Raw genomic sequence first — 55829 nt, 5'->3', positions numbered from 1 at the left:
GCGCGGCGTAGATGTCGAAGCGTTTGAACGCCTCGTCGATCATGGCCTCGATGCTCTTCTCGGTCATGCCCGGGTAGTGCTCCAGCTCCATGGTGCTGATGCTCTGGCCATCGTTTCGGTCACGGACCGTGCCAACGAAGGTGCAGATGGCACCCACGCGCTTGTCCTGCTCGCGCAGCCGGGCGACCTCGGTGCTGAGGTCGAAGTCCTGGATCTGGATGCTGACGCGGGCGATCATGGTCAGCCTCCGGTCACGGGCGGAAAAAAGGCCACTTCGGCGCCCTCGCTGAGCGCGGCGGCTTCGTCGGTCATGGTCTGGTTGAGCGACACGCGCACCGCCCGGCCACGCGCCAGCGCCTCGGCATAGCCGCCGCCCCGCGCGATCAGTTCGTCGCGCAGGACGGTCAGCGTGCCGGCCGCCGTGTCCAGCGACTCGCTGCCGGTGCCGACGGATTCGCGGATGGAGGCGAAATAGCGCAGTTGAATCTTCACGGGATAGGCCTTCAGAGCAGCAGGTCGGCAAAAGAAAGATAGGACACCAGATCGTCCCGGGCGATGGTGGTGCCAGCCGGGTTGTCGACCAGACCGTCGCCCCAGACCGCGGACGTCAACACGCCCGAACTCTGGTTGGGAAACAGGTCCAGCCCGCCGGCGGCGTTGCGGCGCACGCGCAGGAATTCGCGGCGCTTGTCGGCGCGCGGCAGGTCGAAGTGGGCGGGCAGCTTCACCGGTTGCAGATCCGGCGCCTCGGCACCCTGCAGCCGCAGCAGGAAGGGTCGCACCAGCAACAGGAAGGTGACGAAGCTGGACACCGGGTTGCCCGGCAGACCGATGAAATGGCAGGGCTGCGCCGCTTCGGCACCAGCTCCCGCATCGCGCCGCACCGTGCCGTACGCGAAAGGCTTGCCCGGCTTCATGGCGATCTGCCACAGGTCGAGGCTGCCCAGTTGCTGAACGGACGGCTTGATGTGGTCCTCTTCGCCCACCGAGACGCCGCCGCTGGTGAGGATCAGGTCGTGGTGGTCGGCCGCAGACTTGAGGGCGGCGAGCGTCAGCTCCCGCTTGTCCGGCACGATGCCAAGGTCACTCACCTCGCAGCCCAGCCGCTGCAGCAGCGTGCGCAGAAAGAAACGGTTGGAGTTGTAGATCGCGCCGGGCTTCATGTCTTGCGGAGCCACCTCGCCCGGCATCACGAGTTCGTCGCCGGTGGAAAACAGGGCCACGCGCGGACGCACCATCACCGGCAGCTGGGCACAGCCGATGCTGGCCGCCAGCCCCAGGCTGGCCGGGGAAAGCCGGGTCCCGCGCGGCAAGACCACCGCCCCACGCGTCACGTCTTCGCCGGCACGACGCACCCATTGGCCAGAGGCCGGTACGGCGTCGATGTGCACCGCATGCAGATTGCCGCCCACCTCACGGGTGTCTTCCTGCATCACCACCGCATTGGCACCCGCGGGCATGGGCGCACCCGTGAAGATGCGCGCGCAGGTTCCGGGCCGCAACGGCTCGGCGGCATGACCGGCCGCGATGCGCTGCGACACCGCCAGCACCTTGCCGGCTTCGGTCACGTCGGCCGCGTTGACGGCATACCCGTCCATCGAAGAGTTGTCCTGCGGCGGCACCTGCAGGCCGGACACCAGATCGCGGGCCAGCACGCGGCCATCGGCCTCGAACGTGGCCACCGTCTCGACCCGCGGCAACGGAACGACCCGCGCGAGCAGGTCGGTCAACGCAGCGTCCAGCGCCATCAAGGGGGCCCGGGCGGGCGGTGCAGAAGCGTTCATGGTGTCAGGGTCGGTGGGTGGGCATGTCCGCCGGGTCAGATGTAGGCCTCGGGAACATAGTCAAAACGGTCTTCATTGTCGAGCAGCCAGCCGGCCACGGCAGCGGCGTCGTTCAAATTCAGCACCGGGCGCAGGGTGGTCTGCGGCAATTGATCGGCGCTGTCGGTGGCGATGGCGGCGACAAAGGGATCGTCCGGGTACAGCACGGGCTTGCCGGTGGCCGCACGCCAGACCTCGACCTTGAGCAGGTTGCTGTCGCGGTAGCCCTCGACCAGCACCCAGTCCACACCCGGATGCAGCGTGCGAATCACGTCGTGGACCGTCAGCTCCACCGGCCGCTCGAATTCGCGCATCAGCACCAGGCGCTGCGGCGACGCGGCCACTACCTCGTAGGCTCCGGCCTCGCGATGGCGCCAGGTGTCTTTGCCGGGGTGGTCCATTTCAAGACCATGGTGCACATGCTTGACCACCGAGACCCGCAGGCCCCGCTGACGCAGGACGGGGATCAGCTGCTCAACCAGCGTGGTCTTGCCCGCACCGGAAAAGCCTGCAAAGCCGACGACTTTCATGCCCGCTGCCGACGCCCGGGCATCACGCCGCGGGGCAATGCTGGGTGATGTAGCGCTGCACCGCCGCCGTGTCGGCCGGCATCACCTGCACCCGCTTGGGCAGGGCTTCGATGCCGTCGAACTTGGCGGGCCGGTCGGGCTGGCGCCCCAGCGCCTCGACGATGGTCTCGGCGAACTTGATGGGCAAGGCGGTTTCCAGCACGATCATCGGCACCGCCTCGTTGGCGTGCTCGCGCGCCACCTTCACGCCGTCGGCGGTGTGGGTGTCGATCATCACGCCAAAGCGCTCGAACGTGTCCTTGATGGTCGCCAGGCGGTCGGCGTGTGTGCTCTTGCCGCTGACGAAACCGTAGTGGCTGGCGGCTTCGGCGAACACCGGGTCGGCGCTGAGATCGAAACGGCCGTCCTTGCTCAGCGCCTCGCCAAACAGCGCCTTGACGCGCGCGCCATCGCGGCCCAGCAGGTCGAACACGAAACGCTCGAAGTTGCTGGCCTTGGAGATGTCCATCGACGGGCTGGAGGTCTCGTGCGTGTCGGCGCTGGCGCGCACGCGGTAGACACCGGTGCGGAAGAACTCGTCGAGCACGTCGTTTTCGTTGGTGGCCACCACCAGCGTCTGGATCGGCAAGCCCATCTGGCGTGCCACATGGCCGGCGCAGACGTTGCCGAAGTTGCCACTGGGCACGGTGAAGTTGACCTTCTGGTGATTGCCCGTGGTCGCCTGAAAGTAGCCAGCGAAGTAATAGACCACCTGCGCCAGCAGCCGAGCCCAGTTGATCGAGTTGACGGTGCCGATCTTGTACTGGCGCTTGAACGCCAGGTCGTTCGACACGTTCTTGACGATGTCCTGGCAGTCATCGAACACGCCTTCAATGGCGATGTTGTGGATGTTCTCATCCATCAGGCTGAACATCTGCGCCTGCTGGAACGGGCTCATGCGGCCGTGCGGGCTGAGCATGAAAACGCGCACGCCGTGCTTGCCGCGCATGGCGTATTCGGCTGCGCTGCCGGTGTCGCCAGACGTCGCGCCCAGGATGTTGAGTTCTTCGCCGCGGCGCGCCAGCTCGTATTCGAACAGGTTGCCCAGCAACTGCATGGCCATGTCCTTGAAGGCCAGCGTCGGGCCGTTGGACAAGGCTTCGAGGTAGAAGCCGTCTTCCAGCTGCTTCAGCGGCACGATGGCCGCCGTTCCGTACACCGCTTCGGTGTAGGTCTTGTCGCACAGCGCCTTCAGGTCGGCGGCAGGAATGTCGTCGATGTAGAGCGACAGCACCTCAAACGCCAGCGCGGCGTAACCACCGGCCGCACCGCCATTGAACACCGTGCGCCAGCGCGCCAGCGTGGCCGCTTCCACCTGCGGGTAACGCTCGGGTAAATACAGACCACCATCAGGCGCCAGGCCTTCCAGCAGGATTTCGCAGAAGTGCTTGCGGTCCGGGTGACCGCGGGTGGAGAGGTACAGCATCTCAGTTCAGTTCTTCCTTGCGGATGCGCGTGATCGGTGCCAGCACCGAAGGCAGCGCCTGCATCTGCGCGAGCACGTCGTTCATGACGCCTTCACGGATGTCGTGCGTGAGGATGATCAGGTCGGTCTGGGTCGAACCTTCGCCGCCCACTTCGTCGGCCTCGCGCTGCAGCACCGCGTCGATGCTGATGCCGGCATTGGCCAGCAAGCCCGTCACCTGGGCCAGCACGCCGGCTTCGTCGGCCACGCGCAGGCGCAGGTAGTAGCTGGTCACCACCTCGCTCATCGGCAACACGCTCAAGTCACTCATCTTGTCGGGCTGGAACGCCAGGTGCGGCACGCGGTGCAGCGGGTCGGCGGTGTGCAGGCGGGTGATGTCCACCAGATCGGCGATCACGGCCGAGGCGGTGGGCTCGCTGCCCGCACCCTTGCCGTAGTACAGCGTGGTGCCCACGGCATCGCCCTGCACCACCACCGCGTTCATCGCACCTTCCACGTTGGCGATCAGGCGCTTGGACGGCACCAGGCTCGGGTGCACGCGCAGCTCGATGCCCTTGTCGGTGCGCTTGGTGATGCCCAGCAACTTGATGCGGTAGCCGAGTTGTTCGGCGTATTTGATGTCGGTGGCGCCGAGTTGGGTGATGCCCTCCACGTAGGCCTTGTCGAACTGCACCGGGATGCCGAATGCGATCGCGCTCATGAGCGTGACCTTGTGCGCCGCATCCACTCCCTCGATGTCGAAGGTCGGGTCGGCCTCGGCGTAGCCCAGGCGCTGCGCTTCCTTGAGCACAACGCCGAAGTCCAGCCCCTTGTCGCGCATCTCTGACAGGATGAAGTTGGTGGTGCCGTTGATGATGCCGGCGATCCACTGGATGCTGTTGGCGGTGAGGCCTTCGCGCAGCGCCTTGATGATGGGAATGCCACCAGCCACGGCCGCTTCGAACGCGACCATCACGCCCTTGGCTGAAGCCGCAGCAAAAATCTCGGTGCCGTGCACAGCGAGCAAAGCCTTGTTGGCGGTCACCACGTGTTTGCCGGCCGCAATCGCTTCCATCACCAGGGCCTTGGCGATGCCGTAGCCACCGATGAGCTCGATGACGATGTCGATATCGGGGTTGGCGATCACGGCGCGCGCGTCGTTCACCACGGTCACGTCCGGGCCGACGATGCCCTGGGCACGCGCCACGTCAAGGTCGGCCACCATGGTGATCTCGATGCCACGGCCGGCGCGGCGCTTGATTTCTTCCTGGTTGCGCTGCAGCACGTGGAACGTGCCGCTGCCCACGGTGCCTATACCCAGCAGGCCTACTTGGATCGGTTTCATCGTTGTTAACTCTCGGCTTCAAAAATATCGGTGCCAGGCCATGACCTGAGGTGCCCAGTTTAGGGAGCCGCCAGAGTGGCGGTGTTGCCCATTGCGGGGGCGATTGATGCGTGTGCGGACGCATGGCGCTTGCGCCAGCCTTCGAAGAACTTGGCCACGCGGCCAATGGCTTCGCGCAGATCGTCCTCGTGCGGCAGGAAAACGATGCGGAAGTGCTGGTTGTCCGGGTAGTTGAAGCCCGAGCCCTGCACCAGCATCACGCGGGTTTCCTGCAGCAGCTCCAGGAACAGCTGCTGGTCGTCTTCAACCGGATACATCGCCGGGTCAAGGCGCGGGAACATGTAGAGCGCCGCCGTCGGCTTGACACAGCTCACGCCCGGAATGGCGGTGATCAGTTCGTAGGCCAGGTCGCGCTGGCGGCGCAGCCGACCACCTTCACACACCAGATCGTTGATGCTCTGGTAGCCTCCGAGCGCGGTCTGGATCGCCCACTGGCCCGGCACGTTGGCACACAGGCGCATGTTCGAGAGCATGTTCAGGCCCTCAATGTAGTCCCGGGCCGGCTTCTTGTTGCCCGAGACGATCATCCAGCCCGCGCGGTATCCGCAGGAGCGGTAGCTTTTGGACAAGGAGTTGAAGGTCAGCGTCAGCACGTCTTCCGACAGGCTGCCCATGGCGGTGTGTTTCACGCCGTCGTAGAGCACCTTGTCGTACACCTCGTCGGCAAAGATCACCAGACCGTGCTCGCGCGCGATCGCCACGATCGCCTGGAGCAGTTCGTCGGAATACAGCGCGCCGGTCGGGTTGTTGGGGTTGATCACCACGATGCCCTTGGTGGCCGGTGTGATCTTGCGGCGGATGTCGTCCAGATCGGGCATCCAGCCGTTGGACTCGTCACACAGGTAGTGCACCGGCGTGCCACCCGAGAGACTGACCGCCGCCGTCCACAGCGGGTAGTCGGGCGATGGCAGCAACAGCTCGTCGCCATCGTCGAGCAAGGCGTTGGTGGCCATCACGATCAGCTCGCTGGCGCCGTTGCCGAGGTAGATGTCATCCAGCGTCACACCCTTGACGCCCTGCTTCTGCGTCTCGTGCATCACCGCCTTGCGCGCCGCAAAAATGCCCTTGCTGTCCGAATACCCCGCCGAGTTCGGCAGGTTGCGGATCATGTCCTGCTGGATTTCCTCGGGGGCATCAAAACCAAACACCGCCAGGTTGCCGATGTTCAGGCGGATGATTTTGTGGCCCTCTTCTTCCATCTGGCGCGCCGCGTCCATGATGGGACCGCGGATGTCATAGCAGACGTTGGCGAGCTTGGCGGATTTCTGGATGGTTTTCAAAGTCCCTCCCGCTTGGGGCCGTAGAAAGGGGTGGAGAGCCGGGCTATGGCGCTGGGCGCTATATTACGGTGCGTCTTGTAGGGAAAACCTGCAATTTGACCACAGTTTTTCACCTTATCCGTGCACGCTCCGCCCCATTCCTGCGCCCGACTTTCCCATGAAACTGCACGCTGACAAGCCCGATCTGCACACCATCAACGCTTACGGCGATGGATGGATCGCGATCAACGGTCAGCGCCACACGCAAAGCCTCATCCTCGCGTCGTCCGGGGAATTGCTGCCGTGGGCCTGCGAGCGGTTCGAAGACCTGGAACCCGCGCATTTCGAGCAACTGCTGAGCTGCTCTCCTGTAAAGCCCGAGCTGGTGGTGTTTGGCAGTGGCCCGCGCCTGCGGTTCGTGCGTCCGGGCATGCTGGAGTGCCTGATCAACCAGCGTATTGGCGTGGAAACCATGGACACCCTGGCGGCCTGCCGCACCTACAACATCCTCGCCGGCGAAGGCCGGCGGGTGCTGGCCGCCCTGCTGATTGGCACCTGAATACACGGGTACCGAGCGGTCCATTCGGGTCCATCCTCGGCCCGGCATCCCCGTTCAGGGTAAAATAGTGGATTGTTTCCTGCCTCGACAGCCATTGGGCGCACGCCGCGCACGGCGTTCTCGATGCATCCGGGAAGCCAACGAATCACCACCAACTTACGTCAGGGGTCCACGCAGTATGGCAGTCGTTGTCAACAAACCCATTCCCGAATTTGAAGCCCTGGCCACCAGCGGCATCAAAGTCAGCAACCAGACCCACCTCGGCCAGACCGTTGTGCTGTATTTTTACCCGAAAGACAACACGCCCGGCTGCACCACCGAGGCCATGCAGTTCCGTGACAAGTACAAAGACTTCGTCAAGGCTGGGGCCCATGTGTTCGGCGTCTCGCGCGACAACATGAAGTCGCACGATGACTTCAAAACCAAGCTTGAACTGCCGTTCGAACTGATCGCCGACACGGAAGAAAAAATGTGCCATATGTTTGGCGTGGTCAAGAACAAGATCATGTACGGCAAAAAAGTCAAGGGCATCGAACGCAGCACCTTCCTGATTGGCGCCGATGGCGTGCTCAAGGAGGAATGGCGCGGCCTGAAGGTGCCAGGCCATGTTGAAGACGTGCTGAAAGCCGTCAAGGCCCTGAAAAAGGCCGTTTGAGCTTAACCACACCGCCGGTGGCGGTGGAATTTGACCGTCATATGGCTCGTGCATAATGGGTTCATGACATTGGGAAGATCTTTCGCCCGCCCCTCTTTCACTGCCCTCAGCAGCCCAAAAAGCCGCCCGGTTTCCCCGGCGGCTTTTTGCTTTCCGGCCCAGCGCTGAACCTCCAAGCCCTCCATGCCACTGCCACCTGCCCCCTCCAAACGCGCCGCCCTGCTTGCCTCCGATGCCTACAGCCTCAGGGCATCAGAAGAATTGATCAGCTTTTCTCCAGAACCCGAGCGAGCGGTCTCTCCCTTGCGTGCCGCTCCTGCGGCACCCGCCAGCGAGGCGACGACTTCAAAAGCCGGTGCGCGCTCCCGTGGCCGGGAGCGCAAGCCAGAGTTGGCTCCGGTGCCATCCCAACCTGCCGTGCGTGGGCCATCTCCCGCCGCCCCGGCAGCCGAACGCCAACCGGTCGAATTCCGTGCGCCCCAGCCAACGGGCAAACCACCAATCGGCAGCGAGACCGTGTCGCGCGCTTCGCCCGTGGCCAGCAACCGCCGCGCAGGGCGCGCCAAATCCGGCGGGTCAACCGGACCGGCCCGTTTGTTCGTGCTGGACACCAACGTGCTGCTGCACGACCCGATGAGCCTGTTCCGCTTCGAGGAACACGACATCTTCCTGCCCATGATCGTGCTCGAAGAGCTCGACGGCCACAAGAAGGGCATGACGGAAGTCGCCCGCAACGGCCGCCAGACCAGCCGCACGCTCGATGCCCTGGTCGCGCAGCAAGGCGGCGACATGACACGCGGCCTCAAGCTCTCAGCCACCGGTCACCTGTCTGCGCGCGGCTTGCTGTTTTTCCAGACCGAACCGCTGGACGCCCAGTTGCCCGCCAGCCTGCCCCAGGGCAAGGCCGACAACCAGATTCTGGGCGTGGTGCACGCCTTGCGCGACAAGCACCCGCAGCGCGAAGTGATCCTGGTGTCCAAGGACATCAACATGCGGGTCAAGGCCCGTGCGCTGGGTCTGGCCGCCGAGGACTACCAGAACGACAAGACCCTGGATGACGGCGAACTGCTCTATGCGGGTGCCTTGGCCCTGCCGCAGGATTTCTGGACGCGCCAGAGCAAGACGATCGAGAGCTGGGCCAGCGGCAGCCACACCTTCTACCGCGTCAGCGGTCCGGCGGTGAGCCAGTTCTACATCAACCAGTTTGTGTACTTCGAAGCGCCCGGCGAACCCTCGCTGTACGCCCGCGTGACCGAAATCCGGGACAAGACCGCGGTCCTCAAGACGCTCAAGGACTTCACGCACCTGAAAAACGCCGTCTGGGGCGTCACCAGCCGCAACCGTGAACAGAACTTCGCGCTCAACATCCTGATGGACCCCGAGGTCGATTTCGTCACCCTGGCCGGCACGGCCGGCACCGGCAAGACACTGATGGCCCTGGCCAGCGGCCTGACCCAGGTGCTGGATGACCGCCGCTACACCGAAATCATCATGACCCGCGCCACCGTGAGCGTGGGTGAAGACATCGGTTTCCTGCCCGGCACCGAAGAAGAAAAGATGGGCCCCTGGATGGGCGCGCTCGACGACAACCTGGAGTTCCTGGCCAAGGGCGACGGCGGCAACGCCGGCGAATGGGGCCGCGCCGCCACCAACGAGTTGATCCGCAGCCGCATCAAGGTCAAGAGCATGAACTTCATGCGCGGTCGCACCTTCATGAACAAGTACGTGATCATCGACGAGGCGCAGAACCTGACGCCCAAGCAGATGAAGACGCTGATCACCCGAGCGGGCCCGGGCACCAAGATCATCTGCATGGGCAACCTGGCGCAGATCGACACGCCCTACCTCACCGAGGGTTCTTCGGGCCTGACCTACGCGGTGGACCGCTTCAAGGGCTGGCCGCACGGCGGGCACATCACCCTGGCCCGTGGCGAGCGTTCACGGTTGGCCGACTTCGCCAGTGAAGTCCTCTGATCGGGCCTCAACCGGCCCCAAAGAAAAACCCGGCCATGCCGGGTTTTTCTTTGAAAGGTCGGAGGCTCAGAAATCGCCGCCGCCCGCGAGGCTCTCGAAACGCGTGAGCGTGTTCAGGAAGGTCAGCTTCACGGTACCCGTCGGGCCGTTGCGCTGCTTGCCGATGATGATCTCGGCCACGCCCGGCTCCTTGCAGGCGTCCTTGGTGTAGTACTCGTCGCGGTAGATGAACATGATGATGTCCGCATCCTGCTCGATGGCGCCGGACTCGCGCAGATCGCTCATCATGGGGCGCTTGTCGGTGCGGGTTTCAACCGAACGGTTGAGCTGGGAGAGCGCGATCACCGGACACTGCAGTTCCTTGGCCAGCATCTTCAAGCCCCGCGAGATTTCACCCAGTTCGGTGGCGCGGTTGTCGCCACCGTCGGAGCTGGAGCCACTCATGAGCTGCAGGTAGTCGACCACGATCAGGCCCAGCTTGCCGCACTGGCGCGACAGGCGCCGCGCGTTGGCCCGCAACTCACTGGGTGTCAGGCCCGGCGTCTCGTCGATGTGCAGCGACACGTTGCGCAGCTTCTCGATCGCCTCGGTCAGGCGCGGCCACTCGTCGTCGGTGAGCTTGCCGGTTCGCAGGTGGCCCTGGTTGATGCGGCCGATGGAGCCGACGATACGCACCGCGAGCTGGGACGCGCCCATTTCCATGGAGAACACCGCCACCGGCAGACCTTCGTTGAGCGCCACGTGCTCGGCGATGTTGATGGCGAACGCCGTCTTGCCCATGGATGGGCGCGCGGCCAGCACCACCAGGTCGCCCGCCTGCAGGCCCGAGGTCATGCGATCCAGATCGATGAAACCGGTGGGCACGCCCGTCACGTCCATCGGGTTGTCGGCCATTTCCTGCACACGGTCCAGCAGCTCGACCACGAGCGTGTCCATGCCCTGGAAGCCCTCCTTCATGCGCGAGCCTTCTTCGCCGATCTTGAAGATCTTCTGCTCGGCTTCGTCCAGGATCTTGGCGACCTGCCGGCCCTGCGGATTGAAGGCCGCGGTGGCGATTTCGTCGCTGGCAGCGACCAGTTTGCGCAGGATGGCGCGTTCGCGCACGATCTCGGCGTAGCGGCGGATGTTGGCGGCGCTGGGCACGTATTGCGCCAGCGAGTTCAGGTAGGCCAGGCCACCGGCCTCGTCGGCCTTGCCCAGGTTCTGCAGGTGCTCGAACACCGTGACCACGTCGGCCGGCTTGCTGGCGTTGACCAGCGAGGCGATGGCGGAATACGTCAGACGGTGTTCGTAGCGGTAAAAGTCGGAATCGTTGACCAGATCGGCCACGCGGTCCCAGGCGTGGTTGTCGAGCAGCAGGCCACCCAGCACACTGGATTCTGCCTCGATGGAATGCGGTGGAACACGCAGCTGGGCGATCTGCCGGTCGGCACCGAAATCGACCTCGTCAAGTCCGGCATCAAACGAAGAAAGGGGGCTGGAGAATGCGGTTGACATGGCTTTCCTGAAGTAGCGCCAATGGTACGTCCGGGGCACCGGCCTGTCAGGGGACAAGTCTGTGGACAACCCGTGAACTTCCGGGGGAGATCGTGGGACAAGTCCGGCCAAAGCGCCAACGTGGCCGGCAGAAATAAAAAAGCCGCCAGCCCGAGGGCGGCGGCTTCCGGTTCCACGCCCGACAGCAAGCTGCCGGGGATGGCGGGAGCGATCAGGCGGTTTCGCCGAGCACCGAAACAGCGACATCGATGGTGACGTCGGTGTGCAGGTTGACGCTCACGGTGTAGTCGCCAGCGTTCTTCAGCGGCCCGTTGGGCATGCGAACTTGCGACTTGGTCACAGCGAAGCCTTGTTTGTTCAGCTCTTCGGACACGTCGTGGTTGGTGACGGAACCGAAAAGGCGACCGTCCACACCGGCTTTTTGCGACAGCTTGACCGTCACGGCGGCCAGCTTCTCGCCCAGAGCCTGGGCTTCAGCCAGCTTGGCAGCGGCCACCTTTTCGAGTTCCGCGCGGCGGGCTTCGAAATCGGTGATGGCGTTTTGCGTGGCGCGGCGGGCACGGCCCGAAGTGATCAGGAAGTTGCGGGCATAGCCGTCCTTGACCTTGACCACATCGCCCAGGGCGCCGAGATTGACAACTTTGTCGAGCAGGATGATTTGCATGTCAGGCTCTCTTTCAGACGCGGTGCTGGTCGCTGTAGGGCAGCATGGCCAGGAAGCGTGCGCGCTTGATGGCCGTGTTGACCTGGCGCTGGTAGAAGGCGCGGGTGCCGGTCAGGCGCGCGGGGATGATCTTGCCGTTTTCGGCGATGAAGTCACGCAGGACATCAATGTCCTTGTAGTCGACTTCTTCGACGTTCGCCACGGTGAAGCGGCAGAAACGCTTGCGCTTGAACAGCAGCGATTGGGTGTTGCGCTTGGGGCGCTTGTCTTTGTTGAAACGTTTCGGTGCAGCCATGATGGGCCTTTCCTATGTCTTGCTGAAATCTTGGATATGAAACACGACGCCTTTGCCGTTGCGTGCATTCGTCAGGAAACCGTGAAACTCGCAAACCGATTCCAGCCCCTGTCGGGACAGTGTTTCGGCCTGGGCACCGAAGGCCACAGCCCTCAGTTGCAGTTTCACCAGTCGAGGGGTGTCCATTTCCGTGACCGTCGACTCGTGCTCCAGCACGAGATTGACAGCCGGGATGCCGGCCGGGGTGTAGCGCAGGCTTTGTACCTGCACGACCACGGCGGACAGCTGGAACCGGTTGACCGCTGACGACGACACGCCCTTGGTCAGGCGGCTTGGGCTCGCGGTTCCTGGCTGGCGTGGGGGGCGGGTTGGGCCTTGCGGGCTTCTTCACGCTCGACCGACTTCATCATGCTCGAAGGGCCGGTTTCGGCTTTCTTCTTCAGCACGGTCAGGTGGCGCAGCACGGCGTCGTTGAACTTGAAGGCGTGCTCCAGCTCAGCCATCACAGCCTGATCGGCCTCGATGTTGACACACAGGTAGTGGGCTTTGGACAGCTTGTTGATCTGGTAAACCATCTGACGACGGCCCCAGTCTTCCACGCGGTGGATCTTGCCGCCGCCGGCCGTGATCATGCCCTTGTAGCGCTCCAGCATGGCTGGAACCTGTTCGCTTTGATCCGGATGGATCAGCAAAACGATTTCGTAATGACGCATAGACTCTCCTTTTGGATAAAAAAGCCGCCCCCAGCGTCTGTTTGGGGTGCAGCAAGGCAAGCCCGCGATTCTAGCAAAGAACCAGGGTGGTTGTAAAACGGACTTGGTTTGCTCCATCCATCCCGAAGCCGAGCAATGGCTCCGGGGGCCTACCGCCGGGGATAGCGCACGTACTCCACCAGGTCCTGCACTTCGCGGCTGGGCGGCGGCGTGACCAGACTCACCAGAATGATCACGGCGAAGCCCAGTGGGACGCCAAACACGCCGGCTGAAATCGGCAGGATACCGAACCAGAGCTCCACCGGTGAGGTGACCCCAAATACATCGCGCAACCACGGCTGTGTGGTCACCATGTAGTAGAACGTGACGCCCAGACCCGCGATCATGCCCAGGGCCGCGGCAATGCCGGTGGCGCGTTTCCAGAAGATGCCCAGCACGAGTGCCGGGAAAAACGCCGCCGCGGCGAATGAAAACGCGGCCGAGACGAGGAACAGGATGTCCGCCGGCTTCTGCGCCGCCACGTACGCCGCGACCAGGGCCACCATGAGCAGCAGCACCTTGGAGATGGTGACCCGGCGCGCGGTGGACGCGTTGGGGTCGATCATCTTGTAGTAGAGGTCGTGCGACAGGGCGTTGGCGATGGTCAGCAGCAGGCCATCGGCGGTGGACAGCGCCGCGGCCAGCCCCCCGGCGGCCACCAGACCGGAGATCACGTAAGGCAGGCCACCAATCTCTGCGGTGGCCAGCACGATGATGTCGCCGCCGATGGACATTTCGTTGAGCTGCAACAACCCGTCCTGGTTGATATCGGTCACCGACAGCAACGAGGGGTCCACCTTGTTCCAGGCGGAAACCCACTGCGGCAACTGGTCGAACGGGGTGCCGATGAGCACATGGAACACCTCGAACTTCACCAGCACGGCCAGCGCCGGTGCGGTGAAGTACAGCAGGAAGATGAAAAACAGCGACCAGGTCACCGATTGCCGGGCTTCCTTCACGCTGGGCACCGTGTAGTAGCGCATCAGGATGTGGGGCAGCGCTGCGGTGCCCACCATGAGGCAGAAGATCAGCGCCAGGAAGTTTCGGCGCGATTCGTCGTAGGTCTGTCGGTCCTCGGCGTTTCCGTCGGGATCTCCGGCAAACTGGGCCGCATGGGGCGGCATGCCGTTGAGCGGCAACGACTTGGTGTCGGCTTCGACCTTGGCGCGGTTCCAGGTGACCCGGGCCGAGGCTGCATCTCGCGGCAGGGCCGACAAAGCCTTTTCGGCGGCCGATATCTGCGCCGACGGCGCATTCGCCGAGCGCAATCCGGCGAGTTTTGCCTCGGCGGCTGCCTTGGCGGCCACCAGGGCGGCTGCGGGGTTCTCCAGCCTGGCGGCGAGTTCGATCGCGCGTGCCTTGTAGATCTCGCGCACGGCCAGCTCTTTGGGATCGTTCGCGAGCAGCTTTTCCTTGGCCGTCACCTTTTCAAGCTGAAACCCGTAGATGGCCTGGGGCACAGGAACCCCCGTCTGTTTGACGGACAGCCACACCACCGGCAACATGTAGGCCACGATCAGCACGATGTATTGCGCAACCTGGGTCCAGGTCACGGCGCGCATGCCCCCCAGGAACGAGCACACCAGGATACCGCCCAGTCCGAGGAAGATTCCGAGCTCGAAAGCCACGCCGGTCAGGCGCGAAGTGATCAGGCCCACACCCGATATCTGGGCCACCACATAAGTGAATGAACACAGGATCGCCGCAGCAATCCCGAGCAGGCGCGGCAGGTTGCCGCCATAGCGCTCGCCCAGGAAGTCGGGAATGGTGAACTGACCAAACTTGCGCAGGTATGGCGCCAGCAGCAGGGCCACCAGGCAATAGCCGCCTGTCCAGCCCATGATGAAAGCCAGGCCGCTGTAGCCCGTGAGGTACAGGGTGCCGGCCATGCCGATGAACGATGCGGCCGACATCCAGTCCGCGCCGGTGGCCATGCCGTTGTAGACGGCGGGCACTCGGCGGCCGGCGACGTAGTACTCGGTGGCGTCTGTCGTGCGGCTCATGATGCCGATGCCCGCGTAGAGACCGATCGTGGCGAGCAGGAAAATGAAGCCGATCCAGTCGCGCGGCAGACCCATCTTCTCCAGCACGGCCAGACTGACCACAAACAACACGAACCCGCCCGTGTACCAGAGGTACACCTTGTCGAGCTGCTGCTTGAACGTCTTGCTGGCGGCGATGTCGCTGGCGCTGCGCCGGGACTCGGGTCGACCTGTCATGGTTTATGCCCCGTCCTCATCCACACCGTGCCGAATGTCGAGCCGGTTCATGTACCAAGCGTAGAACCCGATGATGAGGCAGTACACCACCAGGGCGCCCTGCGCCCCCACCCAGAAGCTGAAGGGCCAGCCGAAAAAATTGAAGTTCAGATCGCGGGCGAAGTAACTCACCACGAAGGTCACGAGAAACCAGATCGCCAGCAGGACGGCCGTGATGTTCAGGTTTTTCCGCCAGTAGCGGCGGTGGTTCTCGGTGGGTTCCATGGGATCCATTGGTTTCTTCAACAACGTCTGGCTGCCATCACATCCGCCACGCGGTGAGGGCTAACAACCGGGCCTCAGGCACGGACGGCCCCCAGGCCGGTCTCGCGCTCCAGCTGGGCTGCCACACGCGGCTCAAACCCGCGCAGGTGGAGAATGATTTTTTCGGCTTCTTCAGGCGCCTGCCGATCCACCTGCACCCGGGCCATCTGGTACCAGCCATAGGGGTTCATGGGTTGCAGCTCGGTGTTCTTGCGCAGCGCCAGCAGGGCTTCGTCCAGGCGCTGCTGGGCGATGAGGCTGAGCGACAGGCCGTACCACGCCCGGTCCAGCCGGGGATCGAGGGCGATCGCACGGCGGAACGCCACCTCGGACGCCGCCAACAGGCCCAGCGATTCGCACACATAGCCCAGATTGAACCAGCCGTCCGCCCGCTCAGGGTGCAGCCGGACCAGCCGCTCCAGCAGTCGCTGCGCAGCGGTTGGGTCGCCCAGGTTGGCGTGGAGGTGTGCGCCCGTGGCCAGAGAAAACGCGTCCGAGGGATGGGCATCGAGGCGACGCAAGACCTGCGCAAGCGCCTGCCGCTCCAGTCCGAACATCAACAGCAACCGGATCTGCCATCGCCCCAACCGAGAGAGAAGCCACGCCTTCATCGACACAGCTGCACCCCGATATCAAGGCAGTGGGCAATCTTGGCCGCCGTGGCCGCCAGCCAGACAAAACCCAGGATCAGAAAGGCCACCAGCGGTCGGTGGCGCTCGAGCACCACCCGTGGCGTCACCCAACCAGCCAGCTGGACAAATGGCCGGGCTATCTGCTGCAGCAGCTGGTAGAAGAGGTTCTGTGCCCGACGCTGGCCCGCCAGCAAACCCAACACCCATTGCCCAAGCAGCGCCAGCAGGGCGATTTCGGCAACGAGTTTGACGGCAGAGAGGAGGATCAACATGCGAGGCTCAGGACAGGGTGGCGCCATTCTGGATTTCGAGCTTACCAAGTTCTTACAGAATCATCGACATCGCCCGTGACACAGGTCAAACGCCAACAGGGTATACCCGCGATAGCCCCTTCTCGCGGGGTGTAGCATGCTCGACACGCATCCCAACAGGTCCAGGACATGAGTGCATCCGCCCGCAAATCCCCTTCGCTCACCACCACCATCGAAGACCATCGTGTGTTCGGCCGGTTGCCTTCCGGCGCCCAGGCTTCGCTGGCCAAAGCCCTGACGGTTCAACGGTACGAGGCGGGTGCACGCGTGGCAGACGGCGAGGCGTTCACGACCCATCTTTACTGGCTCATCGATGGCACCGTGGAGTTGCAGGACGCCGATGGTCAACCGATGCTCGGCTTGCAAGCAGGCGAATTCTTTGGCCTGGACCAGGGCGCGGACCTGATGGTCAGCTCGGCGGTGGCCCTGAGTGCCTGCAGCATCGCGCAACTGGAGCACGCCACCCTGAAGGCGCTGCGTCAGGAGGCCCCTGCCCTGGCCTATTTTCTGCCCCGGGGTGCGGGCAGCCCGCGCACATCCGGTGCCAGCACCGGAACAGAGACCGACCCCGCGCTCAACCTGATGACCACGCCGGTGCGCGCGCTGATCAAACGCGCGCCCATCACCCTGCCCCCGCAAACCAGCGTCCGTGAGGCGGCGCAGGTCATGAGCGAGAAGCGGGTGTCGTCGGTCCTGATCGTGGAACAGGGCCACCTCTTCGGCCTGATCACCGACCGCGACCTGCGCAACCGCGTGATCGCCGCCGGCATGGACACATCACGCCCGATCATGGACATCGCCACGCTGGCCCCCATGACCATCGACGTGCAGAACCCGGCCTTTGATGCGCTCCTGCTCATGGCGCGCCACAACATCCACCACGTGCCGGTGCTCGATGGCCAGCGCATCGTCGGCATGATCACCGCCACCGACCTGACCGAACAGCACAGCACCTCGGCCGTGTACCTGGCGGGCGACATCTACAAACAATCCAGCATCGAAGGCCTGCAGCAGGCCAGCACCAAGATCAAGCGCCTGCAGCAAAGCCTGGCCTCGGCCCAGGCATCGGCCTACAGCACCGGCCACATCATCACCGCTATCACCGACGCCATCACCAGCCGGCTGCTGCAACTCGGCGAAGCCCGGTTTGGCCCGGCGCCGGTGGGCTATGTGTGGGTGGCGGCCGGTTCCCAGGCGCGCAGCGAACAGACCGCGAAGTCCGACCAGGACAACTGCATGGTGCTCGACGACAGCTACGACGAGGCGCAACACGGCGCCTACTTCAAAGCCCTGGCCCAATTCGTCTGCGACGGGCTGGACGCCTGCGGCTACGTGTACTGTCCCGGCGAAATGATGGCCATGACCGACACCTGGCGCCAGCCGAGCCGGCGCTGGGCCGAGTACTTCGCACGCTGGACCGGCCAGCCCGACCCGAAATCCCTGATGCTCACCTGCGTGTTCTTCGACCTGCGCGCGGTACACGGCAATGCCCGGCTGCTCGACGAACTGCGCCACGATGTGCTCGAACGCACCAAGGGCAACAGCATCTTCCTTGCCCACATGGTGGGCAACGCGCTCACGCACCAGCCGCCACTGGGCATGTTCAAGGGCATCTCGAGCATCCGCAGCGGCGAGCACAAAGGCACCATCGACCTCAAGCACACCGGCGTGGTGCCCATCGTCGACCTGGCGCGGGTTTACGCGCTGGCCGGTGGCGACGACGCTGTCAACACCCACGACCGGCTGCTGAGTGCCGCAGCGGGCGGCTCCATCAGCGAACAGAGCGCCCGCGACCTGCGCGATGCGCTGGAGTTTCTGGCCTTCACCCGCATACAGCACCAGGCCCGCCAGATCGCCGCCGGCCTGGACCCCGACAACTACCTGAATCCGGACGACATCTCCAACTTCGAACGCACCCAGCTCAAGGACGCCTTCACGGTCGTCCAGTCACTGCAAAGCGTGCTGGGCCAGCGCTATCACTTTTGACCCTCCCGCGCCGCGCCTGAGAACGCGGCGCGGAGGGTCAATACCTCAATCTGGCGTAGTACGTCTTCTGCGCCGCCTCGCGCGCCTGGCCCAGGGTGTGGATGCCCTTTTCGGCCAGCATCGGGATCAGCTTCACGAACACCTCGGCGGTGACCATGGCATCGCCCAGGGCGGTGTGGCGCCCGATGACGGTGACGTTGAAGCGCTCGGCCAGGGCCTCCAGCCGGTGCGAATCCTGGTTGGGATGGATCAGCGCGGAGAGCAGCAGCGTGTCGAGCACCGGGTGGTCAAAGACCACGCCCGCCTGTTCCTCCTTGAGCTGCAGGAAGCGCATGTCGAACGCGGCGTTGTGCGCCACCAGCACGGTGTCTTGCGCAAACGCATGAAACGCCGGCAGCACCTGGTCGATGGTGGGCTGACCCAGCACCATCTCGGGCTGGATGCCGTGGATCGGAATCGATGCCGCCGGGATCGGGCGCTTCGGATCCACCAGCTGTTCAAAACACTCCTGGCGCAGCAGCTTGCTGTTGACGATGCGCGCCGCACCGATCTGGATGATCTCGTCGCCCTGTGACGGGTTGAGCCCGGTGGTCTCGGTGTCGAACACGGTGTAGACCAGATCGACGAGCTTGCGGTCGTCCAGCGTGCGCGTCTGCTCGGTGGTCTTGAACAGGTCGAAGTCGTAATACTCCGGGCGGCTTTCGCTCTTCAGGAAGGTGGCGGCATCCACCTGCTCCTGGGGGTTTGCCAGCGGCAGCAGGAAACGGAAGAAGGCCTGGTGGCGCACGCGTTCGCGCTCGAACCAGAAAGCGCCTCCGTGGCGCTCGACCACGTCGCGAACAGTCAGGCGCGTGGTGTCAGCGCCCACCTTCATCGGGTCCATTTCCCAGCTCATCACCGTCTCGGTGCTCACCGCCGGGCCCGACCAGATCAGGTCCAGCTGGGCTTTGCCCGGGCTGCCCGCCGCGGGCGCCAGACGCAGTTGCACGAAACGCACCTGGAACTCGTCGGCCAGGCGGCCGGCCAGGTACACCAGCGCCTGCAGCATCGAAAAACTCTCCACCTTGAGCCACAGGGCGCTGTCCACGTCCAGCGCAGAAGCCGGCAGGCTGGTCACGACCTCAATGCGGCGCAGCGCCGCATTCACCAGGTCGGCACCCAGCATGTCTTCCAGCGGCCAGCGGGTCTTGAGGCTGTCGGCCGAACCCGCTTCCAGCGCCCCGATGCGCTGGCTGAGCGCGCGCGTCTCTTCGCGGATGACGCCCAGGAAGCGCTCGCGCATGGCGGCTTCCAGGTCCGGGTAATCGAGCATGTCGATCGCGGCCTGCATGTTGGCCAGCGCCGAGCGGCTGCCTTCGGTGAGCGAGTGAAGGACCTGGTCCTTGGCCGACTCGGCCTCGTAGTCGCGCGTGATGTTGTCCAGCATCAGCACGAAGCCGGTGAGTTCGATGCGGTCGGCCGCCGCCTCGGCGGCCTGCGCCTGGGGCGAGCGCACCGGCGCCATCTGCACCCGCAGCAGTTGCCCGGCCGCCGTGGTGGTGACGAACTGTGCCGAGGGCTGGCCGGCACCGCGCAGCATGCGCTGCTGGATGTTCTCCAGCGCGTGGGCCACCAGCTTGCGGTCGAACACGCTGTAGATCGAACGCCCCAGGCCGATCAACTCGGCGCCACCGGCCACGCCGGGCGCCTGCGACAGCGCCCGGAACTGCATGCGCGCGCGGTTGTTGTAGAGGATGATGCGGCCGTCGAGGTTGCAGACCACGACGCTTTGCGTGAGCTCGGACATCAACGCAGCCAGGCGCGACTTTTCCTGCTCGATGCCTTGCGCCGCTTCATGCACCTTGGCGTCCATCTCTCGCCGCAGCTCTTCGCGCTGCCCCACCAGCTGGTTGAACAGCCCCACCAGCACCTTGGTCTCGACGTTGCCCTTGGGCGTGAGTTCACGCACGACGTCGGTGCGCAGCAGCACCTGTGCCTCTTCGGCCAGTTGCACCGAGGGCGTGACCCAGTGGTCGAACCAGCGCTTCAGACCCCAGGCGATGGCCGCCATGCCAGCGCCCCAGGTCAGGCTGACCAGCATGAGTCGATCCCCCAGCAGGCCCCAGACGACCGCGCGGTCGTCCGGCTCCAGGGTCGAACCCAACAGACCCAAAGTCGCCAGCAACCACGCCACCGACACCAGGCCCGCCACACCCAGCAGCCACCACAGACGGCGGTCGGTTTTCTTCTGCCCGCTCATGGCGTCGCGCCCAGCAGCTCACGCACTTTCTGCACCAGCTCTTTGGTCGAAAACGGCTTGGTCATGTAGGCGTTGGCGCCCAAGGCAAGGCCTTTGGCCACGTCGGTGTCGCGGCCTTTGGCGGTGAGCAGCAGGATGCGGGTGTCGTGCAGGTCTTCGTTGGCACGCACTTCGCAGCAGACATCAAAACCGGTCTTGATCGGCATCATCACGTCGAGCAACACCAGCGCCGGGCGCTCGCGCTCAATCGCATCCATCGCTTCCTGGCCATCGCGCGCCAGCACCACCTCGAAGCCCTCGCGCTTCATGAGGAACTCCAGCGAAATGAGGATGTTGGGTTCGTCGTCGGCGATCAGTATTTTCTGGCTCATGTTTCTGTGCTCCTCTGGTGTTTGTCGTTGTGTGTGCCATCGACAGCGGTCTGTGCGTGGCGAGGCAGCGAGAAACCGAAGCAGGCGCCCTGCCCCGGCGTCGAGCGCAGCCACATGCTGCCGCCAAAATGCTCCACGATCTGGCGGCTGATGGGCAGGCCCAGCCCCGTGCCGCCGGCCCGGTAGTGATCGTCGCCGGTCACCTGCCGGAACTTCTCGAACGCCACGGCCTGCTGTTCCAGCGGGATGCCCGGGCCGTTGTCTTCGACCTCCACAGTCAGGCGGTCCGGATCCTCATGCAGGCGCAGCACCACGCGCCCCCCTTCTCGAGGGGCGTACTTCAGGGCATTCGACAGCAGGTTCAGCACCACCTGTGTGAGACGATCGGCGTCCGCCCGCACGGCATTCACCTGCCCTGGCAAGGTCAGCACCAGCGCCACCCCGCGCTCGCGGTAGCTCTCCATCATGGTGCTGGCAGCCTGTTCAGCCAGCTCGCGCAGGTTCACATCGGTTTCATGCCATTCGGCGTGCCCGGCCTCGATCTTGGCCATGTCCAGAACCTGGTTCACCAGCCGGCTCAGCCGCTCGGCCTCGGTGACGATGATGCCCAGGAACTGCTGTCGTTGCGCCGTGTCCATGTGGTCATCATCCCGCATCAGCTCCGACAAGGCCCTGATGGAGGTCAAGGGCGTGCGCAGCTCGTGCGTCACCGAGGACATGAAGTCGTCCTTCATGCGGTCCAGGCTCTGAAGCTTCTCGTTCGCCTCGCGCAGCTCGGCCGTGGCCCGCTCCAGCGAATGCGACTTGTCCTCCAGCGCATGCGAATAGGCACGCAGCTGCGAGGCCTCGTCGAGGATGCGCATCACATCGCCCAGGTCCAGTTTTTCCTCTTCCACCACCGCCGCCACCATGATCCGCGCCGAAGCGCTGCCGATCGCCCCCGCGAGCTGGGTTTCGACGAACTGCACCAGACGCGCATCGCCCGGAATCTGGTCGATGCCGGCCACACCGAGGCGCCTCGCATACCCTTCGAAAAGTCGCTGTGCCACGTCCACACCGAGAAAGCGCCCGGTCAGCGGCAGCAGCGCCGACACCTGTGCCTTGCCTTGCCAGAACACCGGCCGCGCATGCGCCGTGCGGTTGAACACATCAACGAACAACAGCGCCTGGCTGGTTTCAGCCGCCGACGGCGCCCGCCACAGCGACACCCCCACGTAGGCACCGATGTTCGCCAGCAGGCTCCAGAAGAGCGAGTGCGTCAGGTTATCCAGCCCCGAGAGTCCCAGAAACGCCTCGGGTTTGAGCCAGTTCCAGCCCAAAGGACCGAACTGCAGGAACTCGGCGTCCAGCCAGCCCGACTTGGCCAGCGAAGGCAGCATCAGCGTGTAGACCCAGAAGCCGAAGCCCAGCAGCAACCCGGCCAGGGCGCCGCGGCGCGTGCCACCTTTCCAGTACAGGCCACCCAGCATGGCGGGCGCGAACTGCGCCACCGCGGCGAAGCTGATGAGGCCGATGCTCACCAGCGCATAGGCCTCGCCCGCCAGGTGGAAATACAGGTAGCCCAGCAGCAGGATGCCCAGGATGGCCAGCCGCCGGATGCCCAGCAGCAGACCCGTGAGATCCCCGCTGGCACGCGCGCCGAAGCGGTGCATGCGCAGCAGGATCGGCATCACCAGGTCGTTGCAGACCATGGTGGACACCGCGATCGCTTCAACGATCACCATGCCCGTGGCGGCGGAGAGCCCGCCGACGAAGGCCGCCAGCGCCAGCGCGCCGTAGCCCTGCGAGAGGGGCAACGAGAGGATGAAGGTCTCGGGATCCATGCGTCCAGGGCCAAAGTGCAGCAGGCCACCGATGGCGATGGGCAGCACAAACAGGTTGATCAGCAGCAGGTAGAGCGGGAACACCCAGACGGCGCGGCGCAGGTGTTGCTCGTCCACGTTCTCCACCACCATCACCTGGAACTGGCGCGGCAGAAAAATCACCGAGAGCATGGCCAGCAGGGTGAGACCAAACCACTGCGCGTAAGCGAACGGTTGCCCTTGCCCGAACTGCATCAGACGGCGCAGTCCGTCGATGGCATAGGCCTGGTCAAACAGCGCCGCGGGACTCGCGAACAGGCCGAAGGTGACAAACAGGCCCACGGCCAGGAACGCCACCAGCTTGACCACCGACTCGAAAGCGATCGCCGCCACCATGCCTTCGTGGCGCTCGGTGCTGTCGAGGTGGCGGGCGCCGAACACCATGGTGAAACCGGCCAGCATCAGCGCCACATAAAGCGTGCTGTCGGTCCACCACTGCGCACTTTGCACCGCGGGTGAGCCCAGCGGCGAGGTCAGCACAGCGTAACCGCTGGCGATCGCCTTGAGCTGCAGGGCGATGTAGGGCACGATGCCGACCACCGTGATCAGCGTCACCAGGCCGGCCAGCAAAGGGCTCTTGCCATAGCGGCTGGCGATGAAGTCGGCGATGGAGGTGATGCGGTAGGTCTTGGCCACGCGAATCATCTTGCGCACCACCATCCAGGCCAGGATCATGGCCAGCATCGGACCCAGGTAGATCGGCAGGAACCACACGCCCGAGTTGGCCGCGCGGCCCACACTGCCAAAGTAGGTCCAGGCGGTGCAGTACACCGCCATCGACAGGGCGTACACCCAGGGGCTGGAAATCACCGAGCGGCCTTGCGCCGCGCGCCAGTCGGCCCAGTAGGCCACGGCGAACAGCAGCAGCAGGTAGGCAAACGAAACGGCGATGACCAGCGGGGCGGACAGCATGGGCGGGTCGTGTTGCGTCAGTGGGGCCGGGCGGTGTCGCTGGCGGCGGGATCGCGTTCACGTCCGCGCTCGACGATCCAGGCCAGCGCCGCGATCAGCAGCGCCCAGATGCCGAACAAGGCCAGGGGAAACAGTGGCAACCCGAAGACCCTCGCTTCGTGGTCCCAGAGCGCCAGCAAAGGAAAGCTCAACAAGGCCCAGCCGGCCACGAACAGGGCCACCAGGCGTTGGGCATCCAGGCCTTGAAACATGTGTGTCTCCTCAAGCGGCGGGCGCGATGCATCGCCGCGCCAGTCTCAAAGGATTGTGCCCCAAGCACTGACCACGGGCTTACGTTGCAGCTCAACAAAAAAGGCGGCAAGGGTTGCCCCCTGCCGCCGTGCGCCGTGGCTTGCCCGCGCTTTACTTCTGGGACGCTGCCAGCAGCTGCCAGGTGTCCACCACCGAGTCCGGGTTCAGCGAGATCGAGCTGATGCCTTCGGCCTGCAGCCACTGGGCGAAATCCGGGTGATCGCTGGGGCCCTGGCCGCAGATGCCCACGTACTTGCCCTCGGCCTTGCAGGCACTGATGGCCATCTTGAGCAGGGCCTTGACGGCCGGGTCGCGCTCGTCGAAATCCTTGGCCAGCAGCTCCAGGCCCGAGTCGCGGTCCAGGCCCAGGGTGAGCTGGGTGAGGTCGTTCGAGCCGATCGAGAAGCCGTCGAAGAACTGCAGGAACTCGTGGGCCAGCACGGCGTTGCTCGGGATCTCGCACATCATGATGACCTTGAGCCCGTTCTCGCCGCGCTTGAGGCCCTTCTCGGCCAGCAACTCGGTCACCCGCTGGGCCTGGCCCAGGGTGCGCACGAACGGCACCATGACCTGGACGTTGTCCAGTCCCATGTCTTCGCGCACACGCTTCAGGGCTTCGCATTCCATGGCGAAGGCTTCGCGGAAGTCTTCGCTGATGTAGCGTGCCGCGCCGCGGAAGCCCAGCATGGGGTTCTCTTCATCGGGCTCGTAGCGGCTGCCGCCCACCAGCTTGCGGTACTCGTTGGACTTGAAGTCCGACAGGCGCACGATGACCGGCCTGGGCCAGAAAGCTGCGGCAATGGTCGCCACACCTTCGGCCACCTTGTCCACATAGAAGGCGCGCGGCGAAGCGTGGCCACGCGCCACCGATTCAACCGCCTTCTTCAGGTCGGCATCAATCTGCGGGTAGTCCAGGATCGCCTTGGGGTGCACGCCGATGTTGTTGTTGATGATGAATTCCAGACGGGCCAGACCCACACCACCGTTGGGAATCTGCGCGAAATCAAACGCCAGCTGGGGGTTGCCCACGTTCATCATGATCTTCACATCCAGCGGAGGCATCTCGCCGCGCTGCACTTCGGTGATCTCGGTCTCCAGCAGGCCGTCATAGATGTGGCCGGTATCGCCCTCGGCGCAGCTCACCGTCACCAGGGTGCCGTCCTTGAGGGTTTCGGTGGCGTCGCCACAGCCCACCACGGCCGGGATGCCCAGCTCGCGCGCGATGATGGCGGCGTGGCAGGTGCGGCCACCGCGGTTGGTCACGATGGCGCTGGCACGCTTCATCACCGGCTCCCAGTTCGGGTCGGTCATGTCGGTCACCAGCACGTCGCCGGGCTGCACCTTGTCCATCTCGCTGATGTTGTGCACCAGACGCACCGGGCCGGTTCCGACCTTCTGGCCGATGGCGCGACCGGAGGCCAGCACGGCGCCCTTGCCCTTGAGCTTGTAACGCACCTCGGTCTTGCCGGCCGTCTGGCTCTTCACCGTCTCGGGACGGGCCTGCAGGATGTACAGCTGCCCGTCGATGCCGTCCTTGCCCCACTCGATGTCCATCGGGCGGCCGTAGTGCTGCTCGATCACCATGGCGTAGTGCGCCAGCTGCTCGACGTCGGCATCACTCAGGCTGTAGCGGTTGCGCTGTTCGACCGGCACGTCCACCGTCTTCACCAGCTTGCCCTTGAGCGCGCCGGCGGCGGCTTTTTCTTCGGCGGTGGTGAAAGTCATCTGGATCAGCTTGCTGCCCAGGTTGCGGCGGATCAGCGCGCGCTTGCCGGCCTTGAGCATGGGCTTGTGCACATAGAACTCATCGGGGTTCACGGCACCCTGCACCACCGTCTCGCCCAGGCCGTAGCTGGAGGTGATGAAGACCACGTCTTCAAAACCGGATTCGGTGTCGATGGTGAACATCACACCGGCCGCGCCGGTGTCGGAGCGCACCATGCGCTGCACGCCGGCCGACAGGGCCACGTCGGCGTGGGCAAAGCCCTTGTGCACGCGATAGCTGATGGCGCGGTCGTTGTACAGCGAGGCAAACACCTCCTTCATCTTGTGCAGCACCTCGTCGATGCCGTGCACGTTGAGGAAGGTTTCCTGCTGGCCGGCGAACGAAGCGTCGGGCAGGTCTTCGGCCGTGGCGGAGGACCGCACGGCGAAGGTGGCTTTGTCGTTGTCTCCCACCAGCGTGGTGAACGCGTCGCGGATGGCCTTTTCCAGGTCGGCCGGAAAAGGCTGGTTTTCGACCATGGCGCGGATCTCGGCGCCAGCGGCGGCCAGGGCGCGCACGTCTTCGGTGTCGAGCGCGTCGAGGCGGGCGTTGATGCGCTCGGTCAGGCCGTCGTATTTCAGGAATTCGCGGAAGGCGTGCGCCGTGGTGGCAAAGCCGGTCGGCACCTTCACGCCGCTGGGCAGCTGCGAAATCATCTCGCCGAGGCTGGCGTTCTTGCCGCCGACGGATTCGACGTCGGACATTCGCAAATGTTCGAAGGGCACGACCAGATCGGTCGGGGAAAACAGGTTGGACATGGAAAGACTCCTCAAGGTTAAAAAACCGGGGGCTCCATGCACCGTGCTATCGACCTGTGGTTCTGTTGTGGGTCTTGCACCGGGCAACGGGGCTGAAATCTGGCGGGCCGGAACCGGGATAATGACCGGGGCCCGAACCCGCGATTGTAGGGCGCCAGCCCGTTTCAGACGGCACACCGCCGCCCTGCGGCGTGAAAACCGCGGGAGCACCGCCTGAATATTTTTGCAACCATCCAGCCCGGGACCGCTTCATGCCCAACAGAACCGTCTTTTTCGTTTCCGATGGCACCGGCATCACCGCCGAAACCTTCGGCAACGCCATCCTGGCCCAGTTCGAAGCCCAGGTGCGACGGGTGCGCTTGCCTTTTCTTGACAGTGTGGACAAGGCCCACCAGGCGGTGCGCCAGATCAACCACACCGCCGTGGTCGAAGGCCGGCGCCCCCTGGTCTTCACCACGGTGGTCAACATGGAAGTCCTGCAGGTGTTCAAGGAACACTGCACCGGCATGATGCTCGACATGTTTGGCACCTTTGTGGAGCCGCTGGAGGCCGAGCTGGGCATCAAGTCCAACCACCGCGTGGGGCGCTTTTCGGACGTATCCAAGAGCAAGGAATACCACGATCGCATCGAAGCGATCAACTTCTCGCTCATGCACGACGACGGCCAGAGCCACCGCGACCTGGCCGGTTCGGACGTGATCCTGGTCGGCGTGAGCCGCAGCGGCAAGACACCGACCTCGCTCTACCTGGCCATGCAGCACGGCCTGAAGGCATCCAACTACCCGCTGATCCCGGAAGACTTCGAGCGCCGCAAATTGCCGCCGGCATTGGTGCCGCACCGCAAGAAGATCTTCGGCCTGACGATCGCCCCGGAACGCCTGTCCGAGATCCGCAACGAGCGGCGGCCGAACTCGCGTTATGCCAGCCTGGAAAACTGCCGCATGGAGGTGGGTGAGGCCGAAGGCATGATGCGCCGGGAAGGCATCCGCTGGCTCTCGACAACGACGAAGTCGATCGAAGAAATCGCCACCACCATCCTGCAGGAAATCCGGCCCGAACAGCTCAGCTATTGAGCCCCCGCCACGCACGCGGGTGCGTGGCGGGGACACCGCCCCTATTTGCCAGCGGCGGGCTTCTTCTTGGCCGGGCCGAGGCCGTGGGCCTGGCGACCCAGGGCAAACGAGGCGAACAGTTTCACCCACAGCGTGACGCCCGCGACGGCCACCCAGTCTTCCGATGCCAGCGCCTGAAAACCCAGCACGGCCACGAGCAGGACCACGATCACCACGCCGCCAATCATGTTGATCGCCATTTCATAGGGCGCGTACTTCTCGGCGTTGGGCGGCGGCAGGCCTTTTTTCAGTGCCACCTCGGAGAAGTCGTTCTTCACCAGGATGCGCCAGGCGCGGCGCAGCCAGAAAAAGGCCACGGGAAACAGGGCCAGCAGAAATATCCAGTTGAATATGAAAACACTCGGCAGATTCATCCGGGAAGTCCTTGTTGATACGGGGAGCGGGTGTGCTCTGCGCAAAGCGCCGGGAAGACGGTCTGCGCACAACAAACCTGGTGACAAAACAGCGACAGGCCGGATTGTCCTCCAAGAAAAAGACCCCGTCGGCAAGCCCACGGGGTCTTGATTCACACACCCGCCAGACCGAGGCTAGGCGGGTGGTTTTCAGTCGATCTCAGTGACCGGTGGCAACGCCCGCGCCTTTGGGCACGCGCACCGACTCCACCAGCTCCTGGATGTGCCTGGGCACCGGAGCACCCATCTTGCTCACCAGGTAGGCCACAGCGAAGTTCACGATCGCACCCACGGTACCGAAGGCTTCGGGGGTGATGGTGAAGAAGCCGTTGACGCCGCCGACCATGTCAACGTAGTCGGTGCCCTTGATGAAGAACAGGCCCTTGTGAGCGAACACATAGAACAGGGTCACGAACAGGCCCGCCAGCATGCCGGCGATGGCGCCCTTGTCGGTCACGGTGCGGCTGAAAATACCCATCATCAGAGCCGGGAAGATCGTGGAAGCCGCGATACCGAAGGCCAAGGCCACGGTACCGGCCGCGAAGCCCGGAGGGTTCAGACCCAGCCAGCCGGCCACGAAGATGGCCACGGCCATGGCGATCTTGCCAGCCATGAGTTCACCCTTTTCGCTGATATCGGGCTTGATGGCGCCCTTGATCAGGTCGTGGGAGATGGCCGAGGAGATGGCCAGCAGCAGACCGGCAGCGGTCGACAGCGCAGCAGCCAGACCACCGGCAGCCACCAGAGCGATCACCCAGTTGGGCAACAACGCGATTTCCGGGTTGGCCAGCACGATGATGTCGGCGTTCACGGTCAGCTCGTTGCCCTTCCAGCCAGCGGCTTCGGCCTTGCCTTTGGCGACTTCATTCTTGGTCGCGTCGTTGTAGTACTGGATACGGCCGTCGGCATTCTTGTCTTCCCACTTCAGCAGGCCGGTCTTTTCCCAGCGCTTCATCCAGTCAGGACGCTGCTCGTAGACCAGGCTGGCTTCGGTGGCGTACAGGTCGCCATTGGCTTTCACGGCGTCAGCATTCACCTGGATGCCCTCAGCCGTCTGGGTCAGGCCCACAGCGGAATTGACGGTGCCATGCAGGTTCAGCTTGGCCATGGCGCCCACGGCAGGCGCCGTGGTGTACAGCAGGGCGATGAAAACCAGCGCCCAGCCAGCCGACGAACGGGCGTCAGCCACCTTCGGCACGGTGAAGAAGCGAACGATCACGTGGGGCAGGCCCGCGGTACCGATCATCAGCGACACGGTGTAGAAGAACATGTTCAGCATCGAACCGGCGCTGGTCGTGGTGTACTGGCCAAAGCCCAGATCGGTCACCACCTGGTCGAGCTTGGACAGCAGCGACACGTCGGTACCGGACATGCTGGAGCCCAGGCCCAGCTGCGGCAGGAAGTTGCCTGTCAGGTTCAGGGAGATGAAGAACGCCGGCACCAGGTACGCGCAGATCAGCACGATGTACTGGGCCACCTGGGTGTAGGTGATGCCCTTCATGCCACCGAACACGGCGTAGGCGAACACGATCGCCATACCGATGTAGATGCCCTGCTCGCTGGACACGCCCAGGAAGCGCGCGAAGGTCACGCCCACGCCGGTCATCTGGCCAATGATGTAGGTCAGCGATGCGATCAGCAGACACAGCACAGCGACGTTGCGGGCGGCCTTCGAGTAGAAGCGGTCGCCGATGAACTCGGGCACGGTGAACTTGCCGAACTTGCGCAGGTACGGCGCCAGCAACATGGCCAGCAGCACGTAGCCGCCGGTCCAGCCCATCAGGAACACGGCGCCGCCGTAGCCCATGTTGGAGATCAGGCCGGCCATGGAGATGAAGGACGCGGCCGACATCCAGTCAGCGGCCGTGGCCATGCCGTTGGTGACGGGGTGGACCCCGCCGCCGGCAACGTAGAACTCGGACGTGCTGCCCGCGCGTGCCCAGAAGGCGATGCCGAGGTAGAGCGCGAAGCTCAGCCCGACGAAAATGTAGATGGTGGTTTGGAGTTCCATGGTGGTCTTCCTTGATCAGTCTTCTTGCATGCCGAACTTGCGGTCGATCTTGCCCATCTGGTAGGCGTACCAGAAGATGAGCGCGATGAACACATAGATGGACCCCTGCTGGGCGAACCAGAACCCGACCGGATAGCCACCCAGATGGATGCTGTTGAGGGCGCTGGCGAACAGGATGCCTGCGCCGTATGAGACCAGGAACCAGATGATCAGCACCTTGGTCAGCAGACCCAGGGTGGCCGACCAGTAGGCCTTTGCGTTGTTGTCACTTGTCATGAAAGTCATCTCCTCGTAGTGATGCTTTTGCGATTTCAGCGGGGGTGAGCCGCCACGTTTTGCATGCCGTTTGCCTTGCGGTTTCCGGCATTACGGGGCGGACTGTGGAAGCGGTTCCTTACAGCTAAATTGCTGTAACCACATCCTTCCGGGAAACCAAGGGTATGTCCTAGTAAATGACCGGCACATCGCTTCACGCTGCATGGTGTGCATTGGGGTAAGTACCAGGTAAGACCATTGACCTATCGTGGGTTTTCAACCAATCACGACACAGGTCACCACATGGACGACACCGTCATTCAACGGATTCTGAAAAACCCCCAATACCAGGAACTCAAGGCCAAACGATCCCGTTTTGGCTGGTGGCTCACATTGGCCATGATGGTCGTGTACTACGGCTTCATCCTGCTGGTCGCCTTCAACAAGGAGTTCCTCTCGCAGAAGCTGGGTGACGGCGTCATGACGATGGGCATCCCCGTCGGCTTCGGCGTGATCCTCTTCACCATCGTCATCACCGCCATCTACGTCAAACGCGCCAACACCGAGTTCGATGACCTCTCCAACGAAGTGATCAAGGCTGCGTACAAATGATGCCCGCTCAAAATTCCCTGCGTCGCGTGCTGACGCTGCTGGCGCTCTTCGGTGTGTCGTTTGCCGCCTGGGCAGCGGGCGCAGACCTCGGTCAGGCCGAGAAACAGCCCACCAACTGGACGGCGATCACCATGTTCGCGATGTTCGTGGTGTTCACGCTGTTCATCACCAAATGGGCCGCTGCCAAGACCAAGTCGGCCTCGGACTTCTACACCGCTGGCGGTGGCATCACCGGCTTCCAGAACGGTCTGGCGATCGCCGGCGACTACATGTCGGCCGCCTCGTTCCTCGGCATTTCCGCGGCCGTGATGGCCAGTGGTTTTGACGGCCTGATCTATTCCATCGGCTTCCTGGTCGGCTGGCCCGTGATCACCTTCCTGATGGCCGAGCGCCTGCGCAACCTGGGCAAGTTCACCTTCGCCGACGTGGCCGCGTTCCGCTTCAACCAGACCCCGGTCCGCGTCTTTGCGGCCTCGGGCACGCTGGTCGTGGTGGCGTTCTACCTGATCGCGCAGATGGTCGGCGCCGGCCAGCTCATCAAGCTGCTGTTTGGCCTGGAGTACTACATCGCCGTGATCATCGTCGGCGCACTGATGATGGTCTACGTGCTGTTCGGCGGCATGACGGCCACCACCTGGGTGCAGATCATCAAGGCCTGCCTGCTGCTGGGTGGCGCATCGTTCATGGCCTTCATGGTGCTGCTGCACTTTGGCTTCAGCCCCGAAGCCATGTTCGCCGGCGCGGTGCAGATCAAGACCGATCTGGCGCTGAAGGACGGCAAGATCGCCGAGGCCGCCACGGCCGCCGGTCAGTCGATCATGGGCCCGGGCAACTTCGTGAAGGACCCGATCTCAGCCATCAGCTTCGGCATGGCCCTGATGTTCGGTACCGCCGGCCTGCCGCACATCCTGATGCGCTTCTTCACCGTGCCTTCGGCCAAGGAAGCCCGCAAGTCGGTGATGTGGGCCACCGGCTGGATCGGCTACTTCTACCTGCTGACCTTCATCATCGGTTTCGGTGCCATCACCTTCGTGCTGATCAACCCCGACTTCCTTGATGCCAAAGGTGCCCTGCTTGGCGGCAACAACATGGCAGCCATCCACCTGGCCAATGCGGTGGGTGGCAACGTGTTCCTGGGCTTCATCTCGGCCGTGGCCTTCGCCACCATCCTCGCGGTGGTGGCGGGCCTGACGCTGTCGGGTGCTTCGGCCGTGTCGCACGACATCTACGCCACCGTGGTCAAGAAAGGCAAGGCCGATTCGGCATCCGAACTGCGCGTGTCGAAGATCACCACGATCTGCCTCGGCATCGTGGCGGTGGTGCTCGGCATCGCCTTCGAGAAGCAGAACATCGCCTTCATGGTGTCGCTGGCCTTCGCGATCGCGGCCTCGGCCAACTTCCCGGTGCTGTTCATGAGCGTGTTGTGGAAAGACTGCACCACCAAGGGTGCCGTGATCGGTGGCTTCCTGGGGCTGATCTCCTCCGTGGGCTTGACCATCGTGTCGCCCTCGGTCTGGGAAGCCACGCTGGGCAACCCCAAAGGTTCGGCCCTGTTCCCCTACACCTCGCCGGCCCTGTTCTCGATGACGATCGGCTTCGTGGGCATCTGGCTGTTCTCCATCCTGGACAACAGCGCCCGTGCCAAGGTGGACCGCGCGGGCTTCCTGGCCCAGCAGGTTCGCTCGGAAACGGGCATCGGGGCTTCCGGCGCTTCGGGTCACTGAACCACGAAAAATGCGGACCTCGGTCCGCACCCAACAAAAAAGCCACCGGGTTGCCCCGGTGGCTTTTTTTCGTCAGAAGCCTGAGGTTCGTTCAGGCTGCCACGGCCTCGGAGGCAGCGGCCACCACCGGCTGGCGGATCAGGTGATCAAAGGCGCTGAGCGCGGCCTTGGCGCCCTCGCCCGCGGCGATCACGATCTGCTTGTAGGGCACGGTGGTGCAGTCACCCGCAGCGAACACGCCCGGCACGTTGGTGTGGCCCTTGGCGTCGACCACGATCTCGCCGAAGCGGCTCAGTTCAATCGTGCCCTTGAGAAACTCTGTGTTGGGCACCAGGCCGATCTGCACGAACACACCTTCCAGCGGCACCAGGTGTTCCTCGTTGGTCGCGCGGTCCTTGTATTTCAGGCCATTGACCTTGCCATCGGCACCCGTGATCTCGGTGGTCTGCGCGTTCACGTGGATCGTCACGTTGGGCAGGCTTTTCAGCTTGCTCACCAGCACGGCGTCGGCCTTGAGCTGGTCGGCGAACTCGACCAGGGTCACGTGCGCCACGATGCCGGCGAGGTCGATGGCGGCTTCCACGCCGGAGTTGCCACCACCAATGACCGCCGTGCGCTTGCCCTTGAACAGCGGGCCGTCGCAGTGCGGGCAGTAGGCCACACCCTTGTTCTTGTACTCCTGCTCGCCGGGCACGTTGACATTGCGCCAGCGAGCGCCGGTAGAGACGATCACGCTGCGCGCCTGGAGCACGCCGCCATTGGCCATCTGCACCCGCACCAGACCGCCCGGCTCTTCAGCGGGAATCAGCTTGTCGGCGCGCTGCAGGTTCATGATGTCCACCTCGTAGTGGCGCACCTGGGCTTCCAGCGCCGCAGCGAACTTGGGGCCGTCGGTCTCCAGCACGGAGATGTAGTTTTCGATCGCCATGGTGTCGTTGACCTGGCCACCGAAACGCTCGGCCGCCACACCCACGCGGATGCCCTTGCGGGCGGCGTACACGGCCGCTGCCGCGCCGGCCGGGCCGCCGCCGACGATCAGCACGTCGAACGGGTCCTTGGCGTTGAGCTTGGCGGCTTCGCGGTCACCCGAGTTGGTGTCGAGCTTGGCCACGATTTCTTCCACCGTCATGCGGCCGGAACCAAACACCTGGCCGTTCAGGAACACCATGGGCACGGCCATGATTTCGCGCTCGGCCACTTCCTGCTGGAAAGCACCACCTTCGATCACCACGGTCTTGACCCTGGGGTTGAAGATCGCCATCAGCGACAGCGCCTGCACCACGTCCGGGCAGTTGTGGCAGGTCAGGGACATGTAGACCTCGAAGCTGAAGTCGCCATCCAATGCTTTGATCGACTCGATCACATCGGCCTCCACCTTGGGCGGATGACCGCCGGTCCACAGCAGTGCCAGCACCAGCGAAGTGAACTCGTGGCCCAGTGGCAGACCGGCGAAGCGCACCCCCTGGGTTTCGCCCTCACGCGCCACCACGAACGAAGGCTTGCGTGCATCGTCGCCCGAGGTGTCCAGCGTGACCTTGTCCGACAGCGAAACGATGTCGTCCAGCAGGCTGCGCATCTCCACACCGGTGGCGCTGTCGTCGAGCGAAGCGATCAGCCGGATCGGCTGGCGCAACATGCCAAGGTACTGCTGGAGCTGGGATTTGAGGGTGGCGTCAAGCATGGTGGACTCCTGAAAAATAAGATGAGGGATGTGCGGAACCAATGCCGCTGGTGCATGGGCCAACCGCTTGTGACGGAAGCCCATGAGGCAGCGGTACTGCCAGAAGAGAAAGGGAGACAACTGCAAGCTTGGAGGATCGCAAGGCAGTTCACCCAGAACGCCGCGGAACCGGCTTTGCCGGGCCGCCAGCGTTGTCCCCCTGGGGGGAAGACGCGCCGCAAGGCGCGGCGCAGGAGGGCTTAGATCTTGCCCACGAGTTCCAGCGAAGGAGCGATCGTCTTGGCGCCTTCGTTCCACTTGGCCGGGCACACCTGGCCGGGGTTGGCGGCGGTGTACTGGGCGGCCTTGAGCTTGCGCAGGGTTTCCTTGACGTCGCGGGCGATTTCGTTGGAGTGGATCTCGGCGGTCTTGATGATGCCGTCGGGATTGATCACGAAGGTGCCGCGCAGGGCCAGGCCTTCTTCAGGGATGTGCACGCCGAACGCGTTGGTCAGGGTGTGGGTCGGGTCGCCCACCAGCGGGAACTGGGCTTTGCCCACGGCAGGGCTGGTCTCGTGCCACACCTTGTGCGAGAAGTGCGTGTCGGTCGTGACGATGTAGACCTCGGCACCGGCCTTCTGGAATTCGGCGTAGTTGTCGGCGGCGTCTTCCACTTCGGTCGGGCAGTTGAAGGTGAAAGCGGCCGGCATGAAGATCAGCACGGACCACTTGCCCTTCAGGCTTTCGTCGGAGACTTCGATGAACTTGCCATTGTGGAAGGCCTGGGTCTTGAAGGGCTGGACTTGGGTGTTGATCAGGGACATGGTATTTCCTAAGTTGGAGTTGAAACAAACGGTGATCAGGTCGCGACGGGTATCGCGATGGGTTGAATCATAGACGACAACTATCACGAAGTCGCATTGATAGTTTACATTGGATCGATAGCTTTTGTTGCGCAGCAGCATGACGGGTCGCCCGCGCACCCACAGGTGATGCCGGCCGGGCAGCTCCACCCCATGTTGGGCCGGTGCTACAAAAATCGGGTTGGGGTGGCCATCCTGATAAACTTTATTGCGAATCGTTCGTGTTTGCAATAACATTGTGTTTCCAGCCAGCCACAGCGCAATGCGTTGAAGCCAGCCGACAACCCGTTCGACCGATGCTTCCATGTCCCAACGCAAAAAATCCCTGCGCAGCGTTCAGCGCGCCCTGCCCCGTTCCTCCACCTCTGCACCCACCGGCGTGATGCTCCCGCTGGGTGCCATGCTGCTGGCCGGCTCCCTGAACGCCATGGCCCAGACCGCGCCAGCTGGCGCAGAAAAGACCTTGCCCACCGTGGTGGTGCGCGAACAGGCCGAAGCACCGGAAGGCAAAGACGCGCTGCGCGCCACCGAGACCCGCATCGGCAAAGGCCAGCAGCGGCTGCGTGACATCCCCCAGTCGGTCACCGTGGTCACCGAAAAACTGATCGACGACCGCAACCTGGACACCGTCAAGGAAGCCCTCAAGAACACCGCCGGCATCACCTTCCTGGCGGCCGAAGGCGGCGAGGAAGACATCCGCCTGCGCGGTTTCGCCCTGCAAGCCACCGGCGACCTGTTCATCGACGGCATGCGCGACCCGGCGATCTACGACCGCGACACCTTCAACCTCGACCGCATGGAAGTGCTGCGTGGCTCGGCGTCCATGATGTTTGGCCGTGGCTCCACCGGAGGCGCCGTCAACCAGGTCAGCAAGAACCCGCGCCTGATCGACGAGCACCAGGTCGATCTCACGCTGGGCAACCACCAATACGTGCGCGCCACCGGTGACTTCAACATCCAGACCGGCGAAAGTGCCGCGCTGCGCATCAACGCCATGGCCACCAAGGCCGACAACAACGGCAGCGGTGCCAGCCTCGACAAACGCGGCGCTGCGCTGGCCTGGCGCAACGGCATCGGTGAGCGCAACGAATTCCAGGTCAACCTGTACCACCTGGACAACAACAACGGCATCAACTACGGCATGCCGTTCATCGCGCCCACCGCAGGCTCCAGCGACCGCGTGTTGTTGCCGCTGGATGCCGACACCTACTACGGCGCGGCCAGCGACTACAACGACAGCAGCGCCACCATCGTCGGCGCCTCGCACACCCACCGCTTCAGCCGCGACAGTGAACTCAGGACCCAGATTCGTGTGGGCCAGTTCGAGCGCGACCAGCGCTCCGGCGCCATCCGCCTGTGCAGCCGTGGTGTGAACCAGCAGACCGGCGCCGTGACCAACCCGCAATGCCCCAGCGCCAACTCGCTGGAGAACTTCGGTCCCAACACGGTTCTGACGCGTGGCAACCACCTGAAAATCCAGGACATGGACACGGCCCAGTTCCAGAGCGACTACTCGGGCAAATTCGAAGCACTGGGTGTCCAGCACGACCTGCTGGCCGGCGTGGACTTCTCTCGCGAAGAACGCACCGTCTACGCTGCGCGCTCCCGCGCCCAGGGTGGCGTTGACATCACCAAGCCCGCCACCCGCGTCGGAACGCCCAACGACGGCGCCTGGGTGGACGAATCGTCCCGCGTGCTGCGCGTGAACAACCAGTACACCGCGCAGGGCTGGGGCGCCTATGTGCAGGACACCGTTCAAGTGGCACCGGCCTGGAAAGTGGTGACCGGCCTGCGCTACGACAACCTGACGGGCGACTACGACAGCTTCAGCCTGCCGCAGAATGCCGCCGGCCCGGCGAGCACCGAACGCTACCGCATGGAGGTCTCGGAATGGAGCCCGCGCGCCGGGGTGCTGTTCCAGCCCACGCCACAGCAGTCGTACCACTTCTCGGTTGGACAGTCCTTCAACACCTCGGGCGACGCTTATTCGCTGGGTGCCAGCAACGTGGACACCCCGCCGGAAAAGAGCCGCAACATCGAACTCGGTGCCAGGCTGGATTCGGCCGACAAGCGCTTCTCCACGCGCCTGGCGGTCTTCCGCTCGACCAAGTACAACGAGCGCAACACCGATCCGGATCGCCCGGTCGTGACGCTGTCGGGTGAACGCCACGTGGCGGGATTCGAGGCCGACATCGTGGGGCGCCTGACCTCCAGGTGGGAAGTCTTCGGCTCCTACATGTGGTTGCCCGTGGCCAAGGTGGATCGGGCGGCCCCCTGCCCGACCACAGGTCAGTGTTCACAAGGCGCCGCTGGCGAGCGCCCGGGCGACCGCCCTTCGCTCACGCCCGAGCACAGCGGAACGGTGTGGACCACCTACCAGTTCACGCCCAAGCTGCGCCTCGGTGCCGGCCTGAACTTCCGTGGCAAACAGTCGCCGACCCGTGTCGCCTGGACGGTGCCGTCTTACGTGACGGCCGACCTGATGGCCGAATACAAGTTCGACTTCGACCGCCTGACGCTCAAGGCCAACCTGTCCAACATCGCCGACAAGCTCTACGCCGACCAGCTCTACCCCGCGCACTACATCCCGGGTGCAGGGCGGACGCTGCAGGTGACCGCCAGCCTGAAGTTCTGAGCGAACGGATTCGCTTGACGGCCATCGGGCCGTCCTCGCGGAGAAGCGGGGACGGCCTTTTCCATTGATGAAACCATCCAACGACGGAAGCCCACGATGCTGCTCACCCTGCCCGACATCCTGTCACCCGAAGACCTGACCCTGGCGCGTCAGCTGCTCGCCGATGCGCCCTGGACCGACGGTCGGGACAGCGCCGGTCCGCAGGCGCGCACCGTCAAGAACAACCAGCAACTGCCGCACGACAGCGAAGCCGCACAAAGCATCCGGACGATGGTGCTCAACGGCCTCAACCGTTCACCTCTCTTTTTCAGCGCCGCATTGCCACTGCGCATCTTCACACCCCGCGTCAACCGCTACGGCGGCGAAGCCAACACCTACGGCAACCACATCGACAACGCGATCCGGCTCAAGGTCAACGAAACCGGACAGACCGAATACGTGCGCACCGATGTCTCGTGCACCGTGTTCCTGAATCACCCGGAAGAGTACGACGGCGGCGAACTCACCGTGAGCGACACCTACGGCACACGCGGCGTGAAGCTGCCCGCCGGCCACGCCGTGCTCTACCCCGGTACCAGCCTGCACCAGGTGACCCCCGTCACGCGCGGACACCGGCTCGCCTGTTTCCTCTGGGTGCAGAGCATGGTGCGCAGCGACGAACAGCGCCGCCTGCTCTACGAACTCGACATGAACATCCTCGCCCTGCGCCAGCAGCACGGCGAAACGCCCGAGGCCACGGCCCTGACCGGGACGTACCACAACCTGCTGCGCATGTGGGCACAGACATGAGTGAATTGCCAGATGGGTTGGTCAACCTCGCCGACCACGAAGCCCATGCCGCCTCCGTGCTCGATGCGAATGCGCGGGCCTACTTCAACGGGGGCGCGGCCGACGAGATCACCCTGCGCGAGAACGTGCTGGCCTGGCAGCGCATCCCGCTGTGGCCACGCGTTTTGCGGCCCCTGGCCGGCGGGCACACACGGGTCGACCTGCTCGGCCGCACCCTGGCCCATCCGGTCCTGATTGCGCCCATGGCGTACCAGCGCCTGGCGCACCCGCACGGTGAACTGGCCACGGCGCTGGCGGCGGCCGTGCTGGGCGCGGGCCTGGTGCTGAGCACCCAGGCCAGCACGCCGCTGGAAGAAGTGGCCCAGGTGGTGCTGGGCGAAGCCGATCGCGGCCCGCTGTGGTTCCAGCTCTACCTGCAAGCCGACCGGGGCTTCACGCGGGACCTCGTTCGACGCGCCGAGGCGGCGGGCTATGAAGCCCTGGTGCTCACGGTCGATGCGCCGGTCCACGGGGCGCGGGACCGCGAACGCCGCGCCGGCTTCACGCTGCCGCCGGGCATCTCGGCCGTCAACCTGCAAGGCCTGCAGGCGCCCGCGCCCGCAGTGTTGCGACCGGGCCAAAGCCCGCTCTTCGACGACCTGCTGACCCACGCCCCCACCTGGGACGATGTGATCTGGTTGCGCGAGCAGACCCGTCTGCCCGTCCTGCTCAAAGGCATCACCCATCCGGCCGATGCACAGCAGGCACTGGCTTGCGGCGTGGCCGGCCTGATCGTCTCCAACCACGGCGGCCGCACGCTGGACACCCTGCCCGCCACCGCCACCCTGCTGCCCGCCATCGCACAGGTGGTCGGCGGTGCGCTGCCGCTGCTGGTGGACGGCGGCATCCGGCACGGCACCGACGTGCTCAAGGCCATCGCGCTGGGTGCCAGCGCGGTGCTGGTCGGCCGGCCGGCCATCCATGGGCTGGCCAACGCAGGCGCCACCGGCGTGGCCCACGTCATCCGCCTGCTGCGCGACGAACTGGAAATCGCCATGGCGCTGAGCGGTTGCCGGACCCTTGAAGAAGCCACCGCGGTGTTGGGGTCCCCTCCATCCGACTAACACCTGAATCCTCCACTTTCTTGGGTCTTTTTTCGACAATTATCGCGAATGCGATCAATTCGCATTTATACTGAAATCCTGTCTTCAACCGCAGACTGAAAGGAATCCACCATGACCACCAGTGTTCTCATACTGGGCGGCAGCTTTTTCCTGATTCTGGCTGCTGCATGGTGGGTTCTGCACCCCTGAATCCCCGAAGTGGCCCCTGCCAACCGAGCCTTCCGTCCGCCTACACTATGTCTTCCGCCAGCGCGAGCCTCGCGCTACCCCTTTCAGGAGCCCCGCAGGCTCCCATTCCGACACCCCGCATGGACCGCCGCCTGTTCATCGTGATCGCCGTGGTCGGCTTTCATGTACTGGGCCTGTGGGCCCTGCAAACCGGCCTGCTGCGCCGGGCGGTGGAGCTCGTGGTGCCGGTGCAGGTGATGGCCGAATTCATCGAACTGCCCCAACCCCAGGTGACGCCCACCCCGCCGCCACCGCAGCCCCGGCCCAAGCCGGTCCCCAAACAGGTCATCCCGCCCAAACCGGTACCCAGGCAGGTGCCGCAACCGGTGGCCATTGCCGACCCAACCCCTTCTCCCACCGTCGCGACAGGCACCACAGAACCCCAGCCACCCGCGCCGCCGCTGCTGACACCCGTGGTGGTTGCCGAGCCCGCGCCACCAGCGCCGCCCAGGATCGAACTGCCCTCCAGCAGCGCCGACTACATCAACAACGCGCCACCGCCCTACCCGCCACTGTCCAAGCGGCTGGGAGAACAAGGCAAGGTGATCGTGCGCGCCCTCATCGAGGTCAATGGCTCGGCGAGCAAGGCGGAAATCAGGACTTCCAGCGGCTACGAACGCCTCGACCAGACCGCCTTGCAGACGGTGTTGAAGTGGCGCTATGTACCCGGCAAACGCGCAGGCGTTCCAGAAGCGATGTGGTTCAACATCCCCATCAACTTCGTCCTCGAATAAAGCGCCACGCGCACCTTCACCGAATCCGATCTCACTGGAGTTTTCTCACCCATGGAACCGCAAAACGTCTCATCCGGCCTGGCCCACGTCTGGATCCAGGGCGACGCCGTCACCCGCACCGTCGCCATCGTCCTGCTCGTCATGTCACTCGCCACCTGGATCATCATCCTGTGGAAATACCTCGACCAGCGCGCCCAGCGCCAGCAGGCCAGGGCCTGCGAAGGGTTCTGGCACAGCGCCGACTTTGCCGAAGGCCTGGACAAGCTCGGTGCGCAGGACGGCAACCCCTTCCGCGCGCTGGCCAATGAAGGCCGCGAAGCGGCGCGCCACGTGCTGCACAAGGACGGCCGGCCTGGCCCGCAACTGCACGACACGCTCGACGTGAGCGACTGGGTGGAACGCTGCCTGCGCCGCAGCCTGGACGACGCCACCGCGCGTGCGCAGAGCGGCCTCACCGTGCTCGCCTCCATCGCCTCCACCGCGCCCTTCGTGGGCCTGTTCGGCACCGTCTGGGGCATCTACCACGCGCTGCTCGGCATCGGTGCGGCCGGCCAGGTCAGCATCGACCAGGTGGCCGGCCCGATCGGCGAAGCGCTGATCATGACCGCCATGGGCCTGCTGGTCGCGATCCCCGCCGTGCTGGGCTACAACGTCCTGGTGCGCGGCAACAAGGGCATCAACCACCAGCTCAACCGCTTTGCCCACGACCTGCACGCCTACTTCGTCACCGGTGCCCGCGTGACGGCCGGTGGCGACGGCAAGGTCCTGCCCATGAAAAAAGCCTGACCGCTCAATCCGAACGCACTAGGACAACACCATGGCCATCGGAACCCAGGACGACAGCGACGAGATGCTCGCCGAGATCAACATGATCCCGTTCATCGACGTCATGCTGGTGCTGCTCATCATCTTCATCATCACCGTGCCGGTGATCAAACACGCAGTCAACATCGACCTGCCGCGCGCCAGCAATGAGAAGGTGCTCGACAAGCCGGAAAACATCCGCCTGTCGGTGAATGCCGACGGTGCCTATTTCTGGAACGAGACCCCGGTGCAAGACGCCGACTTCGAGCAGCGTCTCGCCAGCGCCGCGGCCCAGGAGCCCCAACCCGAACTGCACATCCGCGGCGACAAGGCGGTGCGCTACGAGCGCGTGGCCCTGGCCATGGCGGCTGCGCAGCGCGCGGGTGTGCGCAAGATCGGCTTCATCACCGAGCCGGTGGCGCCTTGAACCCCGCCGACCAGAAGGAACGCCCGATGATCAACCCGCCACCGAACGACCCCGTGTCCGGGTCGGGCCAGCCAGCATCCACTGAAGCACTGCCTGTTGCTGAAGACTCACGGCCGGTGCTGCTCACCAGCCACGAAGTACTGCGGGGACAGAAAACGGTGGCCATCACCCACAACGGTGCGCTTTATCGCCTGCAGACCACACGCCAGGGCAAGCTCATCCTGACCAAATAAGGATCAGATCATTTTCATCGTGGGGCGACCCGGGGAAATACCATCTCCCCGAGCGTCGTTTTTGGCCAGCCAGGGGATCTCAGTCCCGGTAGCCAGTCATTTTTTCCGAGCTTTACAACCCGATGGCCGCGATGCCCGCGCGCGCGATCTGTGCGTCTTCGCTCGACTTCACACCGCTCACACCAACCGCGCCAATGCACTGGCCGTCTTTCATGATCGGCAAGCCCCCTTCAAGCATGCCCGCAATGGCGGGCGCGCTCAGGAACGACACCCGCCCCTGGTTGATCACATCCTCATACACCTTGCTTTCGCGACGACCCAGCGCTGCGGTATGGGCCTTGGCGGGTGCAATGTGCGAAGAGATGGCCGGTGCGCCATCCAGGCGCTGCAGCCAGAGCAGATGGCCACCGTCGTCGACGATGGCGAACGTGACCGCCCAGCTGTTTTGCAGGGCTTCGGCCTCGGCCGCTGCGGCGATGAGCTTGACGTCGGCGAGTTCGAGAACGGCTTTGTTTTTCATGAACTTATTCCTTCTGGAGGGTATCTGACCAAGGTTCGCGAGCCCGGGCTTCACCGCCTGGACTCTGGACCGGGGACGATACCGCACTCCAGGTGCCTGCGCAGGTCACAACTGCCCTGACCAGAATGCGGTTTTTGCCGGGTCGCACAGCGGACAAGGCCGCGCCCTACAATGCGGCTTCACCAGCGATCGGCCCCCCGGACCGGATGCTGTCAGACCACTGCGTCAGATGATGAAGGAGCTCACCACCATGACCGACCACGTACAACCCACCAGCGGCCGCTTCGGCACCGCCGTATCCACTTCCGCGCAGCGCAACAAGGTGATGCGCAACACCTACTGGCTGCTCGCGCTGTCCATGCTGCCCACGGTGCTCGGCGCCTGGATCGGCGTGGCCACCGGCATCACCGCCAGCCTGACGGGCGGCCTGGGTCTGATCGTTTTCCTGGGCGGCGCCTTCGGCTTCATGTTCGCCATCGAGAAGACCAAAAACACGGCCGCCGGCGTGCCGGTGCTGCTGGCCTTCACCTTCTTCATGGGTCTGATGCTCTCGCGCCTGCTGGCCGGGGTGCTGGGCTTCAGCAACGGCGCCAGCCTTATCATGACCGCGTTCGGCGGCACCGCTGGCGTGTTCTTCGTCATGGCCAACGTCTCGACCGTGATCAAGCGCGACCTTTCCGGCATGGGCAAGTGGCTCTTCGTCGGTGCCCTGGCCATCATGGTCGGCGCGATCATCAACGTGTTTGTCGGCAGCACCGCCGGCATGGCCGCCATCGCCACCCTGGCCATCATCGTGTTCAGCCTCTACCTGCTGTACGATCTCAAGCGCATCGTGGACGGCGGCGAAACCAACTACATCAGCGCCACCCTGGGCCTGTACCTCAGCCTGTTCAACATCTTCCAGAGCCTGCTGGCCCTGCTGGGCATCTTCGGCGGCGAACGCGACTGATCACAGTCGCCTCCGCAGTGAAAAAAGGACCTTCGGGTCCTTTTTTCTTTGTCGGTTCGAAGGCCTCCATCCAGCGCCCGGGTATGCAAACCATTCAAGTTGGCGAGTCAGCCGCCGAAAGAAAGGTCATACCCGGATACAGCACCGTGCGACACCACCCCCGCCCCTTCTGCCTGATCGCCGCAGCCAGCCTGGAGGACATGGACCATGTACATGCGCGAAAACGAGCAAGTCCTGATCGACGCGATCAGGCAGCGTCAGCCACGCGCTCGGCGTCCAGCTCGAACACCGCCATGCTCTCCACGTGCGCGGTGTGCGGGAACATGTTCACCACACCCGCCGCCACACAGCGGTAGCCCGCCTGGTGCACCAGCAGGCCAGCATCCCGCGCCAGCGTGGCCGGGTTGCAGCTCACGTAGACGATGCGCTTGGGCGGTGTCCAGCCACCGCGCAGTTCGGGCTGCAGGTGCAGGTCGGCCAGCGTCTTGGCCAGCGCAAACGCGCCCTCGCGTGGCGGGTCCACCAGCCACTTGTCCGCCTGCCCATCGCCCACCAGTTGCGAAGGTGTCATCTCGAACAGGTTGCGTGCCACAAACGCCGTGGGCGCCAGCGGCACCGCTCGACCGGTCTGGTTGCCCGCCAGGTTCTCGCGCGAGCGCGCCACCAGCGTTTCGCTGCCTTCAATGCCCAGCACTTCGCCCGCCTGCGTGGCGATCGGCAGGGTGAAATTGCCCAGCCCACAGAACCAGTCGATCACGCGCTCGTGTTTCTGTGCCTCGAGCAGGCGCAAGGCGCGCGAAACCAGCACGCGGTTGATGTGCGGATTGACCTGGGTGAAGTCGGTGGGCTTGAACGGCATCGTGATGCCGAAATCGGGCAACGCATAAGACAAGAGCGATCCACCCTGGTCAAGCAGCTTCACGGTGTCCGGCCCTTTCGATTGCAGCCACCATTGCACGCCGTGCTGGGCGGCAAAGGCTCGCAGACGGGTGAGGTCATCGTCCGACAGCGGCTCGAGATGGCGCAGCACCAGGGCGGTCACATCGTCGCCACAGGCCAGTTCGATCTGCGGGCAGGTTTCGCGCGCGTCCATGCCGAAGATCAGCCCGCGCAGCGGGATCAACATGTCGCTCACGTGGGGCGGCAACACGTGACAGGCCTGCATGTCGGCCACGTAGCGGCTCTTGCGCTCGTGAAAACCGATCAGCACTTCGCCCTTCTTGTGCACGAAGCGCACCGAGAGGCGTGCGCGGTAACGATAGCCCCAGGCCGGCCCTTCGATGGGGCGCAGCATCATTTCAGCTCTGACCTTGCCGAGGTGCCAGAGATTGTCTTCCAGCACGCGCTGCTTGACAGCCACCTGAGCGGTCTCGTGCAGGTGCTGCATCTTGCAGCCACCACAGGCACCGGCGTGCAGGCCAAAGTGCGGGCAGCCCGGGCGAACCCGCTGCGATGATTCGTGGTGGATCGCCGTGACGACGCCCGCCTCCCAGTTGTTTTTCTTGCGATGGACGTTGGTGCTGACGACTTCAAAGGGCAAGGCGCCTTCGATGAAGACGACCTTGCCATCCGGACGGCGGGCGATGCCCTGGGCATCGATGTCGAGGGATTCCACCGCCAGCCAGCCATCAGGCAAAGTGGTTTCGGGAGCGGCGGGCGCGTCGTCGCGCGCGGTGGTGAGCAGGCTGTTTTCGTGGGCGAGGGGTGCGGTCATTTCCCGATTGTCTCAGGACGCGAGACGGGGTAGCGCTTCAAGCCCAGGCTTTGAGGTACTCGTCCCAATGGCTCTCGGTGGGCGCCAGATGGCCCAGCGTCTCTTTGACGTAGGTGATTTCCTGCTCGTATTCGGTCTCGGTCAGGCCGCCGCGCATTTTCTGGAAACGGCAATACACCAGGTAGGTGTTCATCACGTCGGTTTCGCAGTAGCGGCGGATGTCATCGGTCTGCCCGGCCAGGTACTGCGCGTAGACCTGCGAGCCGTCCATGCCGAGCTTGCCCGGAAAGCCGCAGAGCTTGGCCATCGCGTCCAGGGGCGCATTGTTCTTCGGGCTGTACATCGCCAGCAGGTCCATCAGGTCCAGGTGGCGCATGTGGTAACGGCTGATGTAGTTGTTCCACTTGTACTCGCGGTCGTCCTCGCCCATGTCCCAGTACTTGCTGGCTTCGACGCCGTGGCGCAGGCCGCGGTAGTGCAGCACCGGCAGGTCAAAGCCGCTGCCGTTCCAGCTCACCAGTTGGGGCTGGTGCTTCTCGATGCTGTTGAAGAAGGTCTGGACGACCTTGCCCTCGCTCGCACCATCGCGGTCCACGAACGAGTGGATGCGCAGGCCCTCGGCGTTGCGGAACACCACGCTGATGACCAGGATGCGCTGCAGGTGCAAGGGCATGAAATCGCTTTGCCCTTTTTCCTTGCGCTCCGCCAGCCAGGCGGCGTAGACCTGCTCGTCGCTGGCCTCGGTGGATTGGCCTCGCAAGGCCCGAAGGCCCGCGATGTCCGGGATGGATTCGATGTCGAAAACGAGGACAGGCCAGACCATGGATTGTGTGTGAAGGATTGAGCGTTCAGCGAAGCGCCAATGGCGCGCGGATTTGCATCACAGCACACACCGGAGATCCAGCTTCGCCGGGCCCAGGATGTGGTTCCCCAGGGGGAACGCCGCCGCGAAGCGGCGCAGGGGAGTTACCTCTTCGGCAGGTGGATGAGCGGATCGACAGGCTTGCCCTGGCGACGCACCTCGAAGTGCAGTTTCACGCGATCGGCATCGCTGCTGCCCATCTCGGCGATCTTCTGGCCCTGGCGAACCGCCTGGTCTTCGCGCACCAGCAAGGCCTGGTTGTGGGCGTAGGCCGTGAGGTAGGTGTTGTTGTGTTTGAGGATGATCAGGTTGCCGTAGCCGCGCAGGCCGGCCCCGGCGTAGACCACCCGGCCATCGGCCGCCGCCACGATCGGATCGCCCACGCGCCCGGAGATCGCCACGCCTTTGTTCTTGGCCTCGTCAAACGGCGCAATCACCGAACCCTGTGCGGGCCAGACAAATTGCAGTTCCTCGGACGACGCAACCGGCGTCTCCGCTGCGGGAGCGGGCTGCGGCGTGACTGCCGGCGCCGGTGCGTTCCCGGCGGTCAGGGGGCGCGCCACCACACCGGGCGCCGCGACGGGAGCCGCGGTCACAGCGGTGGGCGCCGCAGACGTGGTTTGCGCGCCGGGCACAACCGCCGCAGGCGGTGCCACACGCAGGACCTGGCCCACTTCAATCAGGTTCGGATTGGCCAGGTTGTTCCATGCCTGCACATCGCGCCAGGCCTGTCCGCTCTCCAGCGCAATGCGGTACAGGGTGTCACCCGGGCGGACCGTGAAATAACCGGGTTTGCCCGCGTTCTCGGCACCCGGCAAGGGTTTGACTTCGGTGGCGCCGGCCCCCGAGCGGTCTTCCACCGGCGCGGGCTGCGTGACACGCCGGGTCGAACAACCCGCCGTCACCAGCAGGGTGGTTGCTGCAGCCACCATCAGCACGCTGCGCCACGACGCTCGACGCGCGGGCACGCCCTTCGGTGCCAACGGGTCGAATTCCACTCTGTTCATCTTGACTCCCACCTGGTTGCAGCCCCGGCGATGTTCCGAGGGTTGCCTGAAAAAATCCCAAACCCCTACCCGAAGGCGGATCTCATGCGACCCCTGATTTTAGAGGCACGAACAGCACCGGCTCCAGCACCGTTTTCTTCACGCCATGAGCGGTCTTGTCGATGACCACCAGGTGCTGCTGACCCGCTCCGGTCACGGCCGGTGCCACGAGACGCCCACCCACCGCCAGCTGATCTATCCAGGCCTGCGGAATGGCCTCACCACCGGCTGCCGCGATGATGGCGGCATAGGGAGCGCCCTGCGCAAAACCCAGCATCCCGTCACCAAACAGCAGGTGCAGATTGGTCAAACGCAAACCCCGCACATTCTCACGCGCTTTTTCGTGCAAGCCGCGCAGGCGCTCGATGCTGTAGACCTCACGCGATACCTGGCTCAAGACCGCGGCCTGATAGCCACATCCGGTCCCGATTTCAAGAACCCGGCCGAGCTTTTCGGTCCGTCCCTCGCACAAGAGTTCCATCATCCGGGCCACCACATTGGGTTTGGATATGGTTTGACCCAAACCTATGGGGAGGCTGGTGTCTTCATACGCCTGGTTGACGAGGGCTGTGTCGACAAACCGGTGTCGCTCCACCAGCCCCATCGCCGCCAGCACCGCCGGATGGCTCACACCCTGTGCCTGCAGCTTGCGGATCATGGCCGCACGCACCGCGCGCGAGTCCATGCCCACACCCTGCGTCGTCGGCAGTGGCCGCGCGGCCACTGCCGGCTTCGCGGCGGAGGGGGCTGCGGTGGAGGTTTTGCGGGCTGGCGCACCCTGAACAGGTGCTGACAGCTGTATGGGGAAACCCGGCCGCGGTCGGGCCTGCGTCGTCGCACCCTGCGCGCTGGGGCCAGGCATGGGCGGCTTCTTCATGTTGCCGCGCTGCCCGAGCCGTGCTGCCCGGCTGTGCCTGCGGGCGAGGCAGCCGCAGAAGCACCCGAGAGTTGCGCCGCGGTGGGCACCCAGTACGGCAGGCGTTCGTGGTCCGTCAGGTCCACCTGCAGAGGCGTGATGGTCGCGTAACCCTGTGCCGTGGCATGGAAGTCGGTGCCTTCGGCATCGTCCTTGGCCGCTCCGGCGCCACCGATCCAGTACATGGTGTCGCCACGCGGATTGGTCTGGGCGATCACCTGCTCGGCCGCATGGCGCCGCCCCAGCCGGGCCACCTTGAATCCCGGTATCTCGTTCGCGGGCCGGTTGGGGATGTTCACATTGAGCAGCCAGGGCGCATGGCGTTGCGGGGCTACGTCCAGCGACGGCAACAGTTGCGCCACCAGTTCTGCCGCCTTCTGCGCCGCCGTATCCAGATGCCCCCAGCCCTTTTCCGTCTGGGAAAAAGCAATGGCCGGAATGCCGAACAGATAGCCCTCCATCGCCGCGCCCACGGTGCCCGAGTAGATGGTGTCGTCACCCATGTTGGCGCCGTTGTTGATGCCCGAGACCACCAGGTCGGGCCGGTAGCCCAGCAGCCCGGTCAGCGCGATGTGCACACAGTCAGCCGGCGTGCCGTTGATGTAGCGAAAACCGTTGTGCGCGGTGTGCACATACAAGGGCGAATGCAGTGTCAACGCATTCGATTTGGCGCTGTTGTTGTGCTCCGGCGCCACCACCTCCACATCGGCCAGCCCCTTGAGCGCCTCGTACAACGCCACGATGCCGGGCGCCTGGTAACCGTCGTCGTTGGAGATGAGAATCTTCATGGACTTGATTCTAGGTGGATTGCCTCTCGCAACCGGGCACAACCATCGACATACACCCCCCGGTCACCCCAGCGACAGAAAGCGGGCATACCCGCTGTGCCCAGGTTGAGCCCGTCCCTATCATCGGCCGCTTGCCCCAGTTCAACGAGGAGAAACCATGCAAGCCTGGCTGTGCGAAAACCCTGTGGGCGTTGATGCCCTCACATGGAAAGAACTGCCCACCCCCGAGCCCAAAGCGGGTGAGGTGCTGATCGAAATCCAGGCCGCCAGCCTGAACTTCCCCGATCTGCTGATCGTGCAGAACAAGTACCAGATGAAACCCGCCCTGCCCTTCGTGCCCGGCTCCGAATACGCGGGCGTGGTGCGCGCGGTGGGCGAGGACGTGAAACACCTGCAGGTCGGCCAGAGCGTGGCCTGCCTGAGCGGCACCGGCGGGTTCGGCACCCACACCCTGGCGCCTGCGGCGCTGTGCATGCCCCTGCCGCCCGGCTTCCCGCCGGTCGACGCGGCCGCCTTCATCATGATCTACGCCACCTCGTGGCACGCACTGATGGACCGCGCTGCGCTCAAGGCGGGTGAAACCGTGCTGATCCTGGGTGCGGCCGGCGGCGTGGGCACGGCCGCGATCCAGATCGCCAAGGCCGCCGGTGCCCGCGTGATCGCCGCCGCGTCCACCGACGACAAATGCGCGCTCTGCCGCCAGATGGGTGCCGACGCCACCATCAACTACAGCGTGCACACGCCCCAGGTGGGCCTGCGCGACGAGATCAAGCGCCTCACCGACGGCAAGGGCCCCGACGTGATCTACGACCCGGTGGGCGGCGACTTCGCCGAGCCCGCGTTCCGTTCCATCGCCTGGCGTGGGCGCTACCTGGTGGTGGGCTTTGCCAGCGGCCCCATCCCCAGCCTGCCGCTGAACCTGACCCTGCTCAAGGGCGCGAGCATCGTCGGCGTGTTCTGGGGCGACTTCGCGCGGCGCGAGCCGCAAGCCAACGCCCAGATGATGCAGACCTTGGCGGACATGTACGCCAAAGGCCAGGTCAAGCCCATGATTGACCAGACCCTGCCCATGAATGAATTGCCCAAGGCCTACGCCATCATGGGTTCGCGTTCGGTCAAAGGCAAACTGGTGCTGGTGAACTGAAAGCGCCCGGAAACGAAAAAAGTCAGCCGGTCCAAGCCGCTTGAGCTGGCGGCTCTCTCTACCTCCAGTTGATGCCAGCGGAGCAACTCGGAAGGCCTCACCCCCGGCTGTGCTGGGGTTTCACGAACCTGGTGCTTTTTTCCTGCCTGAAGGCTCAGTTCGCAGAAAAACAATAAAACAGCCCTGCCCCACCGGTGGCCTTGAGAGCGTCCATCCCGCAACCCCGCGTGCCGTGCGACGCATTCCACGACTTGGCGGGCGCAGAATCATCCAGGCCCATGCGGTCGTGGTGGCCGACGGCGGCGGAACCAGCGCCGCTCTGGGTCCAGTTGCCGCAGGTCGTGTCGCCCGACGCCATGGCCACACGCCCGTCCGGTGCCGATCCGGTCAGGATGTCGTGCATGTTGACCGGATCGCCCCGGCCACTGACAACCTCACCTTTCTCGGTCAGCGCCGTTTCCTTGTTCAGCATGTTGGAGCCATGCAGCTCGTCCACGCTGGCGGCCACAAGCACCCCCTTGGCGTTGTGCCAGGGTCCACGGCCGATGCGGTCGCGTGCGTTCACAGCGGGCGTTGAACCACTCGCTGTTGTACTGAGATAAGCACGCCAGTTTTTTCCGCCCGCATTGACCGCGGCGGCGAGCTTCTCGCAATACGCATCGGCACCCGCCAGTCCACCGAGGTCTGCACCCTGACCCGGATTGGCGCTGGTCAGAAAGAAACTCATCGCGTTTTGCGATACCGCGGGCGTTGACAAGCTCACACCCAAAACAGCAACGGGCAAGAGCAAAAAGACACGTTGGATCCGAAGTGGCATGACAGTCTCCTTTTGTGATGTCGCGCACAACTCGACGCGAGGCACAACATACTCCGACCTTTCGGTCAGTTCAAGAAACCATACGGTTCGTCGGTACACTACAAAATGGAGGGCTCTTTGTATAAGAGGCAATGGCAGAACCCGATGCCACAACGGGCGCTCAGGAAGCCCTTCCGATTGCACCAGGCCGACCGCAAAGCATGCGTACACCGCGATTCAGCGACCCACACCCGACAAGAAATTTCATGCCCCTTCTGCTCAAGACATCGTTCTGGGTCAGCGCAATGGCTGTGGTCGTGCTGTCCCTTTTACCGGTGGCCTACCTGCCACCCCAAAGCTTTGACATATGGGACAAGACCCAACACGCCGCAGGCTTCCTGGCCCTCGCGCTGCTGGGACTGGCAGCGTACCCGGCCACCCCGGCCCTGCGCCTGAGCCTGTGGCTGCTCACACTGGGTGGTGCGATCGAACTTGCACAGTCGGCGACAGGTTGGCGACATGGTGATCTGCTGGACCTGGTGGCGGACGCAATAGGCATTGCGCTCGGTGGTGGCCTGGGCGGGTTGTCGCGCCGCCTGCTTGCTGCCGCACCCCGGCGTTCCCTGCGCCAGGGGTGATACCGGGATCAGCGGCATCCCACAGAAGCAGCGGTCGCACAATAACGGCATGTCATCGTCCCCCACGCTGCCTGCACTGCCCTGGCTTGAGCCCGGTGACGCGTTTCCGCCGATTGAACAAGCCTGGGGTCCTGCCGATCCGGCACCCGGTCTGCTGGCTGCCGGTGGCATGCTTGACGTGCCTACCCTGGTCGCCGCCTATTCCCAGGGCATCTTCCCCTGGTACAGCGCAGGGCAGCCCATCCTGTGGTGGAGCACAGACCCGCGCATGGTGCTACACAGCCACACCGTGCGGCTGCACCGCTCCTTGCGCAAGACGATCCACAAGCTCTTGCTGCAGCGTCGGCTGGAGGTTCGCTTCGACAGCGCTTTTGACCGCGTCATCCAGGCCTGTGCCCACATTCCACGCGATGGTCAGAGCGGCACCTGGATCGTGCCCGCCATGGTGCAGGCCTACATCCAGCTGCATCGGGCGGGTCGAGCGCACAGTGTGGAAACCTGGATCGACGGTGATCTCGTCGGCGGTCTGTACTGCGTGAACCTGGGCGCCATGGTGTTTGGCGAGTCCATGTTCAGCCGCCAGAGCGACGCCTCCAAGATCGCGCTGATGGCCCTGGTGGCGTTCTGCCGGGCCAACGACATTCCCCTGATCGACTGCCAGCAGGACACGCCCCACCTCTCTTCGTTGGGAGGCCAGCTGATGCCGCGCGATATCTTCAGCCGGCATCTGCAACTGGCCACGCTGCAGCCCGCGCCGGTTTGGTACTTCGAGCCCGTATACTGGAAATACCTCCTCACCGAAGACGGCGAACGAGCGTGACGCACCTCAAAGAACTCCCCCTGCAGGCGCTGCAGTTTTACGCCACGGCACCGTACCCGTGCAGCTACCTGGCTGGCCGCATGGCCCGTTCCCAGGTCGCCACTCCCAGCCACCTGATACACAACGATGCCTACTCGGATCTGGTGACGCACGGCTTCCGCCGCAGCGGTATGTTCACCTACCGGCCGAACTGCGATGACTGCAAAGCCTGCGTGCCCTTGCGCCTGCCGGTGGCGCAGTTCCAGCCCAGTCGCAGCCAGCGCCGCAGCCAGGCGTCCCATGCCCGGCTGCACACCCGGGTTCTCAAGCTCTGCTTCATCCCGGAGCACTACCAGCTGTACCTGCGCTACCAGAACAGCCGGCATGCGGGCGGTGGCATGGACCACGACAGCATCGACCAGTACACCCAGTTCCTGCTGCAGAGCCGTGTCAATTCCCGTCTTGTCGAATTTTTCGAACCCGCAGGCAACGGTCTCCCGGCCCGGCTCAAGATGGTGTCCATCGTGGACGTGCTCAACGACGGCCTCTCGGCCGTCTACACCTTCTACGAGCCTGACGAGAAGGCAAGCTACGGCACCTACAGCGTGCTATGGCAGATCGAGCAGGCCCGATCTCTCGGCCTGCCCCATGTGTACCTGGGTTACTGGATCGCTCAGAGCAGCAAGATGAGTTACAAGGCAGGCTTTCGGCCACACGAAGTCCTGCTCAACGGCAGCTGGGTCCCGGTTGCCTGAGCGCCTGGCAACCGACGGCACCGGCGTCGGGTGATCGCACAGGCATGCGACACAATTTCATCTTGTAAAATATGGGTCAACTTCTTGCAGCCATGACCAAACGTTCAGACTCCCTCCCCAGCACGCCAACCGTCCAGGTGATTGAGCGCATGTTCAACCTCCTCGAAGTGCTCGCCTCGCGCGAAGAACCCGTTTCGCTCAAGGACATCAGTGAAAAAACCGGCCTGCATCCGTCCACGGCCCACCGCATCCTCAACGACCTCACCATCGGCCGGTTTGTCGACCGGCCCGAGGCGGGCAGCTACCGCCTCGGCATGCGTCTGCTGGAGCTGGGCAACCTGGTCAAGGCGCGCCTGAGCGTGCGCGACGCGGCGCTCGCCCCCATGCGTGAGTTGCACAAACTGATCCAGCAACCGGTCAACCTGAGCGTGCGCCAGGGCGATGAAATCGTTTACGTGGAGCGCGCCTACAGCGAACGCTCTGGCATGCAGGTCGTGCGCGCCATCGGCGGCCGTGCGCCTCTGCACCTCACATCAGTGGGCAAACTCTTCCTGGCGGCAGATGATCCCCAGCGCGTGCGCGCCTACGCTGCGCGCACCGGCCTGGCCGGCAACACGCGCAACAGCCTGACGCAGCTGGCTACTCTGGAGCGTGAGCTCACCCAGTGTCGCCAGGCGGGACTGGCCAGGGACAATGAAGAACTGGAACTCGGCGTGCGCTGCATGGCGGCGGGCATCTACGACGACCAATGCAAACTGGTGGCCGGGCTGTCAATTTCGGCGCCTGCCGACCGCATCGACGAAAGCTGGGTCCCGAAGCTGCGCGCAACCGCAGCCGACATCTCGGTTTCTCTGGGGTGTCCGAAGGCAACAGCTGGCAACGACAGTACCCGCTGACCCATCCATCTATAAAAAAAAGGGATCCTTTGCGGGATCCCTTTTTTTGGCTGGCTGCGCAGGTCAGCCTTGCGGTCTGATCAGAGGTCGCTGGCTGCCCAGGGCCTCAACCCAGTGGCGTACCCGTTCCGCGTCCTGCGCCCGACCGACCTTGCCAGCCGAATCCAGGAAGACCATGATGAGCTTGCGGCCACTCACCTTGGCTTGCATCACCAGACAACGCCCGGCTTCCGATATGTAGCCGGTTTTCTGCAGACCGATGTCCCATTCGGGGTTGCGGATCAGGCGGTTCGAGTTGTTGAACTGCAGGGTGCGATTGCCCAGCTCCAGCAGGTGGCTGGGCGAGGTGGACAGGTCGCGCAGAATCGGGCGCTCATAGGCCACCGAAACCAACGTGGCCAGATCACGGGCACTGGACTGGTTCTGGCTCATCAATCCGGTGGGCTCGACGTAACGCGTGTCCATCATGCCCAGATCTCTGGCCTTGGCGTTCATCAGGCCCACAAAATGCGCGAGCCCACCCGGATAGGTACGCCCAAGGGCATGGGCCGCCCGGTTTTCGCTGGACATCAGCGCCAGATGCATCAGCTCGCCACGGCTCAGCCGTGTTCCAACCGCCAGACGTGAACGGCTCCATTTGTGGGTGTCCACGTCATCCTGGGTAATGGTGATCATCTCGTCCATGGGCAACTGAGCATCCGCAATCACCAGACCTGTCATCAGCTTGGTGAGCGATGCGATCGGCAACACGGCGGAATCGTTCTTGCTGAACAGGACCTCACCAGTGTCCTGGTCCATCACCAAAGCCACACTGGAATTCAGGTCAAGCGGATCGTTCAGGGATCGCAAGCCCAGGCGCTCACCGGTCGACAGCCCGGGCTCTCTCGCCACGCGAATGGCCCCTGAGCTCGTTGAGCGCTGGTGTACCGCGAGCTTGAGGTTGCCATTTTTGTTCTGGGCGAGACGGGAGGATTTTGCTGCCGCCCTCATTACCGGCTTCTTGGCCAGTCGGCGCGCTTCCAGGCGCTGGACCCGGCGTGCATCTTCACGACTCAAACGTTTGCCCTTGGTCGCCACCACCGACTTGCGAGGCGCCTTGGCCACAGCCGTCTTGCGGAAGGTGGCCTTCTTGCGTTCAACCACCTTGGCCGCCACCGGCTTCTTGCTCTTGCCAGACTGCTTCCGTTCAGAAGCAGCCTGACCACTCATGGGCATGAGCATTGCGGCAGCCAGCACCGTACAGACGGCAATCTGCAAGGTTTTCTGAAAGCAGTTTGGGAAATTGGTCATCGCTCCACTCCAGCCAGAGGGTTGTGCTGGAGCGGAGTATATGAGAAGTAAAAAAAACTAGCAATATCAAAAACTTGCAACATCTTCTTCAGTGAACTGTGGAACAGGTGCTACTTTTGGCATCTGTTCCACGCAAATCACCAAGTTCTGTTACAAGCCCTTGATTCCATTGGTTTTAACCCTGCGCAGCAACCTTGTCTGCCTTGCTTTCAAGCTTGTTGAGAGCGCTCAGATAGGCCTTGGCCGATGCCACAACGATGTCCGGGTCGGCTCCGACACCATTGACCACCCGTCCGCCGTGCTGCAGACGCACCGTCACTTCACCCTGACTTTCGGTCGAACCACTCGTGATGGCATTGACCGAATACAGCACCAGCTCGGCCCCGCTCTTGACGTGGCTCTCGATGGCTTTCAGCGAAGCGTCGACCGGCCCATTGCCGTCCGCCACCCCTTGGTACTCCTTGCCGGCGATGCTGAACACCACCTCGGCATGCGGCCGCTCCCCCGTTTCGCTGCGTTGCGAGAGGGAAACCAGCCCGTATCGCTCTTTTTCTGCCGTCACGCTCTCGTCACTGCACAGCGCAAGGATGTCTTCGTCGAAGATCTC

General features: G+C 64.1%; 55 protein-coding genes (2 of these 55 running past the window's edge). 20 read left to right on the top strand and 35 right to left on the bottom strand.

Translation table 11 applies throughout. The features are described from left to right. The 7 genes in view from AC23D4_RS02910 to AC23D4_RS02880 are tightly spaced (at most 59 nt apart) and all read right to left on the bottom strand, a layout consistent with a single transcriptional unit that may run on beyond the window. Window positions 1–238, bottom strand: the 5' portion of a protein-coding gene (locus tag AC23D4_RS02910; RefSeq protein ID WP_472887220.1) for a molybdenum cofactor biosynthesis protein MoaE. The gene continues 236 nt to the left of window position 1, outside the view; 238 of the gene's 474 nt are visible here — the first part of the coding sequence; its start codon is at window positions 236–238; the stop codon falls past the left edge of the window. A gap of 2 nt (window positions 239–240) precedes the next feature. Then, window positions 241–492, bottom strand: a complete 252-nt coding sequence (locus tag AC23D4_RS02905; RefSeq protein WP_472887221.1) for a MoaD/ThiS family protein — start codon at window positions 490–492, stop codon at window positions 241–243. Window positions 493–503: 11 nt separating this feature from the next. Beyond that, window positions 504–1784, bottom strand: coding sequence for a molybdopterin molybdotransferase MoeA (locus AC23D4_RS02900; RefSeq protein WP_472887222.1), 1281 nt, complete (start codon window positions 1782–1784; stop codon window positions 504–506). Between the two features lie 35 nt (window positions 1785–1819). Continuing rightward, window positions 1820–2353, bottom strand: a complete 534-nt coding sequence (gene mobB, locus AC23D4_RS02895) for a molybdopterin-guanine dinucleotide biosynthesis protein B (protein WP_472887223.1) — start codon at window positions 2351–2353, stop codon at window positions 1820–1822. 22 nt (window positions 2354–2375) lie between these two features. Further along, window positions 2376–3818 (bottom strand): threonine synthase, encoded by a 1443-nt coding sequence (gene thrC / locus AC23D4_RS02890; RefSeq protein WP_472887224.1) that lies wholly within the window; start codon window positions 3816–3818, stop codon window positions 2376–2378. Between the two features lies 1 nt (window position 3819). Beyond that, window positions 3820–5142, bottom strand: a complete 1323-nt coding sequence (locus tag AC23D4_RS02885) for a homoserine dehydrogenase (RefSeq protein ID WP_472887225.1) — start codon at window positions 5140–5142, stop codon at window positions 3820–3822. Between the two features lie 59 nt (window positions 5143–5201). Continuing rightward, window positions 5202–6482 carry a pyridoxal phosphate-dependent aminotransferase gene (locus tag AC23D4_RS02880; RefSeq protein ID WP_472887226.1) on the bottom strand — a complete coding sequence of 427 codons (1281 nt, stop codon included), beginning with the start codon at window positions 6480–6482 and terminating at the stop codon, window positions 5202–5204. A 157-nt stretch (window positions 6483–6639) separates the two neighbouring features. Here AC23D4_RS02880 and AC23D4_RS02875 point away from each other — a divergent pair, with 157 nt between their 5' ends. The 3 genes from AC23D4_RS02875 to AC23D4_RS02865 all read left to right on the top strand — a co-directional run bounded on the left by AC23D4_RS02875 (window position 6640) and on the right by AC23D4_RS02865 (window position 9649). Further along, on the top strand, window positions 6640–7020 hold the full coding sequence (locus tag AC23D4_RS02875) for an Mth938-like domain-containing protein (RefSeq protein ID WP_177139783.1): 381 nt from the start codon (window positions 6640–6642) through the stop codon (window positions 7018–7020). 178 nt (window positions 7021–7198) lie between these two features. After that, window positions 7199–7675 carry a peroxiredoxin gene (locus tag AC23D4_RS02870; protein ID WP_305362684.1) on the top strand — a complete coding sequence of 159 codons (477 nt, stop codon included), beginning with the start codon at window positions 7199–7201 and terminating at the stop codon, window positions 7673–7675. A 183-nt stretch (window positions 7676–7858) separates the two neighbouring features. After that, window positions 7859–9649: a PhoH family protein gene (locus AC23D4_RS02865; RefSeq protein WP_472887227.1), complete on the top strand. Its 1791-nt coding sequence runs from the start codon at window positions 7859–7861 to the stop codon at window positions 9647–9649. A 66-nt stretch (window positions 9650–9715) separates the two neighbouring features. Here the strand turns inward: AC23D4_RS02865 and dnaB are convergent, their stop codons facing one another. From dnaB to AC23D4_RS02820, 9 genes are all read right to left on the bottom strand, one after another. After that, the gene (gene dnaB, locus AC23D4_RS02860; protein ID WP_472887228.1) at window positions 9716–11146 is read right to left on the bottom strand and encodes a replicative DNA helicase; all 1431 of its coding nucleotides are present in this window, start codon (window positions 11144–11146) and stop codon (window positions 9716–9718) included. 211 nt (window positions 11147–11357) lie between these two features. Next, window positions 11358–11810 carry a 50S ribosomal protein L9 gene (rplI, locus tag AC23D4_RS02855; RefSeq protein WP_472887229.1) on the bottom strand — a complete coding sequence of 151 codons (453 nt, stop codon included), beginning with the start codon at window positions 11808–11810 and terminating at the stop codon, window positions 11358–11360. Between the two features lie 13 nt (window positions 11811–11823). Next, window positions 11824–12105, bottom strand: coding sequence for a 30S ribosomal protein S18 (rpsR, locus tag AC23D4_RS02850; RefSeq protein ID WP_177139773.1), 282 nt, complete (start codon window positions 12103–12105; stop codon window positions 11824–11826). A 12-nt stretch (window positions 12106–12117) separates the two neighbouring features. Next, window positions 12118–12420, bottom strand: a complete 303-nt coding sequence (priB, locus tag AC23D4_RS02845) for a primosomal replication protein N (protein WP_305362688.1) — start codon at window positions 12418–12420, stop codon at window positions 12118–12120. 8 nt (window positions 12421–12428) lie between these two features. Further along, window positions 12429–12818: a 30S ribosomal protein S6 gene (gene rpsF / locus AC23D4_RS02840; RefSeq protein ID WP_305362689.1), complete on the bottom strand. Its 390-nt coding sequence runs from the start codon at window positions 12816–12818 to the stop codon at window positions 12429–12431. A gap of 149 nt (window positions 12819–12967) precedes the next feature. Continuing rightward, complete coding sequence (locus AC23D4_RS02835; RefSeq protein ID WP_472887230.1) at window positions 12968–15076, bottom strand: sodium:solute symporter family protein; 2109 nt, start codon at window positions 15074–15076, stop codon at window positions 12968–12970. A 3-nt stretch (window positions 15077–15079) separates the two neighbouring features. Continuing rightward, window positions 15080–15340 (bottom strand): DUF4212 domain-containing protein, encoded by a 261-nt coding sequence (locus tag AC23D4_RS02830; RefSeq protein ID WP_472887231.1) that lies wholly within the window; start codon window positions 15338–15340, stop codon window positions 15080–15082. Between the two features lie 74 nt (window positions 15341–15414). Then, window positions 15415–15990 carry a tetratricopeptide repeat protein gene (locus AC23D4_RS02825; RefSeq protein WP_487623688.1) on the bottom strand — a complete coding sequence of 192 codons (576 nt, stop codon included), beginning with the start codon at window positions 15988–15990 and terminating at the stop codon, window positions 15415–15417. Then, on the bottom strand, window positions 15987–16283 hold the full coding sequence (locus AC23D4_RS02820) for a hypothetical protein (RefSeq protein ID WP_472887233.1): 297 nt from the start codon (window positions 16281–16283) through the stop codon (window positions 15987–15989). The genes AC23D4_RS02825 and AC23D4_RS02820 overlap by 4 nt, the downstream gene beginning before the upstream one ends. Before the next feature lie 168 nt (window positions 16284–16451). Between AC23D4_RS02820 and AC23D4_RS02815 the strand changes: the two genes are divergently transcribed. After that, window positions 16452–18308 (top strand): putative nucleotidyltransferase substrate binding domain-containing protein, encoded by a 1857-nt coding sequence (locus AC23D4_RS02815; RefSeq protein WP_472887234.1) that lies wholly within the window; start codon window positions 16452–16454, stop codon window positions 18306–18308. 37 nt (window positions 18309–18345) lie between these two features. On the opposite strand, the gene AC23D4_RS02810 is transcribed toward AC23D4_RS02815, so the two are convergent. From AC23D4_RS02810 to ppsA, 5 genes are all read right to left on the bottom strand, one after another. Next, window positions 18346–20547 carry a 3'-5' exonuclease gene (locus AC23D4_RS02810; protein ID WP_472887235.1) on the bottom strand — a complete coding sequence of 734 codons (2202 nt, stop codon included), beginning with the start codon at window positions 20545–20547 and terminating at the stop codon, window positions 18346–18348. Continuing rightward, window positions 20544–20918, bottom strand: coding sequence for a response regulator transcription factor (locus AC23D4_RS02805; protein WP_472887236.1), 375 nt, complete (start codon window positions 20916–20918; stop codon window positions 20544–20546). The genes AC23D4_RS02810 and AC23D4_RS02805 overlap by 4 nt, the downstream gene beginning before the upstream one ends. Further along, complete coding sequence (locus tag AC23D4_RS02800; RefSeq protein ID WP_472887237.1) at window positions 20915–23692, bottom strand: ATP-binding protein; 2778 nt, start codon at window positions 23690–23692, stop codon at window positions 20915–20917. The genes AC23D4_RS02805 and AC23D4_RS02800 overlap by 4 nt, the downstream gene beginning before the upstream one ends. A 17-nt stretch (window positions 23693–23709) precedes the next feature. Further along, window positions 23710–23943: a hypothetical protein gene (locus tag AC23D4_RS02795; RefSeq protein ID WP_472887238.1), complete on the bottom strand. Its 234-nt coding sequence runs from the start codon at window positions 23941–23943 to the stop codon at window positions 23710–23712. Window positions 23944–24094: 151 nt separating this feature from the next. Beyond that, the gene (ppsA, locus tag AC23D4_RS02790; protein ID WP_472887239.1) at window positions 24095–26506 is read right to left on the bottom strand and encodes a phosphoenolpyruvate synthase; all 2412 of its coding nucleotides are present in this window, start codon (window positions 26504–26506) and stop codon (window positions 24095–24097) included. A 251-nt stretch (window positions 26507–26757) separates the two neighbouring features. On the opposite strand from ppsA, the gene ppsR reads away from it, so the two are divergent. Beyond that, a complete protein-coding gene (ppsR, locus tag AC23D4_RS02785) occupies window positions 26758–27579 on the top strand; it encodes a posphoenolpyruvate synthetase regulatory kinase/phosphorylase PpsR (RefSeq protein WP_472887240.1) in 822 nt (273 codons plus the stop codon). Window positions 27580–27620: 41 nt separating this feature from the next. Here ppsR and AC23D4_RS02780 read toward each other — a convergent pair whose 3' ends face one another. The 3 genes from AC23D4_RS02780 to AC23D4_RS02770 form a co-directional block, all read right to left on the bottom strand. After that, window positions 27621–27992: a hypothetical protein gene (locus AC23D4_RS02780; protein ID WP_472887241.1), complete on the bottom strand. Its 372-nt coding sequence runs from the start codon at window positions 27990–27992 to the stop codon at window positions 27621–27623. Between the two features lie 199 nt (window positions 27993–28191). After that, window positions 28192–30042, bottom strand: a complete 1851-nt coding sequence (locus AC23D4_RS02775) for a sodium:solute symporter family protein (RefSeq protein WP_472887242.1) — start codon at window positions 30040–30042, stop codon at window positions 28192–28194. A 15-nt stretch (window positions 30043–30057) separates the two neighbouring features. Further along, entirely contained in the window at window positions 30058–30318 is a 261-nt protein-coding gene (locus AC23D4_RS02770) for a DUF4212 domain-containing protein (RefSeq protein ID WP_472887243.1), read from the bottom strand. 282 nt (window positions 30319–30600) lie between these two features. Here AC23D4_RS02770 and AC23D4_RS02765 point away from each other — a divergent pair, with 282 nt between their 5' ends. Beyond that, a complete protein-coding gene (locus tag AC23D4_RS02765) occupies window positions 30601–30909 on the top strand; it encodes a DUF485 domain-containing protein (protein ID WP_472887244.1) in 309 nt (102 codons plus the stop codon). Beyond that, window positions 30909–32633, top strand: a complete 1725-nt coding sequence (locus tag AC23D4_RS02760) for a cation acetate symporter (RefSeq protein WP_472887374.1) — start codon at window positions 30909–30911, stop codon at window positions 32631–32633. The genes AC23D4_RS02765 and AC23D4_RS02760 overlap by 1 nt, the downstream gene beginning before the upstream one ends. A gap of 91 nt (window positions 32634–32724) precedes the next feature. On the opposite strand, the gene ahpF is transcribed toward AC23D4_RS02760, so the two are convergent. Next, entirely contained in the window at window positions 32725–34314 is a 1590-nt protein-coding gene (gene ahpF / locus AC23D4_RS02755) for an alkyl hydroperoxide reductase subunit F (protein WP_472887245.1), read from the bottom strand. 239 nt (window positions 34315–34553) lie between these two features. Continuing rightward, complete coding sequence (gene ahpC / locus AC23D4_RS02750) at window positions 34554–35117, bottom strand: alkyl hydroperoxide reductase subunit C (RefSeq protein ID WP_177139734.1); 564 nt, start codon at window positions 35115–35117, stop codon at window positions 34554–34556. A 343-nt stretch (window positions 35118–35460) separates the two neighbouring features. On the opposite strand from ahpC, the gene AC23D4_RS02745 reads away from it, so the two are divergent. The 7 genes from AC23D4_RS02745 (at window position 35461) to hemP (ending at window position 42109) form a co-directional block, all read left to right on the top strand. Further along, the gene (locus AC23D4_RS02745; RefSeq protein WP_472887246.1) at window positions 35461–37791 is read left to right on the top strand and encodes a TonB-dependent receptor; all 2331 of its coding nucleotides are present in this window, start codon (window positions 35461–35463) and stop codon (window positions 37789–37791) included. 96 nt (window positions 37792–37887) lie between these two features. Further along, a complete protein-coding gene (locus AC23D4_RS02740; RefSeq protein ID WP_472887247.1) occupies window positions 37888–38580 on the top strand; it encodes a Fe2+-dependent dioxygenase in 693 nt (230 codons plus the stop codon). Further along, the gene (locus AC23D4_RS02735; RefSeq protein WP_472887248.1) at window positions 38577–39683 is read left to right on the top strand and encodes an alpha-hydroxy acid oxidase; all 1107 of its coding nucleotides are present in this window, start codon (window positions 38577–38579) and stop codon (window positions 39681–39683) included. Before AC23D4_RS02740 ends, AC23D4_RS02735 begins: the two co-directional genes overlap by 4 nt. 308 nt (window positions 39684–39991) lie before the next feature. Beyond that, a complete protein-coding gene (locus tag AC23D4_RS02730; protein ID WP_472887249.1) occupies window positions 39992–40645 on the top strand; it encodes an energy transducer TonB in 654 nt (217 codons plus the stop codon). Between the two features lie 51 nt (window positions 40646–40696). Further along, the gene (locus AC23D4_RS02725) at window positions 40697–41431 is read left to right on the top strand and encodes a MotA/TolQ/ExbB proton channel family protein (protein ID WP_472887250.1); all 735 of its coding nucleotides are present in this window, start codon (window positions 40697–40699) and stop codon (window positions 41429–41431) included. Between the two features lie 31 nt (window positions 41432–41462). Further along, a complete protein-coding gene (locus tag AC23D4_RS02720; RefSeq protein ID WP_472887251.1) occupies window positions 41463–41876 on the top strand; it encodes an ExbD/TolR family protein in 414 nt (137 codons plus the stop codon). Further along, window positions 41873–42109, top strand: a complete 237-nt coding sequence (gene hemP, locus AC23D4_RS02715; protein WP_472887252.1) for a hemin uptake protein HemP — start codon at window positions 41873–41875, stop codon at window positions 42107–42109. The genes AC23D4_RS02720 and hemP overlap by 4 nt, the downstream gene beginning before the upstream one ends. Before the next feature lie 112 nt (window positions 42110–42221). Here the strand turns inward: hemP and AC23D4_RS02710 are convergent, their stop codons facing one another. Beyond that, window positions 42222–42629 carry a GlcG/HbpS family heme-binding protein gene (locus tag AC23D4_RS02710; protein ID WP_305359379.1) on the bottom strand — a complete coding sequence of 136 codons (408 nt, stop codon included), beginning with the start codon at window positions 42627–42629 and terminating at the stop codon, window positions 42222–42224. A 250-nt stretch (window positions 42630–42879) separates the two neighbouring features. Here AC23D4_RS02710 and AC23D4_RS02705 point away from each other — a divergent pair, with 250 nt between their 5' ends. Then, window positions 42880–43578 (top strand): Bax inhibitor-1/YccA family protein, encoded by a 699-nt coding sequence (locus AC23D4_RS02705; protein ID WP_472887253.1) that lies wholly within the window; start codon window positions 42880–42882, stop codon window positions 43576–43578. Between the two features lie 247 nt (window positions 43579–43825). Here AC23D4_RS02705 and rlmD read toward each other — a convergent pair whose 3' ends face one another. The 5 genes from rlmD to surE all read right to left on the bottom strand — a co-directional run bounded on the left by rlmD (window position 43826) and on the right by surE (window position 48904). Next, window positions 43826–45292 carry a 23S rRNA (uracil(1939)-C(5))-methyltransferase RlmD gene (gene rlmD / locus AC23D4_RS02700; RefSeq protein WP_472887254.1) on the bottom strand — a complete coding sequence of 489 codons (1467 nt, stop codon included), beginning with the start codon at window positions 45290–45292 and terminating at the stop codon, window positions 43826–43828. Between the two features lie 37 nt (window positions 45293–45329). Then, window positions 45330–46115, bottom strand: coding sequence for a 3'-5' exonuclease (locus tag AC23D4_RS02695; protein ID WP_472887255.1), 786 nt, complete (start codon window positions 46113–46115; stop codon window positions 45330–45332). A gap of 143 nt (window positions 46116–46258) precedes the next feature. Further along, window positions 46259–47086 carry a peptidoglycan DD-metalloendopeptidase family protein gene (locus AC23D4_RS02690; RefSeq protein ID WP_472887375.1) on the bottom strand — a complete coding sequence of 276 codons (828 nt, stop codon included), beginning with the start codon at window positions 47084–47086 and terminating at the stop codon, window positions 46259–46261. Window positions 47087–47243: 157 nt separating this feature from the next. Further along, the gene (locus AC23D4_RS02685; protein ID WP_472887256.1) at window positions 47244–48077 is read right to left on the bottom strand and encodes a protein-L-isoaspartate(D-aspartate) O-methyltransferase; all 834 of its coding nucleotides are present in this window, start codon (window positions 48075–48077) and stop codon (window positions 47244–47246) included. After that, complete coding sequence (gene surE, locus AC23D4_RS02680) at window positions 48074–48904, bottom strand: 5'/3'-nucleotidase SurE (RefSeq protein ID WP_472887257.1); 831 nt, start codon at window positions 48902–48904, stop codon at window positions 48074–48076. Before surE ends, AC23D4_RS02685 begins: the two co-directional genes overlap by 4 nt. Before the next feature lie 157 nt (window positions 48905–49061). Between surE and AC23D4_RS02675 the strand changes: the two genes are divergently transcribed. Beyond that, window positions 49062–50048: an NADPH:quinone oxidoreductase family protein gene (locus tag AC23D4_RS02675; RefSeq protein ID WP_472887258.1), complete on the top strand. Its 987-nt coding sequence runs from the start codon at window positions 49062–49064 to the stop codon at window positions 50046–50048. Window positions 50049–50202: 154 nt separating this feature from the next. Here AC23D4_RS02675 and AC23D4_RS02670 read toward each other — a convergent pair whose 3' ends face one another. Next, entirely contained in the window at window positions 50203–50775 is a 573-nt protein-coding gene (locus tag AC23D4_RS02670; protein WP_472887376.1) for a hypothetical protein, read from the bottom strand. 335 nt (window positions 50776–51110) lie between these two features. Between AC23D4_RS02670 and AC23D4_RS02665 the strand changes: the two genes are divergently transcribed. From AC23D4_RS02665 to AC23D4_RS02650, 4 genes are all read left to right on the top strand, one after another. Next, window positions 51111–51482: a VanZ family protein gene (locus AC23D4_RS02665; protein WP_472887259.1), complete on the top strand. Its 372-nt coding sequence runs from the start codon at window positions 51111–51113 to the stop codon at window positions 51480–51482. Window positions 51483–51531: 49 nt separating this feature from the next. Then, complete coding sequence (aat, locus tag AC23D4_RS02660) at window positions 51532–52302, top strand: leucyl/phenylalanyl-tRNA--protein transferase (RefSeq protein ID WP_472887260.1); 771 nt, start codon at window positions 51532–51534, stop codon at window positions 52300–52302. Then, window positions 52299–53036 carry an arginyltransferase gene (locus AC23D4_RS02655; RefSeq protein ID WP_472887261.1) on the top strand — a complete coding sequence of 246 codons (738 nt, stop codon included), beginning with the start codon at window positions 52299–52301 and terminating at the stop codon, window positions 53034–53036. Before aat ends, AC23D4_RS02655 begins: the two co-directional genes overlap by 4 nt. Before the next feature lie 92 nt (window positions 53037–53128). After that, window positions 53129–53932, top strand: coding sequence for an IclR family transcriptional regulator (locus tag AC23D4_RS02650; RefSeq protein WP_472887262.1), 804 nt, complete (start codon window positions 53129–53131; stop codon window positions 53930–53932). Window positions 53933–53995: 63 nt separating this feature from the next. On the opposite strand, the gene AC23D4_RS02645 is transcribed toward AC23D4_RS02650, so the two are convergent. Beyond that, on the bottom strand, window positions 53996–55222 hold the full coding sequence (locus AC23D4_RS02645) for a D-alanyl-D-alanine carboxypeptidase family protein (protein ID WP_472887263.1): 1227 nt from the start codon (window positions 55220–55222) through the stop codon (window positions 53996–53998). 175 nt (window positions 55223–55397) lie between these two features. After that, a protein-coding gene (locus AC23D4_RS02640) for a 2-isopropylmalate synthase (RefSeq protein ID WP_472887264.1) crosses the window boundary here: on the bottom strand, window positions 55398–55829 show its end. The gene runs 1110 nt beyond the window's last position; only the last 432 of its 1542 coding nucleotides appear in the window; its start codon lies off the right edge, out of view; the stop codon is at window positions 55398–55400.

Source organism: Hydrogenophaga sp. L76 (assembly GCF_057654755.1).
The sequence above is the reverse complement of the archived record's forward strand: the minus strand, read 5'-3'. Positions and strand labels throughout refer to the sequence as shown.

Bases quoted from the DNA above. Each gene is read 5' to 3' on its own strand.
- AC23D4_RS02900 (WP_472887222.1), bottom strand. From the start codon at position 1,784: ATGAACGCTTCTGCACCGCCCGCCCGGGCCCCCTTGATGGCGCTGGAC.
- mobB (WP_472887223.1), bottom strand. From the start codon at position 2,353: ATGAAAGTCGTCGGCTTTGCAGGCTTTTCCGGTGCGGGCAAGACCACG.
- thrC (WP_472887224.1), bottom strand. From the start codon at position 3,818: ATGCTGTACCTCTCCACCCGCGGTCACCCGGACCGCAAGCACTTCTGC.
- AC23D4_RS02885 (WP_472887225.1), bottom strand. From the start codon at position 5,142: ATGAAACCGATCCAAGTAGGCCTGCTGGGTATAGGCACCGTGGGCAGC.
- AC23D4_RS02875 (WP_177139783.1), top strand. From the start codon at position 6,640: ATGAAACTGCACGCTGACAAGCCCGATCTGCACACCATCAACGCTTAC.
- AC23D4_RS02870 (WP_305362684.1), top strand. From the start codon at position 7,199: ATGGCAGTCGTTGTCAACAAACCCATTCCCGAATTTGAAGCCCTGGCC.
- AC23D4_RS02865 (WP_472887227.1), top strand. From the start codon at position 7,859: ATGCCACTGCCACCTGCCCCCTCCAAACGCGCCGCCCTGCTTGCCTCC.
- dnaB (WP_472887228.1), bottom strand. From the start codon at position 11,146: ATGTCAACCGCATTCTCCAGCCCCCTTTCTTCGTTTGATGCCGGACTT.
- rplI (WP_472887229.1), bottom strand. From the start codon at position 11,810: ATGCAAATCATCCTGCTCGACAAAGTTGTCAATCTCGGCGCCCTGGGC.
- rpsR (WP_177139773.1), bottom strand. From the start codon at position 12,105: ATGGCTGCACCGAAACGTTTCAACAAAGACAAGCGCCCCAAGCGCAAC.
- rpsF (WP_305362689.1), bottom strand. From the start codon at position 12,818: ATGCGTCATTACGAAATCGTTTTGCTGATCCATCCGGATCAAAGCGAA.
- AC23D4_RS02835 (WP_472887230.1), bottom strand. From the start codon at position 15,076: ATGACAGGTCGACCCGAGTCCCGGCGCAGCGCCAGCGACATCGCCGCC.
- AC23D4_RS02830 (WP_472887231.1), bottom strand. From the start codon at position 15,340: ATGGAACCCACCGAGAACCACCGCCGCTACTGGCGGAAAAACCTGAAC.
- AC23D4_RS02825 (WP_487623688.1), bottom strand. From the start codon at position 15,990: ATGAAGGCGTGGCTTCTCTCTCGGTTGGGGCGATGGCAGATCCGGTTG.
- AC23D4_RS02820 (WP_472887233.1), bottom strand. From the start codon at position 16,283: ATGTTGATCCTCCTCTCTGCCGTCAAACTCGTTGCCGAAATCGCCCTG.
- AC23D4_RS02815 (WP_472887234.1), top strand. From the start codon at position 16,452: ATGAGTGCATCCGCCCGCAAATCCCCTTCGCTCACCACCACCATCGAA.
- AC23D4_RS02810 (WP_472887235.1), bottom strand. From the start codon at position 20,547: ATGAGCGGGCAGAAGAAAACCGACCGCCGTCTGTGGTGGCTGCTGGGT.
- AC23D4_RS02805 (WP_472887236.1), bottom strand. From the start codon at position 20,918: ATGAGCCAGAAAATACTGATCGCCGACGACGAACCCAACATCCTCATT.
- AC23D4_RS02800 (WP_472887237.1), bottom strand. From the start codon at position 23,692: ATGCTGTCCGCCCCGCTGGTCATCGCCGTTTCGTTTGCCTACCTGCTG.
- AC23D4_RS02795 (WP_472887238.1), bottom strand. From the start codon at position 23,943: ATGTTTCAAGGCCTGGATGCCCAACGCCTGGTGGCCCTGTTCGTGGCC.
- ppsA (WP_472887239.1), bottom strand. From the start codon at position 26,506: ATGTCCAACCTGTTTTCCCCGACCGATCTGGTCGTGCCCTTCGAACAT.
- ppsR (WP_472887240.1), top strand. From the start codon at position 26,758: ATGCCCAACAGAACCGTCTTTTTCGTTTCCGATGGCACCGGCATCACC.
- AC23D4_RS02780 (WP_472887241.1), bottom strand. From the start codon at position 27,992: ATGAATCTGCCGAGTGTTTTCATATTCAACTGGATATTTCTGCTGGCC.
- AC23D4_RS02775 (WP_472887242.1), bottom strand. From the start codon at position 30,042: ATGGAACTCCAAACCACCATCTACATTTTCGTCGGGCTGAGCTTCGCG.
- AC23D4_RS02770 (WP_472887243.1), bottom strand. From the start codon at position 30,318: ATGACAAGTGACAACAACGCAAAGGCCTACTGGTCGGCCACCCTGGGT.
- AC23D4_RS02765 (WP_472887244.1), top strand. From the start codon at position 30,601: ATGGACGACACCGTCATTCAACGGATTCTGAAAAACCCCCAATACCAG.
- AC23D4_RS02760 (WP_472887374.1), top strand. From the start codon at position 30,909: ATGCCCGCTCAAAATTCCCTGCGTCGCGTGCTGACGCTGCTGGCGCTC.
- ahpF (WP_472887245.1), bottom strand. From the start codon at position 34,314: ATGCTTGACGCCACCCTCAAATCCCAGCTCCAGCAGTACCTTGGCATG.
- ahpC (WP_177139734.1), bottom strand. From the start codon at position 35,117: ATGTCCCTGATCAACACCCAAGTCCAGCCCTTCAAGACCCAGGCCTTC.
- AC23D4_RS02745 (WP_472887246.1), top strand. From the start codon at position 35,461: ATGTCCCAACGCAAAAAATCCCTGCGCAGCGTTCAGCGCGCCCTGCCC.
- AC23D4_RS02740 (WP_472887247.1), top strand. From the start codon at position 37,888: ATGCTGCTCACCCTGCCCGACATCCTGTCACCCGAAGACCTGACCCTG.
- AC23D4_RS02735 (WP_472887248.1), top strand. From the start codon at position 38,577: ATGAGTGAATTGCCAGATGGGTTGGTCAACCTCGCCGACCACGAAGCC.
- AC23D4_RS02730 (WP_472887249.1), top strand. From the start codon at position 39,992: ATGGACCGCCGCCTGTTCATCGTGATCGCCGTGGTCGGCTTTCATGTA.
- AC23D4_RS02725 (WP_472887250.1), top strand. From the start codon at position 40,697: ATGGAACCGCAAAACGTCTCATCCGGCCTGGCCCACGTCTGGATCCAG.
- AC23D4_RS02720 (WP_472887251.1), top strand. From the start codon at position 41,463: ATGGCCATCGGAACCCAGGACGACAGCGACGAGATGCTCGCCGAGATC.
- AC23D4_RS02710 (WP_305359379.1), bottom strand. From the start codon at position 42,629: ATGAAAAACAAAGCCGTTCTCGAACTCGCCGACGTCAAGCTCATCGCC.
- AC23D4_RS02705 (WP_472887253.1), top strand. From the start codon at position 42,880: ATGACCGACCACGTACAACCCACCAGCGGCCGCTTCGGCACCGCCGTA.
- rlmD (WP_472887254.1), bottom strand. From the start codon at position 45,292: ATGACCGCACCCCTCGCCCACGAAAACAGCCTGCTCACCACCGCGCGC.
- AC23D4_RS02695 (WP_472887255.1), bottom strand. From the start codon at position 46,115: ATGGTCTGGCCTGTCCTCGTTTTCGACATCGAATCCATCCCGGACATC.
- AC23D4_RS02690 (WP_472887375.1), bottom strand. From the start codon at position 47,086: ATGGTGGCTGCAGCAACCACCCTGCTGGTGACGGCGGGTTGTTCGACC.
- AC23D4_RS02685 (WP_472887256.1), bottom strand. From the start codon at position 48,077: ATGAAGAAGCCGCCCATGCCTGGCCCCAGCGCGCAGGGTGCGACGACG.
- surE (WP_472887257.1), bottom strand. From the start codon at position 48,904: ATGAAGATTCTCATCTCCAACGACGACGGTTACCAGGCGCCCGGCATC.
- AC23D4_RS02675 (WP_472887258.1), top strand. From the start codon at position 49,062: ATGCAAGCCTGGCTGTGCGAAAACCCTGTGGGCGTTGATGCCCTCACA.
- AC23D4_RS02670 (WP_472887376.1), bottom strand. From the start codon at position 50,775: ATGAGTTTCTTTCTGACCAGCGCCAATCCGGGTCAGGGTGCAGACCTC.
- AC23D4_RS02665 (WP_472887259.1), top strand. From the start codon at position 51,111: ATGCCCCTTCTGCTCAAGACATCGTTCTGGGTCAGCGCAATGGCTGTG.
- aat (WP_472887260.1), top strand. From the start codon at position 51,532: ATGTCATCGTCCCCCACGCTGCCTGCACTGCCCTGGCTTGAGCCCGGT.
- AC23D4_RS02650 (WP_472887262.1), top strand. From the start codon at position 53,129: ATGACCAAACGTTCAGACTCCCTCCCCAGCACGCCAACCGTCCAGGTG.
- AC23D4_RS02645 (WP_472887263.1), bottom strand. From the start codon at position 55,222: ATGACCAATTTCCCAAACTGCTTTCAGAAAACCTTGCAGATTGCCGTC.